The sequence below is a fragment of the Occallatibacter sp. genome (assembly GCF_035317045.1).
GTDB lineage: Bacteria > Acidobacteriota > Terriglobia > Terriglobales > Acidobacteriaceae > Telmatobacter.
Genome location: NZ_DATHHT010000002.1, coordinates 57,672 through 115,342, shown reverse-complemented (window position 1 = coordinate 115,342; position 57,671 = coordinate 57,672). Strand labels below are relative to the sequence as shown.

Here is a 57,671-nt window from a genome sequence, read left to right as displayed (position 1 = left end):
TCAAGATGCGATTGCGCTGCAAGTCCGCCAGCTCTATTACAACATCTTGATTAATGAGCAGAAGCTTGAGGCATCTCAGGATCAGTTAGCCGCCGCTCAGGTCAAGGATGAGGAAAGTCGCAGCGATGTGGCGCGCGGAAATGCACTGGAAGTATCGGCGCTCCAGAGTAAAGCCAGCATCCTGCAAGCGCAGCAGGAGAGCTTGACCTTGCGGTTGCAAGGAAATGACTTGCGGCGTCAGCTCGCAGATACTCTTGGGCTCCCGGTGAATACCCCGATTGATCTCGATCCCGGAGTTGCTGCGGCAGCGCTCAACATTCCATCTCGAGCTGACGCAGTCCGGATCGCACTCGACCAGAACCAAGATCTCAAAGTAGCCCGGCGGACTCTCGCAAAGGCGCAAGCTGGGCTAGCGGCAGCCAAGGACGCATACATCCCCGATGTAACCGCACTCTCACGCTACAGCTATCAAAGTGGCGTGCCATTTCTCGTTCATAATTTCGGGACGTTTGGCTTCTCACTGAACTACGACCTCTTCGACGGTGGGCGCCGCGAAGCTAACGTTCGCGAAGCGCGGACCGAGGCTCACTCTGCGGAAGTAGCCGTGGACAAGCTGCAGTCGGAGATCGAAGTGCAGGTGCAAGCCATCTACGACAGAATTGATGAGCTCAGGCAGATGGTCGAAGTTGCCGGACAAGTTGTAACGGTCCGAACGGAGGCAGCCCGGCTGGCGGATCGGCAGTTTGAGCAGAATGCTGCGCTCAGTTCTGTCCGAAGTCAGACTCAAGCGGACCTGGCAGGTGCTACTGCATCCTTATTGGAGGCAAATTGCGGCCTCTCGTTGGCGGAGGCTGATCTGAAAAGAGCTATCGGCCAATTGCCGCAATAGGCGGGATCTCACGGGCAGCGTTGCTCGTGGCACGAAGGTAGGTAGGATTCGATGGATAGTACCCTGACTAGCGTTTTGGCCGCGCTCAGCGGCTCTGTCATTGGCGCTTCAACTCCCGTTCTTAGCAATTTCGTGCTCCAGCGAAGCGTCGCACAGCGAGAGCTAACCAATCGCGAAATCGCTCAACGCGAGGAACTCTATTCGGAATTCATACGCCAGGGAACGGGCTGTTACGCAAAAGCACTTTCACAAAGCCTGGAAAACATCGACGAGATTGTGGCGATGTACGCGCTGGTGAATCGAATCAGGCTCTTCGCATCTCGCAGCGTACTCGAAGCCGCCGAGGTGTTTGTAAAAAAGCTGGTCGCAACATACGGCGAGAAGAACATGACAATCGACCAAATCAAATTAGTGGCTCTGGAGCAACATGCGGACCCTCTGAACGATTTCGCGCTTAAGTGCCGATCGGAACTTCGCGAGGTTTACGAGCGAGGGAGTTGGAAAAGCAAATAGTCCTCACGGGGACGACTCAACTGAAACTCGCGACTTACTGTCATTCCTCCCACTGCGCGTACTGTTGTGTTTTCCATTCCTTGCCCTTCTGCTCCCATCGGCCTCCTGGATTCGCGCCAACTCCTTCCTAGTAGGAACATGTAATTTCGACCCGCTCATTCAGTTGCTACTATCACGTTGTCTGACGCACCAAAGTACACGACAGTCAGCGGTCCCACTCTGGCGATCAGATCGAATAAACGCCAAACTTGCGCGGTGGAGGGAGTTCGAAAGATGCAGATGGTGCCTACTCAACGTCTGATTTGTTTCGGCAGCGCCACCGCATGCCTTCTTCGGACAACAACGTTGCTGGCACAAAACAGTATCCCAACCACACTTGCTCCTGCATCCACACCTGCGCATCAGATATTCGATCTCTCGATCTTTGTGGTTGCAATTACTGGTGGGATATTTCTGGTTGTAGGCGGATTGCTCGCGGTTGTCCTGTTTCGATTTCGAGCACGTAAGACCGACCCGGCGGGCGAGCCAGCCCAGATCTACGGCAGCACTCAAATCGAATTGGCGTGGACAGTAATTCCTGTTCTGATTGTGGTTGTTCTGTTTCTAACAACTGCCAGAATTATTTTCGCCATCCAGGACGCACCAAAGCCCAAGACAGCCCTTGACGTTACAGTAATCGGGCATCAGTTCTGGTGGGAGTTCCGGTATCCGAAGTACGGAGTTATCACTGCGAACGAACTTCATATCCCGGTCAGTTCCGCAGGAGCGCAGGAGGCGGCTTTTCTCAAGCTGACCTCAGCAGACGTCAACCACAGCTTCTGGGTTCCGCGGCTGGCTGGCAAGACCGATCTGATCGCAAACCATGTGAACAGCATGTGGATGGATCCTCAGACGCCGGGGTTGTACCTCGGTCAGTGCGCACAGTTCTGCGGTTCACAGCACGCGTTGATGTTGCTGCGCGTATACGTCGACACTCCAGGACAGTTTGCCGCATGGATCAAAAATCAACAGCAACCGGCGTTACAAGATCCTGCGGTGGCAGCAGGCAGAAGAGATTTTGAGGCGCAGGCCTGCATGAACTGTCACACGATCTCTGGAACGTCGGCAACCGGAAGGTTCGGTCCTGATCTCACTCACCTCATGAGCAGAACGACACTGGCCTCTGGCGCGATGAACAACACGCCAACGAATCTTCGCCAATGGATCAAATCGCCGGACACATTCAAGAACGGTGCCCTTATGCCCGCAATGCAACTGAGCGATAAGCAACTGGACGAGGTAACTGCTTATCTCGAAACACTCAAGTGATCACAGGGTTTTGATATGAGCGATTACACACTTCCGGTCAGCACTACGATCGAGCCGAGTGCTTCCGCATCGGAGCTCGGCACGTTCCTCGAAAGGCTTCACGGATGGGTAGTGACTGTGGACCACAAACGCCTGGGCATTCTGTACATTCTGTACTCGACCTTTTTCCTGCTCATCGCGGGCGCCGAGGCCCTTTTGATCCGCCTTCAGCTCGCCTATCCCCACAATCACGTCCTGAGCGCACAGGTCTTTAATCGGTTCTTCACGATGCATGGCACCACGATGGTGTTTCTGGTCGGAATGCCCTTCCTGTTTGGATTCGCCAACTACATAGTTCCGCTTCAGATTGGCGCTCGTGACATGGCATTTCCGAGGTTGAATGCCTTCAGCTTTTGGCTGACCGCCTTTGGCGGCTTACTCCTCTACTACAGCTTTCTCGGCGGGGCTGGACTCTACGGCGTGGGAAACGCCCCCGATGTGGGCTGGTTTGCATATGCGCCCCTCACTGCGCGGTCGTTTTCTCCTGGCCATGCTACCGACTATTGGGCTCTTGCTCTTATCGTCAGTGGCTTTGGCACCCTTGGCACCGCGATCAACATCATCGCGACAGTCATCTCGATGCGCTGCAAGGGGATGACGCTTATGAGAATGCCTTTGTTCACATGGCTGCTTCTCATCGTGAGCATGCTGACACTCGTTACGATCACTCCTCTCACAGCAGCGCAGTTCATGCTGCTTATAGACCGCTATCTGGGTGGCCATTTTTTTGATACGCAAGCCGGTGGTTCCTCTCTGATCTGGATCCATTTCTTCTGGATATTCGGTCATCCCGAGGTTTACGTGCTCGTTATGCCGGCCTTCGCAATCGCGAACGAGATTATCCCGGTTTTTTGCCGCAAAGCCATCTTTGGCTATCCAGCTATGGTTGCAGCTTCCGTGGCAATCATGTTCGTCAGTCTCAGCGTTTGGGCGCACCACATGTTCACCGTCGGCATGACCTCGGTTTCAAACGCCTTCTTCACGTTATCGACGATGCTCGTCGGCGTCCCAACCGGGATCAAGATCTTCAACTGGATCGCTACTCTGTGGGGTGGGCGAATACGCTTCACAACTCCGATGCTGTTCTGCATTGGATTCCTGTTCCAGTTCCTCATTGCCGGGCTTACCGGCATCATGCTCTCGGTATCTCCGTGGGATTGGCAACTTCATAATTCGTACTTCGTTATCGCTCACTTTCACTACGTACTTGTTGGCGCTATTGTGTTCTGCATTTTCGCGGGTCTCTATTATTGGTATCCCAAGGCCACCGGGCACTTAATGAACGAGCGGCTCGGGAAGTGGCATTTCTGGCTGTTTGTCATCGGCTTCCATATCACATTTGACACGATGCATTTTCTTGGACTGCTGGGGATGCCGCGGTCTATCTACACCTATCAACCTGATCGCGGATGGAACTTTCTTAATCTGGTCGTCTCGGTCGGAGGGCTGATTCAGGGCATCGCGGTCCTGATCTTCGCGTACAACCTCATCGTTTCTTATTGGCGGGGCGAAGTCGCAGGCGACGATCCCTGGGACGCCTGGACTCTGGAATGGGCAACGTCTTCTCCACCTCCTGTCTACAACTTTGAGGAGTTGCCGGAAGTGCATAGCCGTCGCCCGCTGTGGGACGCGAAGCACCCCGACGATCCGGATTGGGAGTATGAGTCATGAGTTCTGTACCGATCAATCATCCAGGACGTGCAATCGAGTGGAATCTTCCCAGCAAACGCCGAGTGGGAATGTCGGCGTTGATTACTGGGGAAAGTGCAATCTTCACCATCTTTGTCGTCGCCTATGTCTTCTACATGGGCAAGAGCCTGACCGGACCCACACCTCAGCAGGTATTAGAGGTCCCGATTCTCGGTACGATCTGCCTCCTTTCGAGCAGTCTTACGATTATGCAGGCAGAGAAAGCGATAGAAAGGGACCGCATGACGAGCTTTACTCTATGGCTCGCTGCGACGATCTCCCTTGCTGCAGTCTTTCTGACGAGTACAGCTCTTGAATGGAAGAAGCTGATCTATCAGGACGGTTTGACCATCAGCACGAATCTCTTTGGAACCACGTTCTACTCTCTCGTCGGGCTCCACGCGACTCATGTTGTAGTCGGGCTGTTTCTTCTAACTACGACATTCGTCTTCTCCCTGTTCGGGTGGGTCGATTCGCGGCAGAGTGAACGCTTTGGCGTAATTGCTCTTTATTGGCACTTCGTAGATGCGGTTTGGATCGTGGTCTTTACAGTCGTGTACCTAATCGGGCGGTGAATCGCGATGAATATTCGGAATCCGGAACAGAGCCCAAGAGAGCCTATCGAGATGCCGGCCAGCACGGCGTGGCCGATCCTTCTTGCCTTCGGGGTTACGCTCTGTTTTGCGAGCCTGGTAACAAGTGCGGGAGTTGGCTTTGCGGGCTTTGTTCTTGTCTGCTGCGGCATAGGGGGATGGGCACGCCAGGTCCTTCCCGATGAGAACCATGAAATGGTCCCGGTCACGGCAAGAGAATTTGTGCCATCGAGCGCGAGAACCCAGGTAGCGCACATCCAGATCAGCGAAGTTCACAGAGCGTTCCTTCCTGTCGAGAGTTATCCCGTCACCTCCGGGCTCCGTGGCGGCATCGCAGGCGGAATCGTCATGATCTTCCCTGCTCTCCTATACGGCTATTTAACCCAACACAGCATTTGGTATGCAGTAAATCTGCTTGGAGGCGCGGGCGTTGCACACTGGACAAACGCCACCACTGCGGACATCGCGGCCTTTCACTGGAACGGGTTGATCACAGCAACGGTCATCCATTCGGCAATTTGTACGCTGATCGGCCTGCTTTACGGAGCAATGCTGCCGATGTGGCCGCGGCAACCAATCATTCTAGGCGGAATCGTGGCGCCGCTCCTATGGACCGGCTTCGTTCATTCAGTTCTCGGATTTGTAAATCCCGCGTTTAACGCGAGAATCGCATGGGGTTGGTTCACCCTCTCCGAGATTCTTTTCGGCATCGTCGCAGGCATCGTTGTGACGAAGTCCGGCAAGATCCGAACGCATCAGACTCTGCCCTTCATTCTTCGCATGGGAATCGAAGCTAAAGAGTTCAGGTCGCCAAAAGAGGATGAGTGATGAATAGAAGGCGCAATGCACTCTTGTCGTTCATCTCCCTCACCTTGGTCATTAGCAGCGTGGGATGCCATCGGAGAATCGGGCCACCAAATGACCAGGAAGAGCTCATGCGGCCCGAGGACGTGGTGTCGTTCGATCGTCTCTACAAGCAGAATTGCTCAGCCTGCCATGGCGAAAACGGTTCCGGAGGGCCTGCGCTCGATCTGGCTAATCCTGACTATCAGGCACTCGTGGATGATGAATCGCTGAGGCACTGGATCACATCCGGAATGCCCGGAACCCAGATGCCGGCCTTCGGCGAATCGGCAGGCGGATTTCTCACGCCACAACAGGTGGCCACACTCGTTAACGGCATGCGTTCGCGGTGGGCTCACGCGGACCATAAAGTACATGACATGCCGACCTATTCGTCCAGCACCATCGGCGCCGTTGAGCAGGGCCACCAAATCTTCCAGGTGAAGTGTTCCTCCTGCCATCAACAAGGGCAACAGAGGATCACCGACACCAGCTACCTTGCTCTGATGAGTGACCAGAGCTTGCGGACCATCGTCATTGCAGGGCGACCTGATCTTGGACAGCCAGATTGGAATCAGGTCCAACCTGGCCAGCCTTTGACGGATCAGGACGTAAGCGACATCGTCGCATATCTGCATTCGCTGCGAAGTGACACTCCGGGCCAGCCGTACCCCGAGACCAGGATCCAGAGGTGATTTGTGAATGAATTGGAACTGCCTGTCGAACAAGCCGAAGAAGAGCTCACGCCGGTAGACCCTTTGACGGTGTCGCGGCGGTGGCTGTTACTCAAAATCGGTGCGCTCTTTAACGCTGTCGTCGGCGGCGCTTTATTGGTGCCAATACTCAAGTACCTGCTCTCCCCCGTGAAACCTGACGACGCATACAAGTCCTGGGTGTCACTAGGCTCAGTTGAAACGTTTCCTGTCGGGGAGACTCGTCTGGCGAAGTACACGAATCCGGTGAGCCGTTCCTGGGATGGCGAAACAGATCGCGTCGCGTGCTGGGTACGCCGGATCTCCGAAAAGGAGTTTCAGGTGTTTGCAATCAACTGTGCACATCTGGGATGTCCGGTTCGCTGGTTCCCTCAGTCGCAGTTGTTCATGTGTCCTTGTCACGGCGGGGCCTACTATGCGGACGGTAGCCGTGCTTCGGGCCCGCCCGAACGTGGACTGTTCACATACGACGCCAAGATCGTTAGTGGAAGACTTCAGATCAATGCAGGTCAGATGCCCACCCTGTCGAACACCGCCAAACTCGTTCAAATCGAGAACGCCCGCGGAGGTTCGCCATGCAGCGGTTAAAGGCTCTCTACACATGGTTCGACAGCCGGCTCCAACTTGGACAACCCATCAAGGAGATGGCGCTTCACCCTGTCCCGAATAAGACCGCCAGTTGGTGGTATGTCTTCGGGAGTGCCGCCTTTGTCTTGCTGATGCTGCAGATTGTGACGGGGATTCTGCTTGCATTGGTGTATGTTCCCTCCGCCGGCCAGGCGTGGAACAGTCTCAATATTTTGAATCACCAGCTAACCCTGGGTTGGTTCTTGCGCGCAATGCACGGCTGGGGATCGAACTTCATGGTTGCGGTCGTGTTGATCCACATGGCCCAGGTCTTCCTCTTCGGCGCATACAAGTTCCCGAGAGAGCTGACCTGGATTCTGGGTGTCTTCCTACTGCTCATGACACTCGGGATGGCGTTCACGGGTCAGGTGCTGCGTTTTGATCAGGACGCATATTGGGGCCTCGGCATCGGAGCGTCGATTGCGAGTCGAGTGCCGTTCATTGGCAGTACTGCTGTCCACATGATGTTAGGCGGTCCGATCATCGCTGGCGCCACGCTGTCGAGGTTTTTCGCATTCCACGTCTTCGTTATTCCGGGAATGCTGTTGGCATTTGCCTGCCTTCATGTCTGGATGGTAGTCAAGCTCGGCATCAACGAATGGCCGATGCCAGGCCGTATCGTTCGCCGCTCCACGTACCTAACGGAATACCACGACCTCACGAAGAAGGACGGCCGGCCATTCGTGCCGGGTGCCGTGTGGAAGGACGCATTCTTTTCTGCGGCAATCCTTGCGGCTGTTGCCGTTTGCGCGGCTGTATTCGGCCCCTACGGACCTGGCGGCCAGCCGGATCCAACGATCATTCAGACAGCGCCTAAACCTGATTTCTTCTTCCTGTGGCTTTATACCGTCTTGTCCTATCTTCCTCCAAGCCTCGAGACACCGTTTCTGCTGATCGCTCCTGTACTTGGAATCGCGGGACTCGTGGCCCTTCCGTTTTATGCGGGCGAAGGTGAGAAGAGCTGGCACAAGCGTCCCATCGCGATCCTCATGTTGACCACGATTGCCGTTACGTGGGGTGTGTGCACGCATCTTGGCACCTTCACGCCGTGGAGCCCGAAGATGAGTGCATGGAGCGGCGGACCACCGGTTCCCACCCGCTATACCCATGATGCAAGCCCACTGCAGCGGCAAGGGGCCATCGTTTTTCAATCGAAGCAATGCCGCAACTGTCATTCGATTGCAGGCGTGGGCGGACTGCGTGGCCCCGCTCTGGATCTCGTCGCAACGCGCCTCACGGAGGATCAACTGATCCGCCAGGTTCTTCAGGGCGGCGGCAACATGCCGGCGTACGGCAAGAATCTGAGTCCCCCCGAAACCACCGCACTCGTCCAGTTCCTCGAGACGCTGCACCCGATTAATCAACCCGCCGCCGTCGATGCATCGCATCAGGCAGTCATGACAGAACCCGCTCTCAATCCATAAGGGAGGTTAGTTGCAGACATCTTGGCTGAGTCTCGTTAGCGATTGGGACATCCCTCCCGCAGTTACGAGCGCCCTCGTGGCAGTGGGCTTTATTTATGTAAGAGGATGGCTAGCTCTTAGGCGCACTCGCCCCGAGACGCTCCCTGCGTGGCGGCTTCTGTCGTTCCTCGCGGGACTGGTTGCCATTTTTGTGGCCGTCTCTTCTCCGCTCGATACTTACAGCGAGACTCTGCTGTTCATGCACATGGCTCAACACTTTGTGCTGATGTCTGTAGCACCTCCGCTCATCGTGTTGGGCTGCCCGTCCGTTCCCATGCTGCGTGGACTACCACGCTCGATTGTTCGTAGGATCGGTGGTCCCCTCTTTCGATCCTCCGTTGTGCATCGCGCTCAGGAACTATTTTCGCGACTTCCATTCGCATGGCTTGCGATGAACCTGACCTATGTGGGTTGGCATATTCCAAGAGCCTACGAATTCGCGCTGGCCTCGGAAGGCTGGCATGAACTTGAACACTTCTGCTTTTTCATGACGAGTATCTTGTTTTGGTGGCCAACTGTGCAGCCATGGCCGTCACAACGCCGGTTCAACTCCTGGATGATCATTCCCTACCTGTTGACGTCCGATCTCGTAAACACGGGCTTGTCGGCATTTCTGTGTTTTTCGGGCCGCTTGCTCTATCCGAGCTATGCACTTGTCCACCGGCCCTTCGGGCTCGATGCATTGAAGGACCAGATCGCGGCAGGAGCGTTCATGTGGGTGTTCGGCTCTGTGGTATTTCTCGCACCAGCCATCTACTTAACGGCTCGATTCTTAACGAACGGTCGACTCATTGATGAGAAGACAGGACTGGAGAGAGCGCGTGCGATGGCTCAGTAGATTGATCGAGTTTGTCGGGAAAGTGGGGCTCTTCAGTCTGCAGGTCCTCCGTGATTCGCTGAAGCCTCCGTTCGAGTTCGCCCAGTTTTCTCGTCAACTCGCAGAAGTGGGAAACAGATCGCTTGCCCTCATAATCGTTTCGGGCTTCGCTTTGGGAGCTGTCATGACACTCCATACCAGGAGCACTCTCGTGACGTTTGGCGCCACGGCAATGATACCTGCCGTCCAGGCAGTCTCATTTTTCGTCGAGATTGGTCCTCTGGTGGCGGGGCTCTTACTTGCGGGCCGAGTCGGCTCAGGAATCGGAGCGGTCCTTGCGAATATGAGGGCCTCCGAGCAGATCGACGCTATCGAATCATTGTCGATTGACTCATTCAAGTTCCTGGTGGTTCCTCGCGTCCTGGCCTGCGTGATTGCACTCCCCTTCTTGACACTCTTCATGGATTTCGCTGGGCTCCTTGGAGGGTTTTTGTCAGAGGTGCTTTCCTCTCACATTGCGCCAGCTCTCTACCTCAACCGCGCTTTTGATTATCTCCAGTGGTCCAACTTTATTGCTCCCACCCTCAAAACTGCTGTATTTGGTTTCATTATCGGATCTGTCTCTTCCTATTTTGGCTATACGACGGATAAGGGGGCACAGGGTGTCGGCGAGGCTGCCACTAACAGTGTTGTTGTTTCGTCTCTGCTGATCATTGTTGCGGACGTGCTGTTGATCAAGTGCATCTTCTTTCTCTTCCCGGACACTGCCATATGACCGCAAACCAGAACATCGCAGTGGAATTCAAGCGGGTGATGAAGTCGTTCGGAGCAAAACGTGTGCTGAATGACGTATCTTTCCAAATCGGCCAAGGCCAGGCTCTATGCCTGCTCGGTCGCAGTGGTACAGGCAAGAGTGTCACCCTCAAGCTGATTATGGCTCTCATGCGTCCTGACTCCGGAGAAGTCTGGGTTGATCAGGACAATGTCGTCGGCATGGGGGAGCACAGACTGTCTCTCGTTCGGAGAAAGCTTGGGTATCTTTTTCAGGACGCCGCCCTCTTCGATTCCCTCACGCTCTACGAGAATCTGGCGCTGCCTCTCAGCCGCCTGACGAAGAAATCCAAGGATGAGATCGACGAAGTTGTACAACGAGTTCTCACTGATGTGAGCCTGGGAGCCGATGGCGCCAAATATCCGTCGGCGCTCTCAGGGGGTATGAGAAAAAGGGCCGGTCTCGCCAGAGCCCTGGTGCTCGAACCGAAGATTCTTCTGGCTGATGAACCGAGCAGCGGGCTGGATCGCATTACAGCCGCGGAAATCGATGAACTTCTAACGCGCCAAAAGCTTGAGCATGGGACTGCCCTCATCATTGTGACGCACGATGTGCACGGAGCACGAAGAACTGCCGACCGCGTAGCCGTACTCGACAAGGGAAATCTCGTGGCGTTTGGATCGGTTGAAGAGGTAAGCCAGAGCGAAAGCGACGTCGCTCGCAGACTCATCACGGAGTGAAGCTATGCCAAGACGGTATCTTGCTGTAGGGATTTTCATCATCACAGGGACAGCGTTGTTTGCTCTCGGTATCTTCCTCGTTGGAAGCCGCCACGAGGCTTTTTCGCATCACTTGCTGCTGTATACCGAGTTCGCCAATCTCGATGGCGTCACCAAGGGCTCGAAGGTACAAGTTGCCGGTATGGATGCAGGCCAAGTGGCCAGGATCGACGTGCCTGATTCACCGAATGGACGTTTTCGCGTACAGATGAAAGTCGACGACCGGTTCCACGGCCTGGTTCGAACCGACTCTGTCGTGACGGTCGATACAGAAGGTGTTGTTGGCAATACTTTTCTGACTATTCACACAGGATCACCGAGTGCTGCGATCGCGCAGGCTGATTCCGTTCTCCAAAGCAAGCCTCCCGTAAACATGTCCGATCTGCTCACGAATGGCCTCGGGATCATGAATGATGCAGACGCAACCCTGAAGCAGGTCGGAGGTAAGCTCAACGTCGCCCTCGATGGTGCAAATGTCGCAATAGGCAATGCGAATGATCTGCTTGTGGGACTCAAAGAGGGGCGCGGACCAGCCGGGATGCTCCTCCGCGACGAAAAGGTGGCAGATCAGATCCGCGAGACCGTATCGACCGTGCAAGCGACAACCTCGAACTTGAAGCAAGCGTCAGCCGGGGTAAACAGCATCGTGGCGGACGTTCAGCAACGTCAGCTCCCTCGGAAGCTCGACGACACAATGACGCAGATTCATTCTGCTTCCACTCAAGCCAACGAGACGATTACGCAGGTTCATCAAAGCCTGACACAGGCTTTGGGTCCGGACCCATACGGAGTTACGGCGGGACAGAACATTAGTCAATCCCTGAGCAATGTCAACGTCGCAACAGGTAACATGGCCGAAGACACCGAGGCTCTCAAACACAATTTCTTCTTGAAGGGCTTTTTCAACCGCCGCGGGTACTACACTCTGTCCAGCCTATCCCCGGAGGAATATCGTCACAGCAAGCTCCTGGCGCACAACCGTAGCCCCCGTATATGGCTAGAAGCTGACGCCCTTTTTCAGCAAGGGCCGCATGGCGAAGTGGAACTAAGCGATCGTGGCAAGCATGCGATCGACGCTGCCGTTGTGTCTTCCGGTGACTCGGTCTTTGCGCACCCCGTAGTCATCGAGGGGTATGCAGATGCAGGGACACCTGCTGATGCGCTGGCCTCGTCCTATGCCCGTGCACAAATTGTTCGGAACTACCTCGAAGCACGGTATCCGTTCGCCGCAACAAACGTAGGCGTGATCCCTTTAAGCGAAACTCCCCCACCAGGGGTAGGGCATGACCGTTGGTCCGGCGTCTGCATCCTGGTCGCGGAAAAGAAGTAGACCGCATCGAGGCGATGAGGCTACCCACTCTGGCCGAATGCCGAATTACGTTGCATCCTCGGGAGGCTTTGTGTCCGGGGAAGCCGCCGGCAAGGTGAAGTGGAACGTCGCGCCACGCCCGCAGTCGCCGTTGGCCCAAATCCGGCCGCCTTGAGATTCGACGATCGACTTGCTGATTGCCAAGCCCATGCCGCTGCCTTCCGGCTTCGTTGTAAAGAATGCGTCGAATATCTGGTCAGCCTTGCCCATGGGAAGCCCGGGCCCTGTGTCATGAATAGAAATTTGGATCTGGCCGTCCTCACCCAATTGCGACCTCACTGTAAGCACGCCACCCGTGTCCTTCATCGCCTCGATGCCATTCAGCATCAGGTTCATGAGCACCTGCTGCAGTTGCACACGATCTGCCACGGTCACGGGAAGATCGTCTTTCAGATTGGTGCGGATCGATACTCCATGCCCTCTGGCCTCAGCTCTCATCATCCCGGCCATTTCGCCGACGACCTCATTTATCGCAACTAGCTCCTGTTTGGGAGGGGCTTTCTTATACAACGATCGCAGACGGTCGATAATATTCGACGCAAGGGTACCCGCTTCAACGATTTTTTCTGTTCCTTCGCGAACTCTCGTCAGTTCGGGCGGGTCGCGCTGAAGCCACCGCAAAGACGCCTTGGCATTAACGGTTGAGGCCATGATGGGCTGTGCGAGTTCGTGCGAGATCGATGCAACCAGTTCTCCCATCGCGTTGACCCGGCTAATATGGGTGAGATCGGCCTGGAGCTGTTCGGCACGTTTGCGGTCTTCAATGTCCGTTGCCGCGCCACACCATTTCACAATCTTCCCGCGCCTGTCCCGCAAAGGCACGGCGCGTATCAGGAACCAGCGATAGACTCCATCCGATCCGCGGCGCAGCCGTGCTTCATAATCCAGCGGTTGGCCAGTCGTCGCCGATGCACGCATCCGCTCGATAATACGGTTGAGATCATCAGAGTGAATTGTCTTCTCCCACCCTGACACCGACGCTTCTTCGGGGCTCAATCCTGTGTATTCGAGCCAGCCCCTGTTCATAAAAGTACGATTGCCTTTGGGATCTACAACGAAAGCTAAGGCCGGCATGGATTCTACTGCCTCGCGGAATTTCTTTTCTTGTTCCTGCAACTGGTGAACACGCGTTTGATAAACGGCCCAGAGCAGCACAATAAAGACGGCGATGCACGACAATCGGAACCAGTATGTTTGATAGTAGGCCGGGGCGACATTCAAAGCGATCGCAGTTTCTGGCCCGTTCCACAGCCCCTCGCTGTTGGCGGCGATAAGCCGGAATCGATAGGGGCCGGGCCCAAGGTTCGTATAAACGGCTTCTCGCGCTGCAACCGGCTGGCTCCATGTAGTGTCGAAACCTTCAAGGAAATATCGAAATCGAATCCGCCCGGGCATTGCGAGGCTCAGCCCCGTGTACTCAAATGTGATTCGCCTGGGAGATGAAGGAATTCGAATGGGGGCGTCGAGGTTTGCGGTGTTGTTATCGGCGGTGATCGCCTCGATGCGAGGCAGCGCAGGAACTGAATTATCAGGGATCTGGGATGGATTAACAACCGACAAGCCGCTACTGAGTGAAAACCAGATCCTGCCCGCTGAGTCTGAGACTACAGAACGGCTCCGCTTCACTCCTTCAGTGCTCTCGAGACCATCGGCCTGCCCATACTCGCGAACATCGGCTGCCGTCACAACACCGCTTTGCAGTTTGTCACGCGGAACGCGCAAAACATGATTTGAGGTCGCGATCCAAAACCTTCCGCTTTTGTCCTCCGCCATTCCGACTATTTGTTCGTGCAATGACTCCGGGACTTCCTGAAGAGCGTGCATCCGGCCCATTTGGAAGTACGCAAGTCCCGCTGAGGTCCCAATCCACAATGCACCGGCCGAATCTTCAAAGAGACAATTTACGTTGTCGGATGGCAGTCCATCCTGGAGCGAATAGGTCCTCCATTTCCCATTTGAGAATGCGCTCAGGCCGTTTGGAGTCCCAAACCAGATCGTTCCATCATGACCTTCGAGGACTGATGAGATCGTGTTCGAGGCCAGTCCGTCTGTGGTTGTGTAGGTAGTGAATTTTCCGTCTTTTAGTCTGCTGATGCCGCCGCTCAGGGTACCCGCCCAAACCGTTCCGTCACGACCAAGGTATGTGGCGTACACACTGTTTTGCTCCAGCCCATTTGCCCGGCCATAGGTTTCTGTTGTGATGGTTCCACCACGGTACGTCAGACGGGTCAAACCTCCTTGTCGGCGCCCGATCCAGATTTCGTGATCGCGACCGACAATGGAGTAGATCACATCTTTCTCGAACAGCTCCGGCTCAACAGGCTGAACGCTGCCATCTTTAATCCAGTACAGTCCGCCTTTTTCGGGAGCAAACCATACACTACCTTCCCCGTCAACATAGACGGGGCCGTTAGAATTCGAGGAGAGTCCTTCATCCGTGGAATACGTTATGAATGCGCTGTCTCGGATGCGCTCTAGTCCCATGGCACTCCCAATCCACAGATTTCCTTCGCGATCCTCAAACAGCGCGTTCACAGCACCGGCTCTCTGCATGCCCTCTTTCTCAGCAAAGGAAGTACCACTCGCATTGATTCGCAAAAGACCCTGCGTAGTACCTACCCAGATGTTCGAATCGCGATCGCGAAGCATAGTCAGCACGGGCTGGTCATAGAGCGAAGGCCGTAATTCAACACGCCGAAATCCCGCACCACTCGATCGAAACAGTCCGTGATCGGTGCCCACCCATAAGTCACGGTCACCAACCGGCAGCAGGCAGTTGATTTTCTTCTCCGTGAGTCCTTGGGTAACCCGAATGGCGCGTCCGTTTTCCAGATAAAGGAGGCCGGCCCCCAGTGTTCCCAACCAGATTTTGCCACTTGCAGTTTCCGCAATCGACAGCGCCGGGGCCGCTCCCGGCAGGATGTGTGCTGGAGCCACCCGATCCAGCTTTCCCCTTCGCAGTCGGAGGGTCCCGCTGACCAGGTCCGACAGCAATATTCCGGCGGCATTTTCCCGTGCAATCGCCGTCACCTGAGTCACGGTGGCATTGGGTCCGGATGCAAGACTCTCAAACTTCCCACGGTTATAACGAAGAATTCCTGCGGTTTGCATGCGCACCCACAAATCGCCCTCGGAGTCAGTAATTAATCCAAGAATCGGATCGTTTTGAGGCAGAAGTGACTTCGGTGGCACGGGCAGGAAGGTGAACCCGTCAAAACGTACGAGGCCTTTGTCAGTGCTGATCCAAAGATAGCCATCCGGGCTTTGTGCGATAGCATGAACCGCGCCGCCCGGCAGACCATTCGCAGCGCTCCATTTCTCCCGGACATACTGAGAGAATTTGCGATGTGGGTCTAGCGCATGTGCATCGCTGAGGAGGCATGCCATCACCGCCAACGTGACCAAGCGATATGCGCGCATTACGGGAAGAACTCGAATTTTTCAATCACGACTTCCATTTCATTTTTTAGGGGGACCTCGCCTTTATTGAAGACATACAGATTCATACGGACCGCGTCCCCACCCGCAGATGGCACTCCCGAGGTGAAAGTATGTAGTTGGATCACGCGCGCCGGCGATCCGGCCGCAGTTGAGAAAGTCACACGACCGGGCTTCCACTGGAAAGAGTGCGTGAGCGCGCCGCTCGGAACTCGAAATCGAACCATATTTGCGGGAATGAAGTAAGGCTGAACGACATAATGTGCGTTCTCGTTCTCTTGGTAGCCCCAGCGGCTGATTTCGACGTCAAGCTCACGGTGATTTGGTTCACCGCCGGTCCCATCCCACGTCAGCAGCGTTAGAACGGCGGAGGGCTCCAATTGCGAGATATCGCGCACGACGAACTTGTAGGTTCCGTATCCCAGGCTGCGGATGAGCTTAACCTCCGCACACGTCCACTTATTCTTGCTCCTGGCGATGCGCAAATGCAATGCGCCGCGTTCGTCCGTCCACGCGTTCGCCGGATCAAATGAATTCCTTGTGCCGGCGCGATTACTTGCTGCTGTCCGTACGGACCAGTCATAACCGCTGAAATGCAGCAGCCTCGGTTGTGTCGAACTTGCCGGTGCACTCTTGTCCAGTACGACCGTGATTGCGTCGACACCATCTCCTTTTGACGGCAACGATTCCACCGTCTCCGGCGGGTGATAACCGGGCTCGACGAGCAACGCGGCGTACTCAGTACCGAGATGGACCTGGTTCTGCCAACGTGAACCGTTCTGGATTTGCGTGAAAGGGTGGTCCGAGACGGGCTGCACCCACCACAACTCCTCGCTTCTGGTATAGACCACGATCTGCTGGTCCGGGCGGACGCCGGCCGCGGTGCCCTCAATGGGAGCAACTGTGTCGTACTTGTTTCCGTCGGCGGATGGAATTCTTGTGATCGCGATGCTTGGCGCTGATGCGTTTGGCGACCGGGCACAACCCGCCAGCACCAGAAATGTGGCTAGGAGGAATGCGTGCCTCCATGCCTTGACCGTCCTTGCGCGCGGCAACATGAAGAGCTCCTCTGCGAAGCGAAATCAACCGTTGTTGACAACACTCGGGAACACTCAATGGAACAAAACCGACTGTTCATAGCCTCCCGATTGGTAGCCAGTGTACTCCCCAACCCTGGTTGACACTAAAGGGAATCAGGCAGCGCACCGACGAACCGTGTCAGCTCGTTTTCGATTCGCTGAACCAGCGCTGCGTATCGTTACTCTGCCAAAGAACTAATTCCGGCTCGTCGGTATCGATACATCTTGCTGCAGGGTGAACTCGATCAGCGTCTCGGACGGCACTTTTACTTGGTCTCCCTTGGTGATTGTTTCTGACCCGGCGCCCGCGCCCGCGCCGACACCCGCACCGATTGCGGCTCCTTTGCCTCCGCCCGCGAGGGCCCCGATGATCGATCCCACCGCTGCTCCGCCCACCGTTCTCCTCGCAGTGCTTGCCCCGCGCGACTTGCCGGTCAGTTCATATTCTCCCGTCACGATCGGCACGGTCTGCCCGTTTACCACGAACGCCGTTAGTTCCAGCCGTAGCTGCGATCTACCGGTGAATGTTCCGGACTCTTTCGACTCCGCCAGCCGACCATAAACGCCGGCATCCCTGGAGACGATCTCGTTGCCGTCCACGCGCAGCGGTTCTTCGAGGGAGGCCTGGAATCGATCGCCCACCTGATTCTGCGTGGAATCGATTGCATCGATGGTTCGCACGGTGATACGCGTTCCTGCCGGGATGGTGACATACGCCGGTGTCTTCGTGCCGGCATCCTCAGACGGCTGCGGCTCGCTGGGAAGCGAACTTGTCGATGGCTCAGGTTGGTCACTCGCTGCCCTTTCGGAATCAAACTTGAGCGAGACGATGTCAGCGAGGTTGTACTTCTGCACCGTGGAGCCGACCTGGAAGCTGATCTCACTCTCTGTGCCACCCATGAACTTGCCCTTAATCAGGCTGCCATTCTTCAGCTCCAAAGAATCGGCCCACGCAATTGACGCTCCCAGCCACAGAGCAATGACCAATCCGCAATGTAGATTCAATTTCACGATGATTTCTCCTTGCCTCGTTCCCTTTGCTTCTCTGATTTGATTCAGTTGAGATGGCTCGGGATCTCACAATCGTTCTATTTGGATTGACCGGTTTCCCGATCGGAGACCGGCTCGGCCCGCTCCGGCAGAGTTGACCGTTTCAATGTCTCCGCGATGTTATGCGCCAAGTTATGGGTAGCACGCAAGTTGTCCCCGAAAAACCGGACATTGCCATCGACGGATTTATCCAGCACAACATGGCCCTCTCGTGTAACCAACTGAACGTGCACGTTCAATTTGGTCGCCCCATTTACGGTTGTGACAGCCCGTCGAGTCTCGCTTCCGGGCGTATATTTTTGCACCGTTGTCTTCAGGGTGAGGATGCTGGAAACATCATTCGCGTTGCGATCCCCGCCACGGAACGACTGTGTAAACTGCTTGGTTTTGGTTAGCTCTTCCAGGAGATTCTCATAGATGGCGGCTCCAAAGGATGGCTGAAGGCCGACGTCGCCGCGGTCCACTCTGTCGACCTGCACACTCCATGGCTGGGCACCTCCTCTTTGCTTGACCTCGGGAGCGCTTTGCGTGGTGGCTTGGTCGTCCGGAGACGAGATGTGAGTGCCGTTAGCTACGAGATCCTTCTTGAAGGTTTGTCCCTGTCCCTTGTCGAGTTGGAATATGGCACCATGAAAACCACCATTGTTATCACGGTATTCAACTGTTAGGACGTCATATTTCTTATGTGCAAAAAGGCTCACTACCCGCCCTCCACCAAACGGAGCTGCAGTTTTGCCTAGCATCATTGCCGTGCCGCCTACCTCCTTGTCTTCATCCTCCACAAAGAGGTCCTCAATGGAGCTTAATTTCACCTGGGCAGTCAGACTTCCATCGCGCTGAAATTGCACCGCGTCACCCTTAATTCTTAATTGGCCGGTGGCGTTATGCCGCACACCTTCAAACCCCAGGACATGCGTGACATGGATGGCCGCCCCTGGGACCGGACTTTGTGTTCCGCTTTGAGCCTGACCTGTCGAGCCCGCGCATAACGAGAGGAGGAGAATCAGGCATGCTAATCCATGCCCAACCTGAAAGGAAGTCACCGGTGTCTGCTTGGACAGTTTGGGATTACGATTCATATTTTCTCTCTTGTAGCTGCCACGATGTGATGATCCTTCGATTCACAATAAACCCTCGCTCCGAGATGATCGGATGCTGAATGCGTTCACAAAAATGCAAATCAGGTTCGCTGGAATGAAGTCAAACTGAGGCGTCCGAACGCCGATTGCCAATGGGAATCTCACGTTAGGTATTCTCACGCTGTTCAATGATTAACCGGTCACCGCGCTGCGCACTGAGGTACGTCCAGATCCACTGGAAGAAGACGCTAAACCGCAAACTGCTCTCCGCCAGAAACTGCATGTGGATCAAAGCCCACACGAGCCAGGCAAGGAAACCACTCATCCTGACACGCCCGCTCTGTAACACGGCAAAATTCTTGCCGACTACGGCAAGGTTGCCCTTGTCGAAGTAGCGAAAAGGGGGAAGTGGTGATTTCCCAGTCATCTGCCGAAAGACTGATTTTCCGACGTAACGTCCTTGCTGCATGGCAACCTGCGCGACTCCAGGGAGTGGCCGCCCGTCCTGATCAAGGGACGCGGTGTCGCCAATTACAAATATCTCAGGATGATTCTGGACCGTGAGATCCTGCCTGATGCGGACGCGACCTGCACGATCTACATCGCAACCAAGCCATTTTCCGGCCGGCGATGGGGCAACTCCTGCCGTCCATATCACCGTCTTGCTTGGAATTCGCTCATCGCCTACGACTGCGCCCTCTGCATCGATCATTTGAACTGCTTTCTCCAGGCGCACGTCAACACCCAATTCCAATAAACGAAGTCTTGCTGCTTCCGAGAGACTTTCCGCGAACGTTCCAAGGGGGCGTTTCGCCATGTCCACCAGAATGATATCTGCGGACTTTGGATCGATCCGACGGAAGTTCTTCCGTAACGTCGTCCGGACCATGACAGCGATTGCGCTTGCCATCTCTACGCCAGTCGGTCCCGCGCCCACCATGACAAATGTCATCAATGCCTTCCGGCGCTCGGGATTCTCCTCAGTCTCTGCCTCCTCAAATGCCGTGAGTATGTGATTGCGTAAGGATTCAGCATCCGCAAGACTTTTCAATCCCGGGGCGAAGTGAGCGAACTCATTATGTCCAAAGTAACTATGACTGGCCCCTGTCGCGAGCACCAGATAGTCATACGCTACCCGTAGTCCTTCCCGATCACCGGCGTCGACGATTATGTGCCGCGTGGCCGAATCGATCCCGGTCACATTGCCTAGCATCACTGAAGTATTCTCCTGGTCTGCCAAGAGACCACGGAGCGGGGATGCAATCTGACCCGGTGCTAGAACCGATGTCGCTACCTGGTATAGGAGGGGCTGAAACACATGATGATTTGACCTGTCAATCAAAAGTACGTTGACAGGAGCACGTCGAAGCGCCTTGGCCGCAGCAAGGCCGCCAAATCCACCTCCGACGATCACAACCAGGGGAATTTTTTTTGTCATACTTCGCTCCAGTCAGCCTCGGGACTTTGCGCGGAGGCGGCAAGTCTTCAGAAAGACTCGTCGGCCATTTTCACGGCAAACGCTTCTGCACATATGAAGCTTCTCAACCGCGGCCACATCTTTGGGGAACCTTCCGAAATCGCGTGAACCCTTCATCATGACGATTTCCAATTTGTTCTCATCGCTATCTTCTGGCATAAATCCCTCGAAAACACGCCACCTGTAAAACTCATTCAGCGCTGTGATCGAAGCCGTGTCTTCTGAGCAGGTATTGAAGGAGAAATTTCTCCCTTGCCGAATATCGCGCGCACGATTCCTCACCCATTCATCTCTGAATCGCAAAACGCTTTCCCTGTTCCGTTCCTCAATCCTGCTTGGTGCTTGTTGTACTTCTGTCCGCTGTACCGTCTGTGCGCCATGCGCTCCGCCACTGACCTTGGAAGGGGGCCGCGAGTGTCGGTACGATGCTTCGCAGCATTCGCCTAATTGCGTGTCCCGCAGTTCCTCGTCTTCGAGTTCGACAAGATGTTTGGAGTTTCGTCCAAACGCCACTATTGAAGTGTTGGGTGCCATGATTCCATCTGCTTTTGTCGTGATCGGGGAATTGCGAACAGTGACTACATCGCGAGACTAGCAGCCGTGCACCAGTGAAACAATTACATGTTCCTGTAGTAGAGCTTGAATAGATACATTGACTCGGCGAGGTTCTCGCTTCAGCGTTCACCACGCAATCACTTACCTTGGAACTGAGGAGCGCGCTTTTGGACGAAGGCAGAAGTGCCCTCCTTCTTGTCCTCGGTCCCGGCAGCAAGGCCAAAGTACTTCGCCTCGAGCTTCAGTCCTGAAGTAAGGTCTGTGTCAATACCCTTGTTCACCGCATCAATGGAGTAACCAATCGCGATCGGGGCATTTGCATCGATCTGCTTGAGAATGGCCTCACACCGCGATAACAGGTCCGCTGCAGGAACAACCTCATTCACCAACCCGATGCGATAGGCCTCGTGGGCATCGATCAGGTCACCTGTAAGAATCAGTTGCAGAGCCCGGCCTTTGCCAACGAGGCGCGGTAGTCTTTGCGTGCCGCCGTATCCGGGAATGACCCCGAGCTTCACTTCAGGCTGACCGAACTTCGCGTTTTCCGCGGCAATGCGAATAGTGCACGCCATCGCCGTCTCACAACCGCCTCCGAGGGCAAAGCCATTCACCGCTGCGATCACAGGCTTGCCGAGTGTCTCGATGAACGAGAGCGTCTCCTGGCCTTTCTCGGAGAACTCACCTGCCTTCTCACCGTCGATTGTCGAAAGCTCAGCGATATCCGCGCCAGCAATGAACGCCTTCTCTCCAACTCCGGTCAGGATGATGCCTTTGACTGTGACATCCTCCTTCGCCGCATGAAACGCGGTGCTGAGTTCTTCAACGGTCTTCCGGTTGAGCGCGTTCATCACCTTGGGTCTATTCATGGTGATGTAAGCGATCGATCCTTTGACTTGATACATGATGTTTTCTAAGCTGGTGGCTTCTTCTGCAGCGCTCATACAAGTTCTCCTCTCTCCTGCGCAGGTTTCCCTGGAGCATGCGTTGGCACCTCAGCATGCGCCGCCTTCGGCGCTGCTCCGCTGGCACGCAGGCCTGCGATCTCATCACTTGTGAATCCAAGTTCCTTCAACACTTCATCGTTGTGCTCGCCGATTCCCGGCGCGCGCCTGGCGGGCACTTTCGTGACACCGTGCACTTGAATCGGACTGCTGATGGTTGAGGTCAACTTCGCGCCGGCTCCTTCGAACGGAACGACGATGTCATTCGCTCGCAGTTGCGGATCATTAATGACTTCCTGCGGCTCACGCACGGCGCCGAACGGGACGTGAACGCCATTGAAGACCTCATACCAATGCGACATTGGCTGCGAACCAAAGATCTCATCGAGCATTGCGGTCAGTTGCGGCCGGTTCTGCGCCAGCTTAGCGGGATCCGAGAATCGCGGATCCGTCAGGATATCCTCACGACCTAGTGCCTTTAGAACCGCAGGTATCTTGTCCGGAGTAGCTACCACAACGAACCAAGTGCCGTCGGAAGAACGATACGTGTTCAAACCTGCATTTGCGGGATGTGCTCGATCGTGCAGCCCATAGAAACTCGCACCGCAAAGAGCGGCCTGGATAGATACGCTGGCCGACCAGACACCTGCCGCGAGCAGCGAAGTCGTGACGTAGGATCCTTTGCCGGTGCGTTCGCGACGATAAAGAGCGGTCACGATTGCACCATAAATGGCGACCGCAGTCGCATTGTCGCCGCTACCGGCCACGGGCCACGTCGGCGGCTCTCCAGCATCGCGCGTCATAAATAACAAACCGCTTCGCGCCCAGAAGGCTGTGAGATCGAACCCCGGAAGAGCGGCGTCCGGTCCTTTCTCGCCGAATCCGGTGAGATCCGCATAGATCAGACGCGGATTCCACTTCGCGACATCGTCATATTCGAGCTTCAATTTTTGGCGCGCGGCATGGGGAGTGTTGACGATGAACACGTCGGCCCATTTGGCTAACCGCTCGAGAACCTGCTGCGCGCTCGCAGCTTTTAGATTGAGCGCAACGCCACGTTTGTTTCGATTGGCCAATTCAAACGGATAAGGCTCATCTGAATGCGGCTGAGGAGGGATCTTATGCCCGTTTCTCCACGGCTCTCCGTCGGGCGGCTCGACCTTGATCACATCCGCGCCAAAGTCGGACAGGATTGTTGCTGCTGCGGGACCCGCGATAAAACTCGCAAGGTCTACAATTTTCAAACCAGAAAAAATATTGTTTTCGCTCATAGGATCTCCAACATCTCCATTTGTTCGTCATCTTTGAAGAGCGAAGCTCGTCACAATCTTCCGGATCTGCTTCGTACTTCAACCCTCTTCTGGCGGCCGGCGCATCACACACGCCTCGGTTGCCCGGCCCAGTACTTCTCCCGTAAAACTCGCTTCAGAATCTTGCCCGACCCGGACTTGGGGAGTTCCTCTGTCATGAACTCGATATGGCGAGGGACCTTGTATGAGGCGATCCGCGTCCGGCAGTACTGCTCGAGTTCGTCTGCAGACAACTTGGTTCCTGGTCGTAAAACAACGGCTGCAGCCACCAACTCTCCCCATTTCTCATCCGGGATGCCGAATACCGCGGCCTCTTTCACTTCGGGGATCTCATAAATGGCGGCTTCAACTTCGCCGGAGTAGACATTCTCCCCGCCGCTGACGATCATCTCTTTTGCTCGATCGACAATGAAGAAGTAGCCGTCTTTGTCCTGAAAGCCGATGTCTCCCGTTTGAAAGAACCCGCCATTGAATGCTTTCGTGGTTTCGTCGACTGAAGACTCTGCCTTCGGAGAGTCTTCGTCGATGTCGTGCCAGTAGCCCACCATGATGCCCGGGCCCCGTGCTACCAGGTTGCCCAATTCGCCGGCAGGCGCTGGTCCTCCATTTGGATGAACGACTCTCAGGTCTATACCGGGGCAAGCGCGTCCACACGACTGAATTCTGTCATTGGTGTGTTCAGCATCCGTTAACCCTGTCAGAAAACCGGTCTCGCTCAACCCGTAGACTTGCAGCAACTTTACCTTCGGCAGGAGCCTGCGTATGTCCTTTATGAGTACCGGAGCGATTGGCGAGCCCCCATAGGCCAGCACATCGAGAGATTCCAGGTTGTAGTTATGAAGTTCTTCAAATTGGCAAAGCGTGTTGATCATGGAGGGGACGAGAACGGTGTGCGTTACTCCGTTTGCCTGAACGGAAGCGCAGAACGATGCGGGGTCAAAGCGCCGCAAGGCCATCTGTGCGGCGCCGAAGACAGGGGCCGCGAACAATGCCGGAAAATCGGCGATATGGAACATTGGCGATGCGTGAAGAAAGACGGCCCTCTCCCGGTACGCCAGCCAGTAGTTGAGATCATGAATGTTTGAGAAGACGTTCGAGTGTGTAAGCGCAGCCCCTTTTGGTTGTCCTGTCGTTCCGCTTGTATACAGGAGCACGAGAATCGCATCTGGATCGTAAAACTCTTCTGTGTGGGGCTGCTCCTCAATCTCGTCGACGGGCTCGAGATCGATCACGTGCTCCCAATCGGGTTGCACCGTCGGAGCGGGATACATCGAATGCCGGATGAGGCCACGTGGTTGCGAGTCCTCCAGCAGTCGATCGATCTCGACGCCCGCGTAACGGGTGTTGATGGGAACTGCGATGACTCCCAGCAGGCTGCATGCATACACCATTTCGATGTAGTCGGTCTCGTTTGGCATTAGAAAAGCAAGCCGGTCTCCACTTTGCAAACCGCGACGCCGAAGCGCCGAAGCGATCTTCCTCACTCTGACGTCCAGCTCCAGAAAGGTTACTGCCCGGCCGTCCCGCAGCAGAGCTGTGTGCTGCGGGAAGTATTGCAAGGCGCGGCCAACGGAATGGGTATAAATCATCTATGCCTCTAACTCGGTAGTGACAGACGCGGGTCTGATTAAATGAACGCGCTGAAACCCGAGACGGCGCGGCCAACGATGAGGGTATTCATCTCACGCGTTCCCTCGTAGGAGTAGATCGCCTCGGAGTCGGCAACAAAACGGCCTACGTTATAGTCAAGAAGGATTCCGTTCGCTCCGAGAAGCTCTCTTGCAAACCCCACCGTTTCGCGCATCTTGACGGTGCAGAACGCCTTGGCGAGCGAAGCATGTTCGTCTGCTAGCTTGCCCTGGTCTTGCAACTGGGAAAGCCGCATGACCATGCACTGGCAGGCGGTGATGTTGCCGACCATCTTTACAAGCAGGTCCTGAACGAGTTGGAACGAAGCGATCGGCTTGCCGAACTGTTCGCGCTGCTGTGCGTACAGCAATGCATTTTCGTAGGCGCCCATCTGGCATCCGACAGCTTCCCACGCGACGAAGCCTCGGGTCATGCGAAGTACGCGGGCAGTGTCACGGAAGGAAGTGTCATTCTGCAGGCGGTTCTCTTCCGGCACCTTGCAGTCTTCGAGGGTGATCAGTCCGTTCTGTACAACCCGCAGCGCCATCTTGTGCTGGATCTTCTCAACCTTGAAGCCGGGGGTGGTCTTGTTTTCGACGATGAAGCCCTTCACCTGGCCATCAGCCACATCTCGCGCCCAGATAATGGTGACATCACCCCACGTCGAGTTGCCGATCCACTTCTTCTGGCCGTTCAGAATCCATGTGTCGCCCTCCCGCCGTGCGCTCGTCAAGAGACCACGGGAGGCGCCAGAGCCCACCAGAGGCTCAGTGAGACCGAAAGAGCCGATCTTTTCGAGACGCGCCATCGGGGGCAACCACTTTTTCTTTTGCTCCTCCGACCCGCAAAGGAAGATCGATCCCATCGCAAGGCCGCTATGCACACCGAAGAAGGTTGCGAAGGAGCAGTCGACCTTGGCGATCTCCATCGCAACGTAGCAGGCCAGAAGATTGCTGCCACCGGCACAGCCATACCCCTCGTATCCCAATCCCATAACCTGGAGATCCCGGAAGCCGGGTAAAACGTCAAACGGGAATGAGTCCTTCTCCCAAAAGCCATTGATGATGGGCTCAACCGATGCCTTCATAAATTCACGGACTTTCGTGACCGTTGCTTGCTCCGTCTCAGACAGCATCTGAAAGGTCTGGTAGAAATCGCTGTTTGGCTTCGGGATTACAATCGGTTTTTTTGCTTTTTGAGTCTGTGTGTCTGACATCGGATCCTCCAGTGCCTTCTCTTTCGGTTGTGTCAACCGGAACTGTTGTGCGAAACAAGGTGACTGCATTCGGCTCAGTCCGTGTACGCCGTGTGGGTCAGGTTCCCCTGAACAGCGAACTGGACCTTCTGCGTCTTACCGTCGAGATTCGCGGTGTAAGGGGAGCCTCTCTTCGGCATTTGGAGTTGGGTCCGTGGCCATGCGATGGATAGCATCTCTGAAGACACCGGTCCTTCCCTTTTTAAGAACACATCTCAGCGATGTCGAGAGACGCCCCGCGTAAAACCGTAAAGTCTGCCGCAGCCCAGGGACTGATGAAAACCTACAAATTCGTCTCAATCCGACGAACCCATCTTCAGGGCACGAGGTCATCCTATCCAAGACTGAGGCACGAAAGAAATTACATATTCCAATTAGTCCGCAGGTCGGACCCGCTTCGCATTAGCTGCAAGCTTCGACTTAATCTTTCCGCGCCTTAATGGAATACGGTATTAAGGTATTGGTTGTTGGCTAGGTGCAGTCTCTGGAACACTAAGTAGCAGACTGAATTTCGCTCCATAGTCCGGATTGTTCTCCGCCCACAGTTGTCCGCCGTGAGCCTCTACGATCGAACGTGAGATGGAGAGCCCGATGCCCATTCCATTCTTTTTGGTCGTGACGAAAGCGTCGAACATATTGTCGACATTCTGGACTGGCAATCCACATCCATTGTCGATAACTTCAGTGAGCACCTGACCATCAGCCCTTCGTAGGATACGGATGTGCAATGAAGGTAATCGACTACTGCCTTGCATCGCTTCAATTGCATTTCCAACAAGATTGATGATGACCTGTTGGATCTGATAACGATCCGCGAGCACCATGAGGACTGGTTCCTCGCAATCGTATTCAATTGGAGTAAATCGGCGGTTTACGTTTTCCCTGATGAGGCTGACAGCGTCTTGGATGAGGTCAACCATATTGCATTGCGCTTTGACGGCTGGTTGCCTTTTGAATAGCAATCGGACATTGTGCATTACCGCGTTGACAGCGCGTGCATCTCTCACAATGCGGTCGACTGAAGCGACCGCTTGCTCAACCTTTGGAGGAACGACTTTAAGCCAACGCGCACATGCCTGCGCGTTTACGAGAACGGAGGTCAGTGGTTGATTGATCTCGTGTGCAATGGATGCAGCAATCTCTGCGCCCATCGAGTTTCTCGATGTGTCTGACACGTTGGCGCGAAGTTCGCGAAGCCTTTCCTCTGCGCGTTTTTGGTCGTCAATGTCTATAAAAACTGCAAACCACTGGACGATTTGACCATTCTCGTTTCTCATTGGCTCTGCACGGACCAGATGCCATCTATACAGGCCATCTGCTCTTCGAAGTCGATGTTCAGCCTCGCAGTGACTGCCATTAGCCAAAGCCTTCTGACATTCGTTGCCTGCAGTTTCTCGCTCTTCAGGATGTATCATTTCGAGCGGCCCCGACCTTCGTATCTGATCAAGAGACATTCCGGTATAGTCGCGTACCTTCCTATTGATGAACGTCACGCTGCCATCAGGCGCCATCGACCACACCATTGAGGGAACCGTATCCATCACGCTCTGCATCTCCTGCTCAGATTGCAGCAGCGCCAGCTCTGCGTTCTTTTGGGCGGTCGTATCGAGCGCGAGAGCTTCTTGAGCTTTGCACAGTTGGTCGACATCAACAGCAAGGATGTACCATGTGACTGCCGTGGAGTCACTGTCGGTGGTCAGTTCCGCCTTGAGGTGTTGCCATCTGTATGTATCATTACGTTGACGGAACCGCCAGATCGCATTGAGGGGTTCCCGTTCTTGTACGCATCGCCGCCACGTTTTCTCGGCCTCATTGATGGGGCTGCAATCCAGGCTCTTCAGCCATCCGGCCCCTAAAAGATCTTCCAGAGAACGTCCCAGAGTTGCCAATGCGAACTTATTTGCGTAGACAATCTGTCCTTCGGCGTCGGCCACTAAAATGCAACCCGGAACGCTATCCACGATGCGGCAGTAACCTGGTCGTGTTCCGTCGACGGTTCGGTTGCCAACAGGCGTCACTACATCGGATTTGGGTTCCGATTCATTCATTTAAAATCGGCAGGATCAATAACGGCGTCACATAGTGGATTGGTTAGCGTTCCTGCAGAGTCCCAGAAGCCTACTTTGCAGTGGTGGCGCGACGTCCGCCAGATTCTTCCGGAGACTTCGGCCGGAAACGCGCCATATCACCAGATTAGACCAGGGAATGTTAGCGCACCGTTTGGTTGAGTTACATATTTATGGAATAGACGAATTGGTGTGAACTAGTAATGAAATGCTTCATATCGCAAGCAGGTCTAGTTCATGCATATTCCTGGATCTGCGCCGTCGTGGGGCTCGCATTGGACAGCGGTAAAGCCACGTTGAAGGTTGCACCACCAGCTTCATTGTTCTCAACCCAAAGACGCCCCCCATGGGCTTCAACGGTGGAGCGTGACACGGCCAAGCCTATTCCCATGCCTTTCTCTTTTGTCGTCATAAAAGCGTCAAAGATTCGGTCCGGATCATCGACTCCCGTCCCGTTATCGATCACTTGGATTAACATCCCGTTTGAGTCTGTCACCGCACGGAGTTCGACCAGCGGGGCCACTTGTTGCTCCTCCAAGGCCTCGATAGCATTCACGATCAGATTAATGAAGACTTGCTGCATCTGAATCTGGTCTACAGGGATCGCAGGGAGAGACTCGTCGAAGTGGCACTCGACGGGTACGACGCACTTTTTCGGATCCTCCTGCACAATTCGGACAACTTCATTGAGTAGGTCCGGAATCTTCACATCTTTCTTGACGAAGGACTCCTGCTTGAAGAGTGCTCGAATATGTCGCATTGTCTCGTCAGCCGCACGGGCATCTCGTATGATCCGTCCAATCGACAAATTCACCTCCGTCGCATTCGACGGATCGGCATTCAACCATCTCTTCGCCGCCTGCGCGTTTGCAAGCATCGACATGAGTGGTTGGTTCAGTTCGTGAGCGATCGAAGCTGCAAGTTCAGCGACGGTCGCCAACCGCGAAGCTTTAGCGAGCTTGATACGCGTTTCACGAAGATGGTCTTCTGCTCGTTTCCGCTCATCGATGTCGGTCGCGAGGCCATACCACTGAATGATCTCGCCGTGGGGATCACGCAATGGTTCGCCCATCGAGTGATGCCATCGGTACTCTCCATCTGCGCGTCGCAAGCGGTGTATTACGTTGTACAACTCTCCAGAGCCAAATGCCCGGGCAACTGCCTTCGCAGTTTCCTCTCGATCATCCGGATGAAGAAATCTCTCCCACCAGCGATTAACCACTTCTTCGAAGGGAGCCCCATAATATTCAAGCAATCTTTGAGAGATATGAGTTAGCTCTCCGGTCGGCGACGTTGACCAAAGCATTGAGGGGATCGTCTCGATAATTCCAAGAAGTTCATGCTCTCGCATCTGAAGAGCGCTTTCAGTCTCCTTCAATGCATTCACGTCGAAGAGAATCCCATACCATTTGACGATCTTCCCTTCATCATCACGAAGAGGGAGGCTACGGTTCAAGAACCAGTGGTAGACTCCGTCGGCGCGACGGCAACGTAGCTCCTGCTCAACAGTTTCTCCTGAAGCCACTCCGGCCTGCCAGTTTGCCAATGCTCGATCCACGTCGTCGGGATGAATCGTACCTGCCCAGCCCCACCCCATTACTTCTTCCCTGGTCTGGCCGGAATAGTCCAACCAGCTTTGGCTCAGAAAATCGACCGTTCCATCAGGCAACGAGGTCTCCAGGTAGGCGGGCATTATATCAATGAGGGTCCGAAGCTCTCTCTCGTTGCAGAGGATCTTCTCTTCCGCCGTCTTGCGCTCGGTGATGTCGGTGACCGCTCCGATAAATTCGCGATTGCCGGATGCATCCGGTATAGCGCGAGCTATTGCGTGGACGTGCTTGACTCGCCCATCAACAAGCAGTAAGCGATACTCATGTTCGAAGTCAGCGGCTGTCTGAGATGCACGATCGATGACCTGTTGAAAGAAGGCACGATCTTCAGGATGAAGACGCCGAACTAGCATATCCAATGTCGGTTTCTCGGCGCGATCGTACTCGAAGATGCGATAGGTTTCGTCTGACCAGACAATCTCTCCCGTATGAGGATTCCATCCGAAGCTACCTGTGTGACTGAGTCTTTGGGCTTCCGCCAAATAGGCTTCGCGACGGCGGAGCTCCTGAGTGAGAAGCTCGTGCTCTGTGACGTCAATGGCGTTGCCTACGATTCTTTTCAGAATCCCGTCTTCTACAACGGGGGCACCGACGCAACGAATATGCCTGACTTCGCCGTTAGGTCGCACAATGCGTTTGGTGACATCACATCCTGAAGCCTCCGCGATCATTCGCTTGATTAATGATGCCATGAACTCACGATCAAGTGGATGAACACGTGCAAGATACTCGTCAAGGGTGGGTGCGCCGCTTTCCGGATCAAGGCCGTAGATGCAAAAAAGTTCATGAGACCAGTACACAAAGGCCCCAGCAGGCTCGAAGACCCAACTGCCAATATGGCCGAGACGTTGCGCTTCGGCTAGATAATTGACGACATTGCGGAGCTCTTGTTCACTTTGCCGGAGGTTCTCATAGAGATTCTGAAGCTTAACAGCGGTCTGGTTGAAAACTTGGGAGAGATGAGCGAGTTCATCTCGGCCTTGCACAGGTAGATGGTGACCAAATTCGCCACTCGCAAGAGCGGAGGCTCCATTAACCATGGATCGAAGGGGGCGAGTGATGCTCTGAGTGACAACGAATCCCAAAAGAGCCGCAACCACTATCGTTAGGCCACTTGCGCCGGCCGTTATGAGTACTGCTCGATTCTGAGCCAACTCAAGTTTTCGAGTGGACTCTGATCGCATCCCTTGTAAATCACGACTGGCAGTATCCACGAGTTCAGCGCTCAGGGTCTCCAGAGTTTCGACCGGCTGTTCTCTCCGCTGACTCAGAGCATCCCAGTCTGCCACTGAGGCGAGGGTAGTAAGCGAATCGATTTGCGAAGGCAGTAAACCTTGAATTGTCTCGAGCGTGGGTAAGACAGTGGGATCGAGAGTATTGTTTGGTTCGATTCCTCGGAACACGGCTTGGGTCTGTCTTAGGCTATTGTTCAGTTGGTTGCGCAGGACAGGCGCTTCTTGCTGCAGACGTGCAAGATTCCGAGCCTTGACTAATTGTTCTGATTGGTCGCGGAACGACAGTACAAGCGCATGGACGCGCTGAACTTCCATGAACTGCTCGTCCATTTGTTTCAGACGGTTTGCCTGCGCGCGCATCACGCGCGACTGCCAAAACAGGATGCCCGTGCCCACCGACATCAACGCGATGATCAGGACAAAACAGAGCGTTAAACGGGTCTTGATGTCAACGCGCGAAATCAGCGCGATCATCCACGCTGCTTTGACCGATGGCGATGCGCCATCTACAGGCCTGCTTACGTCGTCCATGGCTGAGCCTTATCAGAAAGTCCGTCCATATTTCACATCTCAGGTAACAGAGCCGCATGCAACAGCTACGATCTGGGAGCTATTTTACGCGCGATACGTCGATTTCGATTGGTTCAGGCGGACCTTTGGGGAAACCGGTGATGTGCTCGAGTTCTGTCTCCAACGCAGCCGCAGCTTTGGGAGCGCTATTCTTTCCAGTCAGTACGGAATGCACTGCTTTGGCATAGGCCCGCGAGACGTCCTCGTAATTTCTACCTAAAAGCGTTGAAGGACGGCTCACGATGCCGTCACCTGGAGGCTGAGTGGCCGGCATCGATCGCGAGTATGCCTTGAGGATGGTTGGTACGCGGTAGAGCGCAGTCCCTGTGGGCAACTGAGCACTTGTGTTGGCGGCCTCCAGCTCCGCCTCCTTGTGTGAGAGAAATTTCACTAGCGCAACAGCTTCTCGTTGGTGCTTTGTCTTTCCCGATATTCCGAGACCAAACCCGCCAAACGTTCCTACGCCGATCTTCCCTGACGGAACGCTGGTCACACCCATTTTCCCGTATATCGATGATTTCGCCGGGATGGTGAGGAAATAGTCAGAAGTCCAGCCGAGCGAGAATGCTGCTTTGCATGAGTTCTCGAAATAATTGACGGAGTCCACGTCTTCGTACGCAGTAACGCTTGGAGGCGATATCCAACCGATCCAGTGCGCGGCACGTTGCCATGCGCGTATCGCGTTCTCGTTGTTAACGCTGACCGTTCGGTTAGATTCGATAATCCTTCCGCCTCCTTCCGACGCTTGCCATTCCAAGGCCAAACAAGTCAGACCCTCATCTGCTGCCCCTGGCCAGACAAATCCCCAAAAGTTCTTTTCACCAGCTGCGCGCTCACCTTCTTGAATGTGGAAAGCCATTTTCTCTAACTCTGACCAGGTTTGAGGCGGGATGTGATACCCGTACTTTGCCAGCAAGTCAGTTCGGTAATAAAGCACATTGACATGAGGGTGATAGGGAATAGCAAGGACTCTGCCCTTTACCGTATAGGGTGAAACCAGATCGGGCTCCTCGGCAGAGAGCTCCAAACTGAAAAAGGGCTTCAAATCAAGAAGAGCCTCATCCAGAATTCCAGACCAAATGACGTCTATTCCGAACACATCTGGTGTGTCCTTTTCCGCAAGGAGCTCCTGGATCAACATCAATTGTTCCTGAGAAGTTTCCGGTGCGGGAAGGTGCTTTACCCTGGTCCCCGTCTCACTCTCGAACTGCCGCAGAACTGTTTCAGCCAAATGCTGTTGTTGCAACCACCGAGTCCCGGGATCCATGAACAGAATGGTCACGGGTTCCGGCTTGCCACGCTGGCAAGCTGTACAGCAGTCAATGAGGATTGAACCGAGTCCGGCAATCGCGTTTCGGCGAGTAGTGAACATCGACCTTCCTCAAGAGATCATCATGAGATATCGCAGGTCCGGGTCGCAACCGTGTTCTTTAACCCACCGTTGAAGGCCAGGTGCCAACTATATCGGGTTCATTTGTTTGAATCGCAGAGTCGGTCGCCAATCCAGCTAGACACACACTGAACCAATCAGCTCGACCAGGGCATCTCCGTCAACTGGCTTTCTGAAGAAGCCAACAGCCCCTTTCTCCAGATAAAACGCCTCTGACCGTGCCGATGGTTTCCCCGTAATGATGATTATGGGCACAGCACAGTTGCTGCTCTTCAAATATTGCAAAAGGCCGAGACCGCTCATTTGCCGCATCTCGACGTCCGTGACTATGCAACAGGTTCGGGAAAGGGTACCGGATTCCAGAAATTCTTCTGCGGAATTGTAGCTTTCCGTGCAGTATCCAAACGACTTCAACAGATTGACAAGCGATTCGAGAACTCTGAGATCGTCATCTATAACTGCGATCGTATGGCCTTCAACGTTCATCGGAGCCCCCGAGTCTTCCACATTGACTCTACCGAATTTTGCAAAGACACTGTCTTACGTGTTCCCACTAGATGCGCTAGTCGTCTCGAGCTTGAGCTTGCCAGCAAGTTTGACTAATGTTGCAAACGAATCGGCTTCCATCTTTCGCATAATGTGCCCGCGATGGATTTGGACGGTGTATTCAGTGATCCCCAACTCGAAGGCTGCCTGCTTGTTCAGCAAACCTCTCGCCAAAAGTGGAAGGACCTCTCGTTCCCGCGGTGTCAACGATTCATATCGGGCAACTAACCTGGCACGCTCCACAGCCTCTTGGCGGTTCGCGCGATCTTGTCGCAAGGCCCGCTCAACACAAGCGAGGAGCGCCTCTTCATCAACCGGCTTGGTCAGAAAATCAACTGCTCCTCCCTTCATCGCTCTCACGGTTGATGGGATGTCACCTCGCCCGGTGAGAAAGATCACAGGTATAGAAGTCTTTTCCGCAATCAACTTCTGGAGTTCCAAGCCGCCCAATCCGGGCATCTTGAGATCGAGAATGAGACAAGCGCAAGAGTCTCGGCGTGCAAAATCAAGAAAGTCCTGTCCAGATGTAAAGAGCTGCACGCGCTTGCCGTTAGCCCGGAGCAGCGTAGACAAGGCCTCTCCTACGCTAGCCTCATCGTCCACGATATAGACGAGATCATTCGCCGGTTCCATAAATACCTCCTTTGGAACAACCACCTGACGATCTGCGGCCCAGCGGGAACGGTGCACTCTGGACATGCCTTGCGAGGTTCTTTACGTTAGGGATTATACCGGTAAATCCAACCTCAGGACGCGTTTACCTCGGCGGCAGCATTACATAAATATGGAATAGCCACGGAACATCCTTGTGGCGTACGAGACGAGCGCAGCACCCAAATGTAAACCTCAGTTTGGCCTTTACTGAATCCAACCCTTGGCAATCGAAAGATTGGCCGATCGAACTCAATTGTCGGCTTGCGCAATTCCATACCTCGCCAGCGAAGAACGCAACCTCGCTCGACCCCGCAGAAGACGAGACTTGGCAGCGCCCAAAGAAATCTGTTGCGCCTTTGCCGCTTCTTCCAACGAACATTCAGACCCGTAATAGTGGTTGACAACCGAGCGCAGGTTCGGTTTCAGCTTCTTAACTTCTCGTCTCACAACAAGAATGGCTTGCTGTCTGAGATAAGTCCCTTCAGGTCCTGGTGATCGGTCTACGGGCTCCGGGAGTTCCAATCTCTCCGTATCCGGACTGATCGTACTCGCATACACTTCTCTGCGAGTCCTTCGTTTCCGCAAAATCATCAACGCCGAATTCACTCCGATCGTTGTGAGCCAGCTTGAGAATTTGCAGGATCGGCGAAAGGATGTCAAGTGCGTATAGGCTCGCAACAGCGTGTCCTGGAGTGCGTCTTCAGTGTCCTCTTGATTCCGAACGATACTGAATATCTTTTTCTTCGTTACAGTGGAATGCCGCTCACACAGTGTCACAAATGCCCGCTGATCTCCGCGTTGTGCGGCGGTAATCAAATCATCGTCTGAGGCTTCAGAGTGACCACAAACGTAGTTGCCATGGTGCATGATCGCTCCTGACACCGGCTGTGAGTTGGGGAAACTTCCGGCATTCGATTCTGCGTTGGCGGGAGTCTGTTTGAAGGGTATAACCGCCTCGATATATGCCTCATTCGGATTGCAGGAAGTGGTACTCATTTGTTCCTCCGCTTCGGACACGCCGGGCTAACCGATCGCGAAACGTTGTGAAATATTGTTGAGTCCATCGATTTGTCCTACTTGATTGCCAACCCGCTGTCGCGCTTCGTTTATGTCACGAGGCGTCCTGCCTAGCAGCAATGCGCAATCATGCATCGAATAGCGTTCCAGAACACAAATAACGAAAACAAACCGATCAAACTCAGGAAGGTCGAGAATCGATTCGGACTCCGCATTTGCGTTTAGCGAGTCATCTGGCGAGAATGCGATTAACTGGTCGTCTGCATAACGGTTCGCGTTGGCGAATGATTCACGTCCGGGGCCCATGACGAGGCTGATGGCGTTGCGAATAACCATGCGACGTGTCCAGCTGAGTACCCATTGTTTGGAAACCGAACTACTTTCAATGCATTCCTGAAAGGCACGAATCAAGCATCGCTTTGCGACTTCCGAGTTCGCAGTGAGCAATAAGGCAAGCTTTTGCAAAGCTCCTCGTTCCGACGCGAATACGCTGGCAAACTCTTCCTTGCAGGCACATTCGCATCTCTCGCTTACCTGCTTGCCGAACCAACAGATCTTCATCGCATTTGTCCGTATGCCTTCATGGCTGCACCATTTCACTCTCGATTTTTTGCAGAGATGTGACCCTGCCATTGAACACAGGCCGATGCTACCGCTGATTCTGTGTCCAGAGAATTACATGTTCCTGTTAAGCCAATCGGGACAACCACGCCTGCCCTTGCTCCTGGAGGACATCTCTTTAAGAGCGCGCCATCCACTCAGGCACCCCGCTTCAAGAACCTGATCACGTCTCGGCTGATCGGTCCTATGGCAAGAACTTGTATCCCGTTCCATATATCGTGCAAAAGTGCGCTGGCCGTGAGGGATTGGACTCGAGCTTTTGTCGCAGCTTCACAATGACGTTGTCGACGCTTCGAGTGGTGGGGTAGTGTTCATATCCCCACACCTTGTCAAGCAGTTCATCTCGCGAAATCACACGTCGTGCGTGTCGAATTAGATATCTCAGCGTTTTGAACTGAAGCGTTGTAAGTACGACAGGCTCTTTCTTGCGAAAAGCCTCCATCCTCAAAAAATCGACGGTCACATCGCCAAACGCAATGGTGTCTTCGTCAATTTGCCCTTGAGGAGTTCCATCTCCTTTTTCCAGGACCTCAGTCAGCCATCCGTCATCGATATGGGCCAACGATTCCTCTCCCAACAATCTGTGAAGAGAAACCTGATCCCCATCGACACGTGCAGGAATAAAGACCAGGACTGGAATGAATTTTGCCGACCGATGGATTTTCTGCAAAGTCACTGTCGAGGGTGGATACTTCGATTGCATGAAGGGGCTTTCCTCTTTCGATTGCGAGATAGCCCGCGTGACTTGCGCAACCTGACCCTTCATATTCACCTTCCTCGTGACTTGAGCTTCAGGCGTTTTTGGAAATCTATCGGTGGCTATGCTCATGAATCCTCGTCGGGAAAAAGCATCTCCGTTAGAAATCGTAAAGACCGACGCACGCGATTCCAATTACATCTTCCAATTAGATCCACGCCCGAGCCACGCTCATCGCGCCGTGTTACGGAGAGACGTTCTCATTGCTGCATTCACCATTCGACGCAGAAATGTAGGATGCGCACGGCGAGATCCGCCAGTAACAGGAACATGTAATTTTCTAGTGCCTGCTCCAGCGGTAGCATCGCTTTGTACTGAGGTAAGAGGTTCCATTCTGACCGGGGAAAGCAATGTGTCTGATTGCCAATCGCGTCTCAGTCGAACGAACGAAGCCATGGAGGTTCAAGGCCATGTATGGCACTACTGGCGAACACTACGCAATCGACGATAACGTTCTTCCGATCCTCGATTTGAATCCGGAAGTCGAAGTGAGGATCGATATAGAGGAAACAGGGATCAAGCTCTTCATCGGGCCGCGCGAGTACGAATGGCCGCGAGGCTGCCCAGATGTTTGCTCGGTGAGGACGGAGTTCTACAACCCGCTCGATGGACGCCAGAGAGATGGCTCGTAGTGTATCCAGGAGAGTTGCACGGATCAATTGCTGCTCTGACACTATCTGCATTCAGTTTGTGACGCCCTCCAGCGGTAGCACCGCAGATTGGACCAGGTCAGCAAACTCCCGTCTACCGCTCGAAGAGCTCTTGAGCAAAATGCTGATCCTTGTTCAATTAGCTGCGGCTTAAGCTCCTCGATGAGATGAAATGGCGAAGGTACGACCATTGCTTCAACCTACATAACCCTTGGAGTAACTCGTGAATGAAACCAAGAAAGCGCTGACCGTCTACGACGCAACCTACAACCTCTTGAGGAAGCTTGGGCTGACGACGATCTTTGGGAACCCCGGCTCGACGGAGCAGCCGTTTCTTAAAAACTTCCCGCCGGACTTCGAATATGTACTCGCTCTGCAGGAAGCGACCGCCGTGGCTATGGCGGACGGATTTGCTCAAGCTACTGGAAAGCCGGCGCTGCTGAATCTCCATACTTCAGCGGGAACTGGGCACGGCATGGGCAACATCATGACGGCTTATCTGAATAAGACGCCTCTCATCATCACTGCTGGCCAGCAGACGCGTGAGATGATCCTTTGCGATCCACTTCTTACGAACCGCGAGGAGACGACCCTGCCGCGGCCCTGGGTTAAGTGGGCATATCAACCGGCAAGGGCACAAGACGTCCCCGGTGCAATCATGAGGGCCTATACGGTTGCTCTGCAGCCTCCCGCAGGCCCGGTATACGTGTCAATTCCGTTGGATGACTGGGATCAGCCGGCTCTCGGAGACGCGGTCGTTCGAACTGCCAGCTCGCGGTACTCGCCTGACCCTGATCGGCTCGCTCAGTTCGCCGAAAGGATTCGGAAAAGTAAGAACCCTGTGTTGCTCTATGGACCTGAGATTGAGCGCGCAGGCGGTTGGGATGCCGGCATCAAGCTTGCTGAGCGCTTGAGAGCTCCGGTGTATATGACGCCGCTCTCTGAGAAAGCGTCCTTCCCTCAGACTCATCCGCAGTTTCGAGGCATGGCGCCGATCGCGATTGGGCCGCTTAGCAAAAAGCTTCGCGGCCATGACCTCATCATCGTGGTTGGAGCCCAGGTCTTCCGGTACTACCCCTATGTTGCAGGAGACTACCTTCCCGAAGGTGCCGAACTCTTGCAGATCACCAGTGACCCCTACGATGCGGCCGCCGCTATCGTCGGAGACAGCCTGTTAGCAGACGCAAAGCTGGCCCTGGAGGCATTGAATGATGCGATCCCGGAGGTGAAGTCGCGGCCCGCTCCCACGGCACCACACATCGAACGAAAACTTCCATCGCCCCCGAATAGTCCTTTGACGGCGCTTGAGGCATTCGCCGCATTGAGCGAGTTGCGGCCCGCGAATGCCATCCTCGTCAACGAGACAGCTTCTAATTTTGCGGATCTCGCCCAATACTGGCCAATCAACGAGCCCGGTACGTACTACACCTTTGCGAGTGGCGGACTCGGATGGGGAGAACCGGCGGCGGTCGGCGTTGCGATTGCCCAGAAGAAGCTGGGAACTGGGCGCCCGGTCATCGCTGCGATCGGAGATGGATCTCTTCAGTATTCCGTGCAGAGCCTGTATACAGCCGCTCGGCAAAAACTCAAGCTCATCTACATTGTCCCGTGCAATGACGAGTACGCCATTCTCAAAGAGTTTGCGGTGCTTGAAAAGACTCCCAATGTGCCCGCGCTTGATCTGCCCGGACTCGATATCGTCGCAACCGCCAACGCTTTTGGTTGTACCGGAGTGGCCGCTAACACGACAGAGGAAATCAAGGCGGCTTTCAGAACTGCCCTAAGCGCCGACGGGCCCACCGTAATTGCCATTCGCGTCGCGCATCAACTTCGGCCGCTGGTTCCCGACGCGGACTAGCTTCAACTCAATAAAGGCGCTAACGATGTTCAAAAGGATGTTCACGAACGACGCCGGAAGGATCGCACTCTTCGCACTGGTGCTTCTGGCGCCGTGCGTCCAAAACACGGTATTTGGCCAAGCACTCAACATGGACGGCCAGTCAGGCATTTTCCTCCAGCCAGAGGCCGACGTGGTACCGGCACCTCATCATAAATTCGGCGCTCCGACTATCAGCTTTCATGCCGTTGATGCTGGACCGGTCGCCGGGGACTACATAAACGTGGGGGTTGAAGAGGGCTTCGGTAGTTGGTTGGAATTCGGCTACACCCGCAGCAATCACACCGATGGAGGCGATCCAGCAATCAGCCCTCTTTTCAACTTTGAAGGCATGAACATCTTCAACGCCAAGGCAAAGATCATTCCCGCAGGTGCACACAAGTTCAAATACGTACCTGCGGTTTCAATCGGCGGCGTGCTCCGAACAAATGATCCCTTCGTTGTCCAGTTTGTTGAACACAAGAACGCAACAAACGGGGACATCTACGGTGTGGCAACTGAGTTGTTCACCTTCGGAAAGAAATTCGCATTTGTAGGCACTGGCGGTGTCCGCGGCACGAACGCCCAGAAATACGGCTACGGCGGCAACACCGTTGACTGGGAAGCACGGGCCTTTGGCGGTCTCGCTTTTCCAATACCCATCAAGGGAAAAATCGTGGTTGCACCGGCCCTGGAAGTTAACCAGGAGCCTCGTTACATCAAATACATCCCGGGTGCTCATCTTCCGACGGACCTTATCTATGCCGTGAGAGTTTCGCGGTATCCCGACTCCCGGTGGACTTTCGATGTTGGCACGGGCCACTTGGGAGCCACTCTGGAGCCGGGCATCAACATCAAGGTCAATAACGCAATCGCAATCGCGGCCGACTTTCGACTCTAGAAACGGCCGATCAGGAGGAGCTGTGACATTCGCGCGAAGATAGGATGCTCAGCCCCAATTACCAGGGAAATGCGGCTCATCCTGGTCCCGCCGTTATCGACGCCGTTCGGAAAGTGACGATCAAGACAAAGCAAGGGAGCACTCATGTTAGAAACACAGGCCGAGGTGGAATTCACTCACGATGACAGAGACCCCGGTCTGACGGCAAGTCCGCAATTCGCGGGCAAAGCACTCGCGTATGCTACGTGCCTTCACTCCAAAATCTTGGACTGCTGGACGCTCACCAAACCGGAAGTCAATTTCCTGATCGCTCTGACGACCTTTACCGGATTCTATTTGGGCCATGCACATCGACCGGGCCATTTTCCCTTCGACCTTTTGGCACGCACGCTCCTCGGGACATTTCTTGTAGCAAGCGGCACCGGAGCACTGAATCAGTACATCGAACGGCGCTTCGACGCACAGATGCGGCGCACCGCACGCCGTCCGCTCGCTGCAGGCCGTCTAAGGGCCTCCAGCGGCCTTGCGCTCGGGATCGTCTTTGCCTCGCTAGGGAGTCTCTTCCTGGCGCTTAGGGTGAATTTACTTGCCAGTGTACTTGCACTGTTCACCCTCTCTTCGTATCTTTTGATTTACACTCCCCTCAAACGAAAGTCGCCGGCTTGCACAGTGATTGGGGCGATCCCCGGCGCAATGCCTCCATTGATCGGCTGGACAGCCGCGTCGGGGCATTTGAACTCCGACGCGTGGCTACTCTTCGGCATTCTGTTTTTCTGGCAATTCCCTCACTTCATGGCAATTGCATGGATGTACCGCGACGACTACCAGCGAGCCGGTTATCACGTATTGCCAATGTCAGGTAGGCATAGTTCATTCATCAATTGGATGACCGTCCTGCCGCTGCTTGTTCTTATCCCGTTAAGCCTGTTCCCTGCATTTTCCGGACACACTGATGCAATCTACGCCTTGGGAACTCTCCTCGCGGGAGCTGTCTTTCTCTATCGCGGATCTGTCCTCGCTTTGCAAAAGTCGAATCGACACGCAAGACAATTGCTCCTTGCATCTATAGCGTATCTCCCTGTCGTGTTTGCTCTATTAATCGCAACTAGCAAGTAGCGTGATTTACAGCGCGCCCCTTTCTCAAAGGCGCCGATTCCGGATTCACGTCGTTGCGCAACCGTTCCGGATTCTGCGCTTGTAGAGCGCTGGACTCGGGAAGTTGTTTCAGGGCGGCGACTGTTGCGGAGGACGAAGAGCGACTCGGCCGAATCTGGCCAGCGCGTATTCTACTGGGGCGAAAAAACAGATCGCTATTACATATTCCCAGTAGTACAAAAACGGTAAAAGACGAGGGCCACTCGCGTACAGTGCGGTACGATTTAGCATCAAGCACTCTGCCGGGTGCCGCTCCCCTTGCGCACCGGCCATCTATCGTGGGGTTAGATGCAACGGCGACTGTTGGTCCCAGTTTTCTTGCGGCGATCGCTGCCGATGGTTTTCTGCGTTGCGCAGCAGCCCTCGCCGCCTTACCTTGGATCGTAAGGGAGATCGATGATGTCGCGCCCGCACATAGCCGCACATACCGCAGCGCTATCAGTCCTGCTGGTGTACTTTGTGCTCACCGGATGCCACTCTTCGACAAGAACTTCTGCTCCTACAGTTGCTTTCAGCAAGGTTGCCGCCGCCTATCAAGAGGGTCCCTACAAGACAGACATAACCGAGAGTGACTACAAGACAGACATAATTGATGGTCGTGTCACAGGGCCTCGACCCGGACAGCGAATCGTGTTGTACGCAAAGACAGATGGACGATGGGGCGTGTGCCGGCAATCAGCTCAGCCGTTTACCAATATCGAAGCTGACGGCCGGTGGAAAGCTTCAGTCCACCTGGGATTACAATATGCCGCTCTGTTGGTTGATCCAACCTACAATCCGCCTGAACAAACTGAATCGTTGCCGGTCGTCGGCAACGGCGTGGTGGCGCTGGCAGTCGTTAACGGGGAAGGTCCAGCGCCGGTACTCCCGACGCCGAAGATACTGAATTTTAGCGGTTACGAGTGGACAACGAGTGCTGGGCCGATTTTTCACGCTGGATCAAGAAACTTTTTCGACCCTGCGGACGTTTGGACGGACGAAGGAGGTGCACTGCATCTTCGCATTTCGGGAAGCACGGGAAAGTGGGCCGCGGCGGAGGTGAAGCTCACGCGCAGCCTGGGATACGGAACCTATAGGTTCCAGCTGCGCGATGTCTCTCATCTCGAACCTTCTGCTCTTCTAACCCTGATCGCCTGGGACGGCGTTGGCGCAGAGAGCGCCCGGCGCGAGTTGGACGTTGAGCTTGGTCGTTGGGGACACCTCGAGAATACCAACGTGAATTATGTCGTCCAACCCTACTACGTTCCAGCTAACTCTGTTGCCTTTCGGGCGCCGCCGGGTGCCTGCACACACTCCTTCCGCTGGGAACCGGGGAAAGTCACGTTTTCGACGGTAACAGGATCGGGCAGTTCAGGCGGCGGCCGTGTCATTAACCAGCATGTGTTCACCTCCGGTGTGCCTTCGCCCGGGGGAGAATCAGTACGCATCGCTTTGTATGTATTTCTTCAAGGCCCAATACCCCTGCAAAACGAAAATGAAGTCATAATCGACAAATTCGAGTACCTCCCGTGATTTGCCGGTTGAAGCAAACTCGATGGACTCTTATTGGGATCGTGCTAGCGGGCCTTGTCACCGATGCACCTGCACTCGATCCCAACCGTCTGCCTTCGCAGTACGTCCGCGAACAATGGACGGCAGAAACCGGATTTCCCGGCGGCGCTGTCAATGGCATCGCGCAGACGGCAGATGGATACCTCTGGGTTGGAACTGACAGAGGTCTGATACGTTTCGACGGATTTAATTTCAGACCTGTCTCTCTTGCTCCCATCGCCACCGCTTCAAACGTTCCAATAGTGCAACTGCTTACGGATGCCGGCGGAAAACTGTGGGTCCGTCCACAGGGAGCCTTTCTCATACGTCAAAAGAATCGCAAGTTTGAGAGTGTCCCATACGACTTACCCGCGATCACCGCCCTGTCAATTGATAACCATGGCGGAGTACTGGTTTCGGGCATCGGGCAGGGCACTTTCCGCTTCACCGCAGACGACGTTCATAAATTGGGCCCCACTTCACCGCCAGCAATCTCCATGGCCGAAACAGCCGATGGCAAGGTTTGGCTGGGGACACTCGGCGATGGCCTCTTCTTTCTTACGGGCGGGCGAGCTACCAACGTGAACGCAGGGTTGCCCGACCGAAAGATCAATTCTCTGCTGCCGATCGGTGAAGAGTTGTGGGTCGGCACCGACAAAGGGTTGTATCACGGGAACGGCACAGGCTTTCGTCGGTTCGAATTGCCGTCGTTCCTCGGTAATGTCCAGGTTTTGAGCATCTTGCGCGATCATGACTCGAATATCTGGGTGGGTACGACGCGCGGGTTGCTGCGCATCAACGCGAAAGGCATTTCGTTCTCCGAAGAAAATGAGCTTCGCGGAGACGGCGGGATTAACGTTCTGTTCGAGGACCGCGAAGGGACTCTCTGGATTGGAGGAGGGCGAGGGCTGGGCCGCATTCGAGACAGTGCGTTCGTAACTTATTCATCTGTTAGCGATCGTCGTTTCGAACACAACGGCCCTGTATATGTCGACCCGGAGGGCCGCACCTGGTTGGCTCCTACTCAAGGTGGGCTGTACGTTCTCCAGAGTGGCCACGTTCAGCCCGTTACGTCGATTCCATCAAATGAGGTCGTCTATTCCATCAGTGGACGGGCAGATGTGGTGTGGGTCGGACGTCAACGTGGGGGACTGACCCGTCTACGATTTCGCAACGGTAAGATAGCGAGCCAGAGTTATACAGAGGCAAACGGACTGGCACAAAACAGTACATATGCTGTCTATGAGAGCGGCGATGGCTCAGTGTGGGCCGGCACGCTAAATGGCGGCGTCAGCAAATTCAAAGATGGGCACTTCACCACCTACACGACGACCGATGGTCTCGCTTCGAATTCCGTCTCGTCCGTCCTTGAAACCCGCGATGGTGCAATGTGGTTTGCCACACCTGACGGCCTGAGTTCCTTTTCAAACGGCCAATGGAGAACCTATACAACGGTAGAGGGTTTGCCTTCGTCAGAGGTGAACTGCCTTTTCGAGGATTCATCTGGAACCCTCTGGAGTGGAACTTCTGCTGGTCTTGCCTTTTTCGTCTCCAACCGATTTCAAGTTCCTCATGAATCGCCCGACGTTTTGCGCCAACAAATAGTCGGAATGGCGGAGGACAAAAGCGGAAGGTTTTGGATCGCGACCTCAGATCATGTTTTGCGCGTTCCGCGCGGCAAACTGCTAAGCGGTGTTGTGAAGGCAGTCGATGTTCACGAGTACGACCAGGCCGATGGTCTCGATAGCACTGATGGATTAAACCGGAGCCGGTCAGTGGTCTCTGATTCAGCGGGCAGGATCTGGTTTTCACTCAGGAGCGGCTTGTCGGTTGTTGATCCATCCCAGATAAATGACAATTCAGTTCCCGCGCTGCCTCACATCGAGGCGATCAGCGCCGATGATAACTCCGTAGACCTCGCTGGCACCGTTCGAATTCCTCCATCCCCAAGACGAATCACATTTGAGTACACGGGGCTCAGCCTCGCAGCTCCCGGGCGGATTCGCTTTCGATATTTTCTTGAAAATTTCGACCGTAGCTGGAGCCAGCCAGTTGCAGCGCGAGAAGCCGTTTACACGAACCTTGGGCCTGGTTCCTATCGATTTCGGTTGGTTGCCAGTAACAGTGAGGGATTATGGAACGGGCCAGAATCTGTGATCGCGTTTAGCGTCGCCCCGGCCTACTATCAAACTTACTGGTTCCGATTGTTGTGCGTAGGTGCGTTTCTGACAGTCCTTTCGGGGCTGTATCTACTCCGAGTGCAACAATTGCGCCGGGAGGAACAAAAACTTCGCGAAGCCGTTGAGACCATTCCGGCGATGTCGTGGATCTCTGGACCCCGTGGGGCCCTTCAATTTTTGAATCGACGCTGGGTTGAGTACACCGGCTTGTCGCAGATGGAAGCGGAGGGAGTCAGGAAAGTTGCAGTTCATCCCGACGATCTGGATCGAATTGAGCGAAGAATGGACGCGAGCTTTGCCAGTGGCGAGCCGTTCGAGGAGGAGATGCGCATCCGACGGACCGACGGGGAGTATCGGTGGTTTTTGAGCCGCGCCGTGCCGCTGCGGGACAAGCGAGGCAAGGTCGTGAAATGGTATGGCGTGGCGACCGACATTCAGGATCGCAAGCGAGCGGAAGAGCTGCAGGCAGAACTTGCGCACATGAATCGGGTCAGCACGATGGGAGAACTGGTCGCCTCTATCTCGCACGAACTCGCACAGCCCATCACCGCGACAACCAATAATGCCAAGGCGTCTTTGCGATGGCTTCAGCGCGACCCGCCCGATCTGACGCAAGTTCGCAAAGGGACAGAAAGCATCATCGAAGCGGGCACCTTTGCCACGGAAATCATCAACCGTCTTCGATCGCTTTACAAGAAGGCCCCTCCCAAGCGGGAGTTGGTCGCGATAAATGAGGTCGTCGGCGAAATGGTCCTGCTGCTGCGGGGCGAAGCCAACGAGCATGCTGTTTCTATCCGTACAGACCTTGCCGCCGATCTTCCCAAAATCACGGCGGACCGGGTGCAACTTCAGCAGGTATTGATGAACCTGATGCTGAATGGCATCGAGGCGATGAAGGAGACTGGCGGAGTGCTCACGGTCAAGTCGCAGTTGCCTGAGGACGGCCAAGTCGAGATCTCTGTGAATGACACAGGCCCCGGGCTGCCATTGGGCAAGGCCGACGAGATATTTGACGCATTCTTTACGACGAAGCCCCAAGGCAGCGGCATGGGCCTGGCAATCAGTAAGTCGATCGTCGAATTGCAAGGCGGCCGGATTTGGACCGACGGCGACCGCGGGCGGGGAGCGACGTTCCACTTCTCCCTGCCAGCGGTTCCCGCGGAAACAAACCCTCCCGTGGGTGCCGCGTGATTCGGCATTTTGGAGAGTCGACAGCAGATCGGCACCCCCATCGCAACCCAGGTTCGAGCTGCGATGGCGGTGCTTCAGCTCACGCACTTAGTACGGCAGCCTTTTGTCTGCAGCCTTTGCCTTGAGGGTCTGTAACAAGACGTTGTCCCGCGCAGCTGCAATATCGCTGGCTGGGTGCATTTTGAGAATCTCGTTGATTCCAGCTTCGGCCTTCTCAGCCATCTGCGGAGTTATGTGCTCGATGCGACCGAGATCCGCCCACCAACCTTCCATCGCTGGGCCGAGATGCTCCAAAAGATGTTTGATTCCTGCGTCTCCACCGCCCAGGTTTGCGTTCATGAACTGCCCGAGGATCGCCCATCGCAGCCCTGGACCGTGCGCCATAGCGATATCGATGTCGGTCAGGCTAGCCGCATCTTGATCCAGCAAATACAGCACCTCACGGAACACCGCGGCCTGAATCCGGTTCGCAATATGACCTTTCATTTCCTTCTTCATGCGAATCGGCTTCTTGCCGATCTGTGCATAGAATTGGACAGCGCGTGTAACGTTCTCAGCCGATGTCAGCTTGCCTCCGACGACTTCGACCAGAGGGACGACGTGTGGTGGGTTGAAAGGATGTCCGAGCACGATACGCGCCGGGTTGGTCGCTTCTGTTTGGAAATTCGAAACAGGAATGCCCGAAGAACTGCTCGCAATGATGACGTTGGGGCCAATAGCGTCAGAAATTTCTTTGAAGAGCTTGAGCTTGAGATCTAGCCGCTCTGGGCCGTTTTCCTGGACAAAGTCGACGCCTCTCAGAGACTCCTTCAGATCCGTGGAAAACCTCAGGTTGTTTTTATCGGCGCCTTCCTCCAGACCCATCGCCTCCAGCAGCGTCCATGCGTTATCGATATACGCGCGCAACTTCCCCTCGGCGCCGGCCACGGGATCGGTTGCGTGCACTGCAAATCCTTTCGCGAGATAGTAAGCTGCCCAACTCATTCCGATCAGCCCACATCCCACGATACCGACTGTTTTCACATTGAGATCATTCTTCATATTCTCCTCGATTGGATGTTGAATACGCGCATTTCATCCGGATTCCATCACGGCTTGAAGGTCGCGGTTAAGAAGACCAGAGAGACGAGCCTCGCCGCTCAGGCAACGTAGGCAATTCCTGTTAAGACACCCAACTTTGCGATGGTGGTGAATTGCGCTTTGGCTTCGAGCGGGGCTACGCGCACTTCTCCTCCGAGTTCTGTAGTAAATGCACGCTGATTGGCGTGATCGATTGCAAGCCCAATACCTTCCTGCATTCCAGTCGCGAGTACCTCATGGTTTTCCAGTTGCCTGGTACCAATACGGGCTCGGTTCAGCGAGTTGCCGCCATCGAGGTTGCCTCGGTCAGTCCAGTAGAGAACGTTGTTCTTGGTGTCGATTTCGAGATCGATCGGTTCAGGCAAGTGATCGATCAGCAGTTCGATATCCGTGCGATTCTCGGGCTGCTGATCCGCCGGAATCTCAAGGCCGGCTCGGAAGATGCGCCCCTTTCCACCATCCGGTGGACCCTTTTGTGTCCAATAGATGTAGCGGTTGACCGGATCAACGGCAATGCCGACGCAGTGGCGCATCACGTCGTGCGAATCCCCAGGAAACACACCGTTGCGAACGAGAACAGTCACATTCGAACCGTCGAGGTTCGAGCGCATGACACGCATGCCCTCGCGATCGCACCAATACAACAATCCAGCGCCGAAGTCGGCGGCTGCCTGCTTGGGCGTCACTGTGAGACCATGACCGACCAACATACGACGATTGGCACCGCTGAGCCCGATGCACTCGATCGATCCGTCAGCCTGGAAGAATTCGCCTTCATGTGGACCGATGGCCGGTCCCATGTTCGTCCAGTACAACGTCTTCGTCAACTTGTCGATAACGATTCCGTCCACGTTGTCGAGCAGGTTTCCAAGCAGGGTGCGGCGATTGCCACCATCGGGATCCATCTCGATGATTTCGCCGCCAGGTCGGTACTGGAGAATGTAGAGTTTTCCGGAGCTCATGTTGTCCTCTCTTCTTCAACGTGGAATCAAAGCCACTCAGGTTTGTTCGATCCTCGCGGAACCATCACAGTCCGATAGGACCCGGGAGACTTGGACAGGTATACCTGCTCGTCGAGGCCCTGATAAGTGCCGAGAGGCGTCTCTGCGGTGAACAGATCCGGGGCGACATTTCTGTGCTCTTCAGAAGACCCGGCCGTCGACTGAGCGTAGGCCCTGTCGAAGATGCCGAGCGCGAGTTGCCAGAGCACAGTGCGTGTGAGGGAGACAACGACCTTGTAGCTTCCTCCCTCCACCGCTCGCCTGCGCAGCGCTGCCAGAACGCCCACAGTGCCGAGCCAACCCACAACGTTGTCGCAGATGGGTACAATAGGGGGCTGCTTCGGACTGGTGAGCGACCCTTCGAGAGCAAAGAGACCCGATACCGTTGCACCAATCTCATCAAAGCCGGGCCGATTCGACCACGGCCCTCTTTCTCCGTGAAGAACGACGGTAGCGTGAATCAGTCCTGGCTTTCTTGCACCTAACTCTTCCGCATCCAGTCCGTGCGATTTCAAATATCCCGGGCGCTTGTTTGCGAAGAAGATGTCGGCATCCTTGAGTAGCGCATCGAACTTGACGCGATCTTCCTTAAAGGAGTCCAGAATGGTCGAGCGCATGCCAACCTGAACGTCCCAGAAAAAGGCCTCTACCTCGGTGTCGTTGGGCCTCCAGACATTCAGGACGTCGGCACCATAGAAGGCCAGGTCTCGCCCAATTGCAGCGCCGGCAATTACATGACCCATTCCGAGGGCACGGATTCCGTCGAGTGGAGCTCTGGCATCTGGCTTAAAAGGAATCGGCTCACTTTCACCGATTTTCTCGATGGATATTAGCGGCATCTTTGCGAGCACTTCGGTGTACTGCAACTCTTCGCGCAACTCTTCAAACGTACGGACTTTGGCAAGGACTAGTCCCTCTTCGGCAGCAGCCGCCTCCAGGTCATCTGCACGCCACTGCAGAATCGAATTCTGGAGCGACTCGAGGCTGTCACTGCATCGGAAGAAGTTGAGTGCACGTTGATGCAGCTTAGGGTAGAAGTTCAGAGTCACGACATGCCGGCCATCGCGTGTTTCACGGAAGAGTGGAAATTCAAAGAAGGGATTTTTGTCGAAGAAACCCATCGCGGGAGAGCGCCCGTTTACGGTCTCCCAAATCCCTTCGAAGAAGCCGCCGAAGCGTCGAAAGGCTCTGCGAACGTCGACATGAATATCCTGGCCCTCTCCAGTTCGGTCTCTCCATACCGCAGCGGCCGCAATGGTTTTGGCGGCGAGGCCTATGCCTGCCATCGTTGCAAACCGGATCCGGCTGGGAACAATCGGATCCTGGCCATAGAAAGTTAGTTGCCCGCCACAGTCCGCAGCTGACATTCCAACGTCTGCCAAGACTTGATTCACCCCTTCATGAAAATCAAACCCTGCGGACGTGGCGGGATTGTCTAGTTTCTCGACGATAGTTTCGGATAGGCGATCTGGGACTTGAGTGTCTTCCTTAACTGCGGATACAGACCTCATTACGTAGGCTCCTGGGTGACCTGCTCTTCGACTGAGTGATAGTAGCAACGTGAGAGAGCCGAATAAATTACATGTTCCTTGTAGTGCCTGGTCACCAACGGCAACCATGCCTGGTCACTCTTCTTCGCATTCAACCGGTGTCTATTGTGAGGCAGCGGATTCATCTCTTTCCGCATTCCGAGTTACTCCGGGACCTCGCTACAAGAAACATGTAATTTTGGATGCGCGGCGCCATTGCTACTATCACCTCGGCGAAAGCATCATTGTCGATCCGCGAAGTGGCGGAACGGATGCATTGTCGCCCCCAAGCAAAAGAGATCATCAGGAGATGCAGACCATGAGATATGGTTTTTCCAATTTCTTCGGCGCCATAGCAGCTTGGCTATGTCTGGCTCCAGTCGCCTTAGCGGGCGAGGCGCTACCAATGCCGAGCGCTCTCGCTCCCGGATTTAACCCAGTTCACTACGTCGCCAACCCGTCCCTCTTTCTAATCTGGATTACAGGCGGGATCTTTCTGGTCGTGGGTGGGTTACTGGCGTTCGCACCCTTCAGACTTCGCACACCTAAAACCGATTCATTGTCCCGGCCGGCGCAGGCCTATCGGAATACAGAAATCGATTTGACGTGGACGGTGATCCCCGTACTGGTGCTGGTACTCTTTCTCGCATAAGAAGCGCGACCGGCTAATCTTGACCCGCAAACACTTGGAGTACGCAGGTGCACACCTTTTTTACTATCTGTCTTTTGGCCGTCACGGCTAATGGTTCCGCGTTCCATCCCCCTAAGATCACTCATCCGCCTGCGACGCATCCGGCACTTGTGCAGCCTCCGAAAAGGCCGCACAGCCTCACACTGTATAACGCCCAGGGCGAACGGGTTGCGCAGTGTGAGAGGAAAGACGACGTCTTCGCCAATTGCAGGATGGAGCCTGGTATGACGTTCGATGACGTGATGAACGCCTGGGTTCACGCCCTCGAGGATATGCAGAAATAGCGATTCGCGAACGCACGTGGGACATGCCCGGGGCGGGAGAACTGCACTACTACGCTGACTCGTTCAGCCGATACCCGAAGTGCGGTTCTGTGAGAAGATATCTCGGCTTCGCAGGGTCGTCCTCTATCTTCTTTCGCAGGTTCCTAACGAACGTCCGGAGATACTCGAGTTCACTGCCATATTCCGGTCCCCACACGTGAATCAAGAGCTTCGCATGAGGGATCGCCTTTCCCAGGTTCGCCATTAGAAAGTGAAGTAGTTTAAATTCCGTCGGTGTCAGATGAATCGGATGGCTCTTCTTCTTTGCCAGATGTCGTGACACGTCCAGACTGATGTCTCCCACAGTGAGCACCGCTCCATAACCGTTGGACAATCTTCCGCGGCGGATCGCTGCGTCAAGGCGAGCGATAAGCTCGAGGTGGCGAAACGGCTTCGCAATGTAGTCGTCCGCCCTCGCTTCAAACGCTTTGAGCACTTGGTCCTCATCGTTCGAGTCGCCGAGCATGAGAATTGGAAGACGCGGTGAGTCTCTGCGCAATCTGCGGCAGATGTCGGTTCCGCACATTCCAGGTTCATTGATATTGAGAAGGGCAGCATCAAAGTGTGCATTTCGGAGTATAGACACTGCGTCTTCACTCCGCGTTGCTTTAACGACCGCCACGCGTACGCTGGAAAGAATGATTTGCAACGAGAGTCCCATCGATTGCTCGTCCTCAACCACGAGAACTGTGCCCTTGACCTGGCCGTTTGGTCCGATGCCACGAGAAGTATTCATTGTTCTCGAATAGTCCTCTGCGACATATCGGTCGAGTGAGTCGGCTTTCATGAGTTGGTGCTCCCTCTCGTCCCACGCTGCATCCGGATCGGCGTCTTCACGGTTACCGGGTGAGCAATGTGAGTTCGTTATGCGTCTTAACTTCCACATCCACATATCTGTGACATGTGCACTATCAATAAGATCAAAGCTGGTAGCCGTCGCCAAGCACATGTTTATGTAGGCGCGAACTGAAATTAGATCAGAGAGCTTCCATCGCAAATGGTGGCATCGATCTTTTCCACGAGAGTAACTGCGAACACCATCTCCGACTGTAGTTACACATTGCAATAACCTCATACAAACATGTAATAGACCGTTTGTCAGATCTTCCGTAGCATCTTAGTCAACGGCTGTTCCCGCGGCCTTTCTCGGATATCCTCAGGCTTTCGGCTGAGACTACATCACATCGGAAGCTCCCACATCGGCTGGTGGGAAGAACGAGACGGATTCACCGAGACCGTCAAGAAGGTTTGTATGAAGACAACCCATTCGATGAGGAATCACGAACACTGCGTTAACCAGGGGCTTCCATTTAAGCGTGTGTTGATTGCGATCTTGATCGCGTCGTTAGCAACACTTGTCACGGAGCTGTTCGCTCAAGGCAGCTCCTCACGTTTGTTGGCCCGAGATTTGTCGAGCCAGAATACGGTATCGGCCAATCAGCTGCTCACACCTGGCAAAGCGCTTCAGGCAGCGCAACGCGCACGCAACCAGCTCATCGCGGGGCGCATTGACCAAGCGCAAAAGGAGATCACACACGCGCTTGATATCTCCCCACGTTGTGCACTGGCTCTCAACATTCAAGGGGCAATTCACTTAGAGACGCAACATTTTGAGAATGCTGTTGAAGACTTTCAAGAGGCGATCCAGGCTGATTCTGAATTGGGTTCAGCATACCTCGGACTCGGAATGTCACTCATCGCTCAAAATCGCCTTAAAGAGGCTCAGGAGCCACTCGATCGTGCGGCGCATCTTTTGCCCGGATCTTGGCTCATATATTTCGAAGCAGCCCTCACTCATCTGGGACTCGGAGATGCCGAGGCTGCTTTAAAGCAGATCAACTACGCAGAGCGCTTCACTGAGACGAATCCCGAGAGGAGATCGGGCACGGTTTATATGCGGGGAATGGTGTACATCAACCTGAGAGATTTCGACCGCGCTAGGCAGTACCTTGAAGACTCTGTCGCACTGGATCCAAATGGATTTTATGCGGCGCTCGCACTGACAAGACTCAAGCATCTCAGGCCACTTCCCACGAATGCCAAATAATTTCCAGCACGAACCGCTCACGTTCGAAAGCCGCTCGTGAACCCACAGACAGCAACTTTGCACGCAAACGAGTGGCGGTAATAACCTCACCAGGTAGTTCCGCAATTGCCGCTTTTCGCGGACAAGAGATTAGAACGATATCGCACCCAAAAGTCCCTCAACTGATAGATAGATCCGAGGCTTACTATTCCCTTCCTATGCGTTTCGTGGACGGAACGATGAAGATGAAGCATTCGGATGGCGGCCCTATTTCACCGAAGAGTCCAATGATTCCCTTACAAATCCCCTCGACATATTTTATGGACGGCACGGTCAAATAGATAACGGTTGGCCATAAAAGTGGGCCGAAATCATTATGGGCATTTATCGCACTTCGAGACCAATGATCGTGGACGCTGTGCAGTGTACTGAGACGAAGACGATCGCCACCGACCTTGGCATTATCAATGTAAAACGCGGGGAATGGGTTATTTGCGGAGAAGGCGGCGAGTCTTATGTGGTAGATGACGCCTTCTTCCAGCGCACCTTTGTTTCCGTTCAGGAATATCTCCGAACACCGGAACCAGCCGAGCAGAAACTTCGGGGGCGTTCGGAACATTTTGAAAGCGACCCTGCCCAGATTCCTTCTCAACCCCGCCCTCGTCGAGGTCGAATTCGCACGATGTCGCACATGGTCCGTAGGAGCCACTTCCCACCTCAATCGTAACGAAAGCTCCGAAGCAAAGGCATTCGCTCAGGAGAGACAGGTCATATGACAGACCCAGAGCCGTATTTTGCAATACCCACGCATCGCTTGCGTGACGTCGGAGCCGCAATTCGCGACTATGACGAACACTTCTGGAGGAATGGACACTCCGTCCAGATGATCGTCTTTGACGATTCCACACAAGCAAATGTGGACAAATATCTGCCCGATTTCAAACAGACCAGAACTCGATCGGAACTGTTCTACGTCGGACCACGGGAAAAGGAGGAATTCATCTCATACGTCAACTCCCGGCTGCGCAACAAGAGACTGGAGCCACTCGTTAAGAACATATTTCGGCCAAGCTACGGAGGTAATCGAAACTTCTCTCTTATGTACTCCCTGGGCGGCCTCCTGGTCAGCGCCGATGATGATATGCGCCCCTATTCGCTGATGGAGGAGAGCCCGGAGTCGCTCGAAGATCATGAGATCAGCCGAGGGCGTCTGCACAAACTCGGACAGAACGGCTACGTCCGAAAATCATTCGACATTATGTCCGCCTTCCTCGACGTTCTCGGTAAGCCGGCTGCCGAGGTCCCTGACAACTATGAGCGTGGCGAGAATCTCATTGACTCGGCGATGGAACTTGAAACGAATTCCAGCAAAGGATTCTCCTCCGAGAACACGATCTTTTTGGAACCTGGCCCGATTCAGCAGGACGCAATCGTCAAGGTCGCTCAGACGTTCCGCTCCGGGACGAACGATATCGATGCAATTGACTTCGTTGAGATGTTTCTGCAAGACGAGAACCAGACGAGCCCGGAGGACTTGAACGACATATACATCCTTGTGAACTTCCGTCCCGCCATTACAAATTGCAACTGGAGGATGGATTGCGGCGTCGCAGGTTACGACAATACTTTCGGTCTTCCTCCATTCTTTCCCACCCGTTTGCGGTTCGAGGATTACATCTATCGTCTCTGGATTCAGCAGCGAGGCATGGTCTCTGCCCATGTCGATGCCGCGCAACACCACACCAAGAGCAACTACATGCGAAATCCGCCGGCATCTGAAATCCTTAACGAGGAAATCGCAAATCTTCTCAAGAAGAAGATCAATTCTTCAATTTCGTGTCGCGACGAACTCGGAATCACGTTCGATTATTCTGGCGAAGTTACTGCGCAAGATGCGGAAATGATCCTGGGTAAGATCACGAACCTACACCAGAGGGCTCTACAAGCCGCTGAGGCAGCCAAGACCCAGGGACGTGCAGACTCACTGCGCATGTTCTCCGCAAATCTAGAAAAAGCCTTCTATGGATTCGAGTCAGACTTTTTCCAACACAATCTGGTACGGATCGTCGACGATGCAATTGGTGTAATCAAATCAACGCTCGAGTTGTGGCCCACGCTTGTCGAAATTTGCTATTTTCAAAAGCTCCGGCATGGCCTACCCATGAAGCGCATCTCAGGAGGAGATAGATAGAACTGGCAGGCCTAACTGTTCATACGCGATCCTATCTAGCGATAACCCAGGGGAACAATCGCATCCCGGTTTCGCAGTACGAAAGACCGACGAGTGCCTTGGCGACTTGGAGCGTATCAAGAATCAATCGTAAGCATCCACCAAGCACCGTGTTGATGTCATGCGAAGAGTGGGATACCAGATTCATGTAATTGCCGCCGTTTGCGCACCGTGTCTACTATCCGGACAAGCTGGTACTGAAGCATTGAAGAATATGAGGTTATTTCATGTTCAGAAAGCTACTCTCCGCGAACCCAGCGCGCATAGGGCGGTTCGACGGACCACCAATGAGCGATGCAGTCCCCGCCTCTCTGGTCGACGGGACACCAGGTGACCTGAAGGCCGATCTCATCGCCCTCATGGGAAAAGAAAACGTCTTTCACAGAGCAATAGATCTCGTACGATATGCCTCCGATGCGAGCCCGTATCGGCTCGTCCCTCAGGTTGTCGTGCTGCCTCGCACGGCCGATGACATCGTCAAGCTCTTTCGCTATTGCCGCGAGAGCGGGCGACACGCGACGTTTCGGGCGGCGGGTACGAGCCTCAACGGTCAATCGCTATCCGACGATATTTTGATCGATGTGCGCCGTCACTGGAATGGCGGCAAAGTGGAGGATGACGGCCGGCGAGTGCGGGTACGCCCCGGGATGATCCTCGGCCACATCAACTCGCTGCTTGAGCGGCACGGTCGCCGGCTGGGACCGGATCCCGCTAGCTCCGCAGCTTGCACGATCGGAGGCGTGATCGCGAACAACGCTGGTGGCATGCGGTGCACCGTGCAGAAAGATGCCTACCATACCGTCTCCGCGCTCACGTTCGTAACGCCATCCGGCGCTGTAGTTGACACGTCGAGACCCGATGCCGAAAAAGCGTTTCTGCAAGCAGAGCCGCAGCTTGCGGAAGGACTGCTCGAGCTTCGCAAGGAGCTTTTGGCAGATCAAGTGTTGACGGACCGCATGCGTCGCAAGTACGCAATCAGGAACACGCATGGATTGCGGCTTTGTGCTCTTCTCGACGGTGAAACGCCGCTCGAGATTTTTCGACGCCTACTTGTCGGCTCGGAGGGTACACTCGCGTTCATCGCTGAAGCTGTACTAGAGACGATTCCATCGCCCTGCGTGACGAGCGTGGCATGGATTCCAGTTCCCACGATCGATGAAGCGATTGCCCTTGTTCCTGGCCTGGTCGGCCTCGGCGCCTCCGCCGTCGAGCTGATGGTCGCTCCGGCGCTCACTGCGGCCGGTCAGGCGTTTGAGGAAACGCCCGCCTACTGGAAAACCCTCGACCCCAAGGCGGCTGCTCTGCTCGTTGAGATTGGCGCCGAGAACTCAGACTCTCTCGCAGCAACGCAACGCCAAGTCCTCGAGCTCGTAAGTACGGCCAGGCTCATCAAGCCTGTGGACTTCACGAGCATCAGCGAGGCCATCGAACTCGCCTGGCACGTCCGGGAGGGACTTCTGGGTTTGGTCGGCAAGAATCGCGCTGAGGGCTCGACGCTCATCACGGAGGACGTCTGTTTTCTGCCGGAGCGTTTGGCAGAAGGTGCGCGAGACGTGCAGGACCTACTTTCCAAGCACGGATTCATTCCCGGTGTCGCGGGACACGCAGCTCACGGGAACCTTCATTTCACTCTCGTCGCAAACCTCGGGGAGGCCGACGGACTGTCCCGATACTCGGCTTTCATGACGGAGCTTGTAGATCTTGTGGTCGGGAAGCATGAAGGCTCTCTGAAGGCCGAGCACGGAACTGGCCTGAACATGGCGCCGTTCGTCGCATCAGAATGGGGTGAGAAAGCTACCGCCATGATGTGGCGCATAAAGCAGCTCGCCGATCCTCACGGAATTCTGGCGCCGAACGTGATTCTGACGCGTAATCCCAAGCTCCACCTTGAGAATCTGAAATCCTTTCCTCAGATCGAGGGGGTTACGGGTTCCTCACAATGCATCGAGTGCGGGTTCTGTGAACCTGTCTGTCCGAGCCGCAATGTCACCATGACCCCACGTCAACGGATCGTGGTGCGTCGGGAGATGGTGCGCCAGAAGAATGATTCCGCGATGCTTGCGCAACTCCAACGGGAGTATCAGTACGACGGGATCGAGACCTGCGCGGGCGACGGCATGTGCTCCATTCCCTGTCCGATAGGGATCAACACCGGTACGTTGATCAAACAGTTCCGCGGGCGCGAGAACAGCCCCGGTGCGGAAGCAGTAGCGCTAAGCCTCGCGAAGCACTGGAAAGCGGTCGAACCATTAGCGCGCGTGAGCCTATGGGGAGCGCACGCGCTTTCCTCCGTGTTTGGAGTCAAGCCACTCACTGCTCTTACCGCTGCCGTGCGAAGTGTTATCAGCCCGGACCTCATGCCCGCCGTGCCCGGGCCAATGCCACGTGCCGCTTCCGGTTTGCCTAAAACCGACAGGAGCGGCGCCGCGGCAGTGTACTTCTGCGCGTGCATCAACCGCATGTTCGGTCGCGATCCCGCCGGGCCTGCCGCTCCCTCACTTGCGGAGACCTTTGTCACCTTGTCCAGACGCGCCGGTAAGCCGCTGTGGATTCCACCGGATGTTGCTGGTCTTTGCTGCTCGACGCCGTGGAGATCGAAAGGCTACCACCAGGGG

44 protein-coding genes (2 of these 44 cut by a window edge) are annotated in these 57,671 nt (G+C 54.8%); 23 read left to right on the top strand and 21 right to left on the bottom strand.

Annotated features, from left to right (window positions below; all coding sequences use genetic code 11):
• The 13 genes from VK574_RS00580 to VK574_RS00520 all read left to right on the top strand — a co-directional run.
• Positions 1 to 889, top strand: the 3' portion of a protein-coding gene (locus VK574_RS00580; protein ID WP_472797823.1) for a TolC family protein. 536 nt of this gene lie to the left of the window's left edge; the window shows 889 of its 1,425 coding nt (coding positions 537-1,425); its start codon lies beyond the left edge, outside the window; it ends in the stop codon at positions 887 to 889.
• A 51-nt stretch (positions 890 to 940) separates the two neighbouring features.
• Positions 941 to 1,402, top strand: a complete 462-nt coding sequence (locus VK574_RS00575; protein ID WP_472797822.1) for a hypothetical protein — start codon at positions 941 to 943, stop codon at positions 1,400 to 1,402.
• Positions 1,403 to 1,675: 273 nt separating this feature from the next.
• Positions 1,676 to 2,710, top strand: a complete 1,035-nt coding sequence (coxB, locus tag VK574_RS00570; protein ID WP_472797821.1) for a cytochrome c oxidase subunit II — start codon at positions 1,676 to 1,678, stop codon at positions 2,708 to 2,710.
• Positions 2,711 to 2,725: 15 nt separating this feature from the next.
• On the top strand, positions 2,726 to 4,420 hold the full coding sequence (gene ctaD, locus VK574_RS00565) for a cytochrome c oxidase subunit I (protein WP_472797820.1): 1,695 nt from the start codon (positions 2,726 to 2,728) through the stop codon (positions 4,418 to 4,420).
• Positions 4,417 to 5,013: a cytochrome c oxidase subunit 3 gene (locus tag VK574_RS00560; protein ID WP_472797818.1), complete on the top strand. Its 597-nt coding sequence runs from the start codon at positions 4,417 to 4,419 to the stop codon at positions 5,011 to 5,013. Before ctaD ends, VK574_RS00560 begins: the two co-directional genes overlap by 4 nt.
• Before the next feature lie 6 nt (positions 5,014 to 5,019).
• Complete coding sequence (locus tag VK574_RS00555) at positions 5,020 to 5,859, top strand: hypothetical protein (RefSeq protein WP_472797817.1); 840 nt, start codon at positions 5,020 to 5,022, stop codon at positions 5,857 to 5,859.
• A 107-nt stretch (positions 5,860 to 5,966) separates the two neighbouring features.
• Positions 5,967 to 6,569, top strand: a complete 603-nt coding sequence (locus VK574_RS00550) for a c-type cytochrome (protein WP_472797816.1) — start codon at positions 5,967 to 5,969, stop codon at positions 6,567 to 6,569.
• 3 nt (positions 6,570 to 6,572) lie between these two features.
• Positions 6,573 to 7,175, top strand: coding sequence for a QcrA and Rieske domain-containing protein (locus tag VK574_RS00545; RefSeq protein WP_472797814.1), 603 nt, complete (start codon positions 6,573 to 6,575; stop codon positions 7,173 to 7,175).
• On the top strand, positions 7,163 to 8,638 hold the full coding sequence (locus tag VK574_RS00540; protein WP_472797813.1) for a cytochrome b N-terminal domain-containing protein: 1,476 nt from the start codon (positions 7,163 to 7,165) through the stop codon (positions 8,636 to 8,638). The genes VK574_RS00545 and VK574_RS00540 overlap by 13 nt, the downstream gene beginning before the upstream one ends.
• A 10-nt stretch (positions 8,639 to 8,648) precedes the next feature.
• A complete protein-coding gene (locus tag VK574_RS00535; RefSeq protein WP_472797812.1) occupies positions 8,649 to 9,515 on the top strand; it encodes a cytochrome c oxidase assembly protein in 867 nt (288 codons plus the stop codon).
• Complete coding sequence (locus VK574_RS00530; protein WP_472797811.1) at positions 9,472 to 10,269, top strand: MlaE family ABC transporter permease; 798 nt, start codon at positions 9,472 to 9,474, stop codon at positions 10,267 to 10,269. The genes VK574_RS00535 and VK574_RS00530 overlap by 44 nt, the downstream gene beginning before the upstream one ends.
• A complete protein-coding gene (locus VK574_RS00525; protein WP_472797810.1) occupies positions 10,266 to 11,006 on the top strand; it encodes an ABC transporter ATP-binding protein in 741 nt (246 codons plus the stop codon). Before VK574_RS00530 ends, VK574_RS00525 begins: the two co-directional genes overlap by 4 nt.
• Positions 11,007 to 11,010: 4 nt before the next feature.
• The gene (locus VK574_RS00520) at positions 11,011 to 12,375 is read left to right on the top strand and encodes an MlaD family protein (protein ID WP_472797809.1); all 1,365 of its coding nucleotides are present in this window, start codon (positions 11,011 to 11,013) and stop codon (positions 12,373 to 12,375) included.
• Between the two features lie 45 nt (positions 12,376 to 12,420).
• Here VK574_RS00520 and VK574_RS00515 read toward each other — a convergent pair whose 3' ends face one another.
• The 17 genes from VK574_RS00515 to VK574_RS00435 form a co-directional block, all read right to left on the bottom strand.
• Positions 12,421 to 15,834, bottom strand: coding sequence for a two-component regulator propeller domain-containing protein (locus VK574_RS00515; RefSeq protein ID WP_472797808.1), 3,414 nt, complete (start codon positions 15,832 to 15,834; stop codon positions 12,421 to 12,423).
• Positions 15,834 to 16,910: a glycoside hydrolase family 16 protein gene (locus VK574_RS00510; RefSeq protein ID WP_472797807.1), complete on the bottom strand. Its 1,077-nt coding sequence runs from the start codon at positions 16,908 to 16,910 to the stop codon at positions 15,834 to 15,836. The genes VK574_RS00515 and VK574_RS00510 overlap by 1 nt, the downstream gene beginning before the upstream one ends.
• Before the next feature lie 216 nt (positions 16,911 to 17,126).
• The gene (locus VK574_RS00505; RefSeq protein ID WP_472797806.1) at positions 17,127 to 17,942 is read right to left on the bottom strand and encodes a hypothetical protein; all 816 of its coding nucleotides are present in this window, start codon (positions 17,940 to 17,942) and stop codon (positions 17,127 to 17,129) included.
• 77 nt (positions 17,943 to 18,019) lie between these two features.
• Positions 18,020 to 19,060: a hypothetical protein gene (locus VK574_RS00500; protein ID WP_472797805.1), complete on the bottom strand. Its 1,041-nt coding sequence runs from the start codon at positions 19,058 to 19,060 to the stop codon at positions 18,020 to 18,022.
• Between the two features lie 166 nt (positions 19,061 to 19,226).
• Entirely contained in the window at positions 19,227 to 20,498 is a 1,272-nt protein-coding gene (locus VK574_RS00495) for an NAD(P)/FAD-dependent oxidoreductase (protein WP_472797804.1), read from the bottom strand.
• Positions 20,499 to 21,229: 731 nt separating this feature from the next.
• The gene (locus VK574_RS00490; RefSeq protein ID WP_472797803.1) at positions 21,230 to 22,033 is read right to left on the bottom strand and encodes an enoyl-CoA hydratase-related protein; all 804 of its coding nucleotides are present in this window, start codon (positions 22,031 to 22,033) and stop codon (positions 21,230 to 21,232) included.
• Positions 22,030 to 23,304: a CaiB/BaiF CoA transferase family protein gene (locus VK574_RS00485; RefSeq protein ID WP_472797802.1), complete on the bottom strand. Its 1,275-nt coding sequence runs from the start codon at positions 23,302 to 23,304 to the stop codon at positions 22,030 to 22,032. The genes VK574_RS00490 and VK574_RS00485 overlap by 4 nt, the downstream gene beginning before the upstream one ends.
• Positions 23,305 to 23,408: 104 nt before the next feature.
• The gene (locus VK574_RS00480) at positions 23,409 to 24,932 is read right to left on the bottom strand and encodes a class I adenylate-forming enzyme family protein (protein WP_472797801.1); all 1,524 of its coding nucleotides are present in this window, start codon (positions 24,930 to 24,932) and stop codon (positions 23,409 to 23,411) included.
• A 38-nt stretch (positions 24,933 to 24,970) separates the two neighbouring features.
• Positions 24,971 to 26,188, bottom strand: coding sequence for an acyl-CoA dehydrogenase family protein (locus tag VK574_RS00475; RefSeq protein WP_472797800.1), 1,218 nt, complete (start codon positions 26,186 to 26,188; stop codon positions 24,971 to 24,973).
• A 491-nt stretch (positions 26,189 to 26,679) separates the two neighbouring features.
• Positions 26,680 to 28,275, bottom strand: a complete 1,596-nt coding sequence (locus tag VK574_RS00470) for a PAS domain S-box protein (RefSeq protein ID WP_472797798.1) — start codon at positions 28,273 to 28,275, stop codon at positions 26,680 to 26,682.
• Positions 28,276 to 28,528: 253 nt separating this feature from the next.
• The gene (locus VK574_RS00465) at positions 28,529 to 31,669 is read right to left on the bottom strand and encodes a PAS domain-containing protein (protein WP_472797796.1); all 3,141 of its coding nucleotides are present in this window, start codon (positions 31,667 to 31,669) and stop codon (positions 28,529 to 28,531) included.
• A gap of 79 nt (positions 31,670 to 31,748) precedes the next feature.
• Entirely contained in the window at positions 31,749 to 32,990 is a 1,242-nt protein-coding gene (locus VK574_RS00460; protein WP_472797795.1) for an extracellular solute-binding protein, read from the bottom strand.
• Between the two features lie 225 nt (positions 32,991 to 33,215).
• Positions 33,216 to 33,584 carry a response regulator transcription factor gene (locus VK574_RS00455; protein ID WP_472797794.1) on the bottom strand — a complete coding sequence of 123 codons (369 nt, stop codon included), beginning with the start codon at positions 33,582 to 33,584 and terminating at the stop codon, positions 33,216 to 33,218.
• A gap of 54 nt (positions 33,585 to 33,638) precedes the next feature.
• Positions 33,639 to 34,277: a response regulator transcription factor gene (locus tag VK574_RS00450; RefSeq protein ID WP_472797793.1), complete on the bottom strand. Its 639-nt coding sequence runs from the start codon at positions 34,275 to 34,277 to the stop codon at positions 33,639 to 33,641.
• A gap of 270 nt (positions 34,278 to 34,547) precedes the next feature.
• Positions 34,548 to 35,165, bottom strand: a complete 618-nt coding sequence (locus VK574_RS00445; RefSeq protein WP_472798038.1) for an RNA polymerase sigma factor — start codon at positions 35,163 to 35,165, stop codon at positions 34,548 to 34,550.
• Positions 35,166 to 35,321: 156 nt separating this feature from the next.
• Positions 35,322 to 35,876 carry an RNA polymerase sigma factor gene (locus tag VK574_RS00440; RefSeq protein ID WP_472797792.1) on the bottom strand — a complete coding sequence of 185 codons (555 nt, stop codon included), beginning with the start codon at positions 35,874 to 35,876 and terminating at the stop codon, positions 35,322 to 35,324.
• Between the two features lie 244 nt (positions 35,877 to 36,120).
• A complete protein-coding gene (locus VK574_RS00435) occupies positions 36,121 to 36,702 on the bottom strand; it encodes a winged helix-turn-helix domain-containing protein (protein ID WP_472797791.1) in 582 nt (193 codons plus the stop codon).
• A 401-nt stretch (positions 36,703 to 37,103) separates the two neighbouring features.
• Here VK574_RS00435 and VK574_RS00430 point away from each other — a divergent pair, with 401 nt between their 5' ends.
• The 6 genes from VK574_RS00430 to VK574_RS00405 all read left to right on the top strand — a co-directional run bounded on the left by VK574_RS00430 (position 37,104) and on the right by VK574_RS00405 (position 46,176).
• Positions 37,104 to 37,325: a hypothetical protein gene (locus VK574_RS00430; RefSeq protein ID WP_472797790.1), complete on the top strand. Its 222-nt coding sequence runs from the start codon at positions 37,104 to 37,106 to the stop codon at positions 37,323 to 37,325.
• Between the two features lie 241 nt (positions 37,326 to 37,566).
• Positions 37,567 to 39,201 carry a benzoylformate decarboxylase gene (gene mdlC, locus VK574_RS00425; RefSeq protein ID WP_472797789.1) on the top strand — a complete coding sequence of 545 codons (1,635 nt, stop codon included), beginning with the start codon at positions 37,567 to 37,569 and terminating at the stop codon, positions 39,199 to 39,201.
• 37 nt (positions 39,202 to 39,238) lie between these two features.
• Positions 39,239 to 40,120, top strand: a complete 882-nt coding sequence (locus VK574_RS00420; protein WP_472797788.1) for a hypothetical protein — start codon at positions 39,239 to 39,241, stop codon at positions 40,118 to 40,120.
• 144 nt (positions 40,121 to 40,264) lie between these two features.
• On the top strand, positions 40,265 to 41,236 hold the full coding sequence (gene cyoE / locus VK574_RS00415; RefSeq protein ID WP_472797786.1) for a heme o synthase: 972 nt from the start codon (positions 40,265 to 40,267) through the stop codon (positions 41,234 to 41,236).
• 435 nt (positions 41,237 to 41,671) lie between these two features.
• Positions 41,672 to 42,787, top strand: coding sequence for a LamG domain-containing protein (locus tag VK574_RS00410; protein ID WP_472797785.1), 1,116 nt, complete (start codon positions 41,672 to 41,674; stop codon positions 42,785 to 42,787).
• An 8-nt stretch (positions 42,788 to 42,795) separates the two neighbouring features.
• On the top strand, positions 42,796 to 46,176 hold the full coding sequence (locus tag VK574_RS00405; RefSeq protein ID WP_472797784.1) for a sensor histidine kinase: 3,381 nt from the start codon (positions 42,796 to 42,798) through the stop codon (positions 46,174 to 46,176).
• A gap of 87 nt (positions 46,177 to 46,263) precedes the next feature.
• On the opposite strand, the gene VK574_RS00400 is transcribed toward VK574_RS00405, so the two are convergent.
• From VK574_RS00400 to VK574_RS00390, 3 genes are all read right to left on the bottom strand, one after another.
• The gene (locus VK574_RS00400) at positions 46,264 to 47,217 is read right to left on the bottom strand and encodes a 3-hydroxyacyl-CoA dehydrogenase NAD-binding domain-containing protein (protein ID WP_472797783.1); all 954 of its coding nucleotides are present in this window, start codon (positions 47,215 to 47,217) and stop codon (positions 46,264 to 46,266) included.
• Positions 47,218 to 47,315: 98 nt separating this feature from the next.
• Positions 47,316 to 48,218 carry a 3-hydroxyacyl-CoA dehydrogenase gene (locus tag VK574_RS00395; protein ID WP_472797782.1) on the bottom strand — a complete coding sequence of 301 codons (903 nt, stop codon included), beginning with the start codon at positions 48,216 to 48,218 and terminating at the stop codon, positions 47,316 to 47,318.
• 26 nt (positions 48,219 to 48,244) lie between these two features.
• Positions 48,245 to 49,624: a CoA transferase gene (locus VK574_RS00390; protein WP_472797780.1), complete on the bottom strand. Its 1,380-nt coding sequence runs from the start codon at positions 49,622 to 49,624 to the stop codon at positions 48,245 to 48,247.
• A 568-nt stretch (positions 49,625 to 50,192) separates the two neighbouring features.
• Between VK574_RS00390 and VK574_RS00385 the strand changes: the two genes are divergently transcribed.
• Positions 50,193 to 50,438 carry a cytochrome c oxidase subunit II transmembrane domain-containing protein gene (locus tag VK574_RS00385; protein WP_472797779.1) on the top strand — a complete coding sequence of 82 codons (246 nt, stop codon included), beginning with the start codon at positions 50,193 to 50,195 and terminating at the stop codon, positions 50,436 to 50,438.
• A gap of 372 nt (positions 50,439 to 50,810) precedes the next feature.
• On the opposite strand, the gene VK574_RS00380 is transcribed toward VK574_RS00385, so the two are convergent.
• Positions 50,811 to 51,536, bottom strand: a complete 726-nt coding sequence (locus tag VK574_RS00380) for a response regulator transcription factor (protein ID WP_472797778.1) — start codon at positions 51,534 to 51,536, stop codon at positions 50,811 to 50,813.
• Between the two features lie 516 nt (positions 51,537 to 52,052).
• Here VK574_RS00380 and VK574_RS00375 point away from each other — a divergent pair.
• The 3 genes from VK574_RS00375 to VK574_RS00365 all read left to right on the top strand — a co-directional run.
• Positions 52,053 to 52,847 carry a tetratricopeptide repeat protein gene (locus VK574_RS00375; RefSeq protein ID WP_472797777.1) on the top strand — a complete coding sequence of 265 codons (795 nt, stop codon included), beginning with the start codon at positions 52,053 to 52,055 and terminating at the stop codon, positions 52,845 to 52,847.
• 751 nt (positions 52,848 to 53,598) lie between these two features.
• Complete coding sequence (locus tag VK574_RS00370; RefSeq protein WP_472797776.1) at positions 53,599 to 55,017, top strand: hypothetical protein; 1,419 nt, start codon at positions 53,599 to 53,601, stop codon at positions 55,015 to 55,017.
• A gap of 266 nt (positions 55,018 to 55,283) precedes the next feature.
• Positions 55,284 to 57,671: the 5' portion of an FAD-binding and (Fe-S)-binding domain-containing protein gene (locus tag VK574_RS00365; RefSeq protein WP_472797775.1), read on the top strand. 552 nt of this gene lie beyond the right edge of the window; the window shows 2,388 of its 2,940 coding nt (coding positions 1-2,388); its start codon is at positions 55,284 to 55,286; the stop codon falls past the right edge of the window.

Coding starts and splice junctions, on each gene's coding strand:
- VK574_RS00575 (WP_472797822.1), top strand. CDS start 941: ATGGATAGTACCCTGACTAGCGTTTTGGCCGCGCTCAGCGGCTCTGTC.
- coxB (WP_472797821.1), top strand. CDS start 1,676: ATGCAGATGGTGCCTACTCAACGTCTGATTTGTTTCGGCAGCGCCACC.
- ctaD (WP_472797820.1), top strand. CDS start 2,726: ATGAGCGATTACACACTTCCGGTCAGCACTACGATCGAGCCGAGTGCT.
- VK574_RS00560 (WP_472797818.1), top strand. CDS start 4,417: ATGAGTTCTGTACCGATCAATCATCCAGGACGTGCAATCGAGTGGAAT.
- VK574_RS00555 (WP_472797817.1), top strand. CDS start 5,020: ATGAATATTCGGAATCCGGAACAGAGCCCAAGAGAGCCTATCGAGATG.
- VK574_RS00550 (WP_472797816.1), top strand. CDS start 5,967: ATGCGGCCCGAGGACGTGGTGTCGTTCGATCGTCTCTACAAGCAGAAT.
- VK574_RS00540 (WP_472797813.1), top strand. CDS start 7,163: ATGCAGCGGTTAAAGGCTCTCTACACATGGTTCGACAGCCGGCTCCAA.
- VK574_RS00530 (WP_472797811.1), top strand. CDS start 9,472: ATGAGAAGACAGGACTGGAGAGAGCGCGTGCGATGGCTCAGTAGATTG.
- VK574_RS00525 (WP_472797810.1), top strand. CDS start 10,266: ATGACCGCAAACCAGAACATCGCAGTGGAATTCAAGCGGGTGATGAAG.
- VK574_RS00520 (WP_472797809.1), top strand. CDS start 11,011: ATGCCAAGACGGTATCTTGCTGTAGGGATTTTCATCATCACAGGGACA.
- VK574_RS00515 (WP_472797808.1), bottom strand. CDS start 15,834: ATGCGCGCATATCGCTTGGTCACGTTGGCGGTGATGGCATGCCTCCTC.
- VK574_RS00510 (WP_472797807.1), bottom strand. CDS start 16,910: ATGTTGCCGCGCGCAAGGACGGTCAAGGCATGGAGGCACGCATTCCTC.
- VK574_RS00500 (WP_472797805.1), bottom strand. CDS start 19,060: ATGAATCGTAATCCCAAACTGTCCAAGCAGACACCGGTGACTTCCTTT.
- VK574_RS00495 (WP_472797804.1), bottom strand. CDS start 20,498: ATGACAAAAAAAATTCCCCTGGTTGTGATCGTCGGAGGTGGATTTGGC.
- VK574_RS00490 (WP_472797803.1), bottom strand. CDS start 22,033: ATGAGCGCTGCAGAAGAAGCCACCAGCTTAGAAAACATCATGTATCAA.
- VK574_RS00485 (WP_472797802.1), bottom strand. CDS start 23,304: ATGAGCGAAAACAATATTTTTTCTGGTTTGAAAATTGTAGACCTTGCG.
- VK574_RS00480 (WP_472797801.1), bottom strand. CDS start 24,932: ATGATTTATACCCATTCCGTTGGCCGCGCCTTGCAATACTTCCCGCAG.
- VK574_RS00475 (WP_472797800.1), bottom strand. CDS start 26,188: ATGTCAGACACACAGACTCAAAAAGCAAAAAAACCGATTGTAATCCCG.
- VK574_RS00470 (WP_472797798.1), bottom strand. CDS start 28,275: ATGAATGAATCGGAACCCAAATCCGATGTAGTGACGCCTGTTGGCAAC.
- VK574_RS00465 (WP_472797796.1), bottom strand. CDS start 31,669: ATGGACGACGTAAGCAGGCCTGTAGATGGCGCATCGCCATCGGTCAAA.
- VK574_RS00455 (WP_472797794.1), bottom strand. CDS start 33,584: ATGAACGTTGAAGGCCATACGATCGCAGTTATAGATGACGATCTCAGA.
- VK574_RS00450 (WP_472797793.1), bottom strand. CDS start 34,277: ATGGAACCGGCGAATGATCTCGTCTATATCGTGGACGATGAGGCTAGC.
- VK574_RS00445 (WP_472798038.1), bottom strand. CDS start 35,165: ATGCACCATGGCAACTACGTTTGTGGTCACTCTGAAGCCTCAGACGAT.
- VK574_RS00440 (WP_472797792.1), bottom strand. CDS start 35,876: ATGAAGATCTGTTGGTTCGGCAAGCAGGTAAGCGAGAGATGCGAATGT.
- VK574_RS00435 (WP_472797791.1), bottom strand. CDS start 36,702: ATGAAGGGTCAGGTTGCGCAAGTCACGCGGGCTATCTCGCAATCGAAA.
- VK574_RS00430 (WP_472797790.1), top strand. CDS start 37,104: ATGTATGGCACTACTGGCGAACACTACGCAATCGACGATAACGTTCTT.
- VK574_RS00420 (WP_472797788.1), top strand. CDS start 39,239: ATGTTCACGAACGACGCCGGAAGGATCGCACTCTTCGCACTGGTGCTT.
- cyoE (WP_472797786.1), top strand. CDS start 40,265: ATGTTAGAAACACAGGCCGAGGTGGAATTCACTCACGATGACAGAGAC.
- VK574_RS00410 (WP_472797785.1), top strand. CDS start 41,672: ATGATGTCGCGCCCGCACATAGCCGCACATACCGCAGCGCTATCAGTC.
- VK574_RS00400 (WP_472797783.1), bottom strand. CDS start 47,217: ATGAAGAATGATCTCAATGTGAAAACAGTCGGTATCGTGGGATGTGGG.
- VK574_RS00395 (WP_472797782.1), bottom strand. CDS start 48,218: ATGAGCTCCGGAAAACTCTACATTCTCCAGTACCGACCTGGCGGCGAA.
- VK574_RS00390 (WP_472797780.1), bottom strand. CDS start 49,624: ATGTCAGCTGCGGACTGTGGCGGGCAACTAACTTTCTATGGCCAGGAT.
- VK574_RS00385 (WP_472797779.1), top strand. CDS start 50,193: ATGCCGAGCGCTCTCGCTCCCGGATTTAACCCAGTTCACTACGTCGCC.
- VK574_RS00380 (WP_472797778.1), bottom strand. CDS start 51,536: ATGAATACTTCTCGTGGCATCGGACCAAACGGCCAGGTCAAGGGCACA.
- VK574_RS00375 (WP_472797777.1), top strand. CDS start 52,053: ATGAAGACAACCCATTCGATGAGGAATCACGAACACTGCGTTAACCAG.
- VK574_RS00370 (WP_472797776.1), top strand. CDS start 53,599: ATGACAGACCCAGAGCCGTATTTTGCAATACCCACGCATCGCTTGCGT.